The 56,048-nt window shown below is 69.0% G+C and carries 54 protein-coding genes and 1 pseudogene (1 of these 55 running past the window's edge); 23 read left to right on the plus strand and 32 right to left on the minus strand.

The genetic code is table 11. From position 1 onward, the window contains the following. From ASD66_RS25685 to ASD66_RS04605, 19 genes and pseudogenes are all read right to left on the minus strand, one after another. Positions 1-789: pseudogene (locus tag ASD66_RS25685) on the minus strand (alpha/beta fold hydrolase); the annotation flags it as partial. Positions 790-796: 7 nt separating this feature from the next. Continuing rightward, entirely contained in the window at positions 797-1,762 is a 966-nt protein-coding gene (locus tag ASD66_RS04520) for a VOC family protein (protein WP_056687941.1), read from the minus strand. A gap of 88 nt (positions 1,763-1,850) precedes the next feature. Then, positions 1,851-2,810 (minus strand): PDR/VanB family oxidoreductase, encoded by a 960-nt coding sequence (locus ASD66_RS04525; RefSeq protein WP_056890156.1) that lies wholly within the window; start codon positions 2,808-2,810, stop codon positions 1,851-1,853. A gap of 27 nt (positions 2,811-2,837) precedes the next feature. Further along, entirely contained in the window at positions 2,838-3,374 is a 537-nt protein-coding gene (locus ASD66_RS04530) for a cupin domain-containing protein (RefSeq protein ID WP_056890157.1), read from the minus strand. 61 nt (positions 3,375-3,435) lie between these two features. Then, the gene (locus ASD66_RS04535; RefSeq protein WP_056687930.1) at positions 3,436-3,783 is read right to left on the minus strand and encodes a RidA family protein; all 348 of its coding nucleotides are present in this window, start codon (positions 3,781-3,783) and stop codon (positions 3,436-3,438) included. Then, positions 3,780-5,306 carry an aldehyde dehydrogenase gene (locus ASD66_RS04540; protein WP_056890158.1) on the minus strand — a complete coding sequence of 509 codons (1,527 nt, stop codon included), beginning with the start codon at positions 5,304-5,306 and terminating at the stop codon, positions 3,780-3,782. Before ASD66_RS04540 ends, ASD66_RS04535 begins: the two co-directional genes overlap by 4 nt. A 99-nt stretch (positions 5,307-5,405) precedes the next feature. Next, positions 5,406-6,203: an aspartate dehydrogenase domain-containing protein gene (locus tag ASD66_RS04545; protein ID WP_056687927.1), complete on the minus strand. Its 798-nt coding sequence runs from the start codon at positions 6,201-6,203 to the stop codon at positions 5,406-5,408. Continuing rightward, positions 6,200-8,551: a xanthine dehydrogenase family protein molybdopterin-binding subunit gene (locus tag ASD66_RS04550; RefSeq protein ID WP_056890159.1), complete on the minus strand. Its 2,352-nt coding sequence runs from the start codon at positions 8,549-8,551 to the stop codon at positions 6,200-6,202. Before ASD66_RS04550 ends, ASD66_RS04545 begins: the two co-directional genes overlap by 4 nt. After that, positions 8,548-9,033, minus strand: a complete 486-nt coding sequence (locus tag ASD66_RS04555) for a (2Fe-2S)-binding protein (RefSeq protein WP_056687921.1) — start codon at positions 9,031-9,033, stop codon at positions 8,548-8,550. Before ASD66_RS04555 ends, ASD66_RS04550 begins: the two co-directional genes overlap by 4 nt. Then, the gene (locus tag ASD66_RS04560) at positions 9,030-9,986 is read right to left on the minus strand and encodes an FAD binding domain-containing protein (protein ID WP_056890160.1); all 957 of its coding nucleotides are present in this window, start codon (positions 9,984-9,986) and stop codon (positions 9,030-9,032) included. The genes ASD66_RS04555 and ASD66_RS04560 overlap by 4 nt, the downstream gene beginning before the upstream one ends. 1 nt (position 9,987) lies before the next feature. After that, on the minus strand, positions 9,988-10,791 hold the full coding sequence (locus tag ASD66_RS04565) for an ABC transporter ATP-binding protein (protein ID WP_056687914.1): 804 nt from the start codon (positions 10,789-10,791) through the stop codon (positions 9,988-9,990). After that, positions 10,784-11,662, minus strand: a complete 879-nt coding sequence (locus ASD66_RS04570; protein ID WP_082599319.1) for an ABC transporter permease — start codon at positions 11,660-11,662, stop codon at positions 10,784-10,786. The genes ASD66_RS04565 and ASD66_RS04570 overlap by 8 nt, the downstream gene beginning before the upstream one ends. Then, the gene (locus ASD66_RS04575) at positions 11,659-12,447 is read right to left on the minus strand and encodes an ABC transporter permease (RefSeq protein ID WP_056688251.1); all 789 of its coding nucleotides are present in this window, start codon (positions 12,445-12,447) and stop codon (positions 11,659-11,661) included. The genes ASD66_RS04570 and ASD66_RS04575 overlap by 4 nt, the downstream gene beginning before the upstream one ends. A gap of 5 nt (positions 12,448-12,452) precedes the next feature. Further along, the gene (locus tag ASD66_RS04580) at positions 12,453-13,418 is read right to left on the minus strand and encodes an ABC transporter substrate-binding protein (RefSeq protein ID WP_056687912.1); all 966 of its coding nucleotides are present in this window, start codon (positions 13,416-13,418) and stop codon (positions 12,453-12,455) included. 201 nt (positions 13,419-13,619) lie between these two features. After that, the gene (locus ASD66_RS04585; protein WP_056688248.1) at positions 13,620-14,159 is read right to left on the minus strand and encodes a MarR family winged helix-turn-helix transcriptional regulator; all 540 of its coding nucleotides are present in this window, start codon (positions 14,157-14,159) and stop codon (positions 13,620-13,622) included. Between the two features lie 223 nt (positions 14,160-14,382). Further along, a complete protein-coding gene (locus ASD66_RS04590) occupies positions 14,383-15,120 on the minus strand; it encodes a hypothetical protein (RefSeq protein ID WP_056890161.1) in 738 nt (245 codons plus the stop codon). A gap of 97 nt (positions 15,121-15,217) precedes the next feature. Next, the gene (locus tag ASD66_RS04595; RefSeq protein WP_056890162.1) at positions 15,218-15,997 is read right to left on the minus strand and encodes an enoyl-CoA hydratase/isomerase family protein; all 780 of its coding nucleotides are present in this window, start codon (positions 15,995-15,997) and stop codon (positions 15,218-15,220) included. 51 nt (positions 15,998-16,048) lie between these two features. Beyond that, positions 16,049-17,023: a quinone oxidoreductase family protein gene (locus ASD66_RS04600; protein ID WP_056687903.1), complete on the minus strand. Its 975-nt coding sequence runs from the start codon at positions 17,021-17,023 to the stop codon at positions 16,049-16,051. Beyond that, positions 17,020-17,961: an LLM class flavin-dependent oxidoreductase gene (locus tag ASD66_RS04605; RefSeq protein WP_200949862.1), complete on the minus strand. Its 942-nt coding sequence runs from the start codon at positions 17,959-17,961 to the stop codon at positions 17,020-17,022. The genes ASD66_RS04600 and ASD66_RS04605 overlap by 4 nt, the downstream gene beginning before the upstream one ends. A gap of 124 nt (positions 17,962-18,085) precedes the next feature. Here ASD66_RS04605 and ASD66_RS04610 point away from each other — a divergent pair, with 124 nt between their 5' ends. Continuing rightward, positions 18,086-19,099: an LLM class flavin-dependent oxidoreductase gene (locus ASD66_RS04610; RefSeq protein ID WP_056890163.1), complete on the plus strand. Its 1,014-nt coding sequence runs from the start codon at positions 18,086-18,088 to the stop codon at positions 19,097-19,099. After that, positions 19,096-19,851 (plus strand): SDR family oxidoreductase, encoded by a 756-nt coding sequence (locus ASD66_RS04615; protein ID WP_056890164.1) that lies wholly within the window; start codon positions 19,096-19,098, stop codon positions 19,849-19,851. Before ASD66_RS04610 ends, ASD66_RS04615 begins: the two co-directional genes overlap by 4 nt. 9 nt (positions 19,852-19,860) lie before the next feature. Here the strand turns inward: ASD66_RS04615 and ASD66_RS04620 are convergent, their stop codons facing one another. Genes ASD66_RS04620 through ASD66_RS04635 form a run of 4 tightly spaced genes read right to left on the minus strand, consistent with a single transcriptional unit; the run spans position 19,861 to position 22,997 of the window. After that, on the minus strand, positions 19,861-20,055 hold the full coding sequence (locus ASD66_RS04620) for a ferredoxin (protein ID WP_056890165.1): 195 nt from the start codon (positions 20,053-20,055) through the stop codon (positions 19,861-19,863). A gap of 1 nt (position 20,056) precedes the next feature. Continuing rightward, on the minus strand, positions 20,057-21,262 hold the full coding sequence (locus tag ASD66_RS04625) for a cytochrome P450 (protein WP_056890564.1): 1,206 nt from the start codon (positions 21,260-21,262) through the stop codon (positions 20,057-20,059). Between the two features lie 5 nt (positions 21,263-21,267). Beyond that, a complete protein-coding gene (locus ASD66_RS04630) occupies positions 21,268-22,572 on the minus strand; it encodes a hypothetical protein (RefSeq protein ID WP_056890166.1) in 1,305 nt (434 codons plus the stop codon). Between the two features lie 14 nt (positions 22,573-22,586). After that, complete coding sequence (locus ASD66_RS04635) at positions 22,587-22,997, minus strand: PEP-utilizing enzyme (RefSeq protein WP_056687887.1); 411 nt, start codon at positions 22,995-22,997, stop codon at positions 22,587-22,589. A gap of 176 nt (positions 22,998-23,173) precedes the next feature. On the opposite strand from ASD66_RS04635, the gene ASD66_RS25145 reads away from it, so the two are divergent. The 6 genes from ASD66_RS25145 to ASD66_RS04665 all read left to right on the plus strand — a co-directional run bounded on the left by ASD66_RS25145 (position 23,174) and on the right by ASD66_RS04665 (position 30,534). Further along, complete coding sequence (locus tag ASD66_RS25145; protein ID WP_235529960.1) at positions 23,174-24,196, plus strand: helix-turn-helix transcriptional regulator; 1,023 nt, start codon at positions 23,174-23,176, stop codon at positions 24,194-24,196. A 101-nt stretch (positions 24,197-24,297) separates the two neighbouring features. Further along, on the plus strand, positions 24,298-25,899 hold the full coding sequence (locus tag ASD66_RS04645; protein WP_056890167.1) for a pyruvate, phosphate dikinase: 1,602 nt from the start codon (positions 24,298-24,300) through the stop codon (positions 25,897-25,899). Then, the gene (locus tag ASD66_RS04650; RefSeq protein WP_056688238.1) at positions 25,896-27,128 is read left to right on the plus strand and encodes an NAD(P)/FAD-dependent oxidoreductase; all 1,233 of its coding nucleotides are present in this window, start codon (positions 25,896-25,898) and stop codon (positions 27,126-27,128) included. Before ASD66_RS04645 ends, ASD66_RS04650 begins: the two co-directional genes overlap by 4 nt. 18 nt (positions 27,129-27,146) lie before the next feature. Next, entirely contained in the window at positions 27,147-28,577 is a 1,431-nt protein-coding gene (locus ASD66_RS04655) for an aldehyde dehydrogenase family protein (protein WP_056687881.1), read from the plus strand. 18 nt (positions 28,578-28,595) lie between these two features. Next, positions 28,596-29,702, plus strand: a complete 1,107-nt coding sequence (locus ASD66_RS04660) for a Zn-dependent alcohol dehydrogenase (protein ID WP_056687878.1) — start codon at positions 28,596-28,598, stop codon at positions 29,700-29,702. Beyond that, a complete protein-coding gene (locus ASD66_RS04665) occupies positions 29,695-30,534 on the plus strand; it encodes a tyrosine-protein phosphatase (protein WP_056687875.1) in 840 nt (279 codons plus the stop codon). The genes ASD66_RS04660 and ASD66_RS04665 overlap by 8 nt, the downstream gene beginning before the upstream one ends. Here the strand turns inward: ASD66_RS04665 and ASD66_RS04670 are convergent. Further along, positions 30,519-30,980, minus strand: coding sequence for a MaoC family dehydratase (locus ASD66_RS04670; RefSeq protein WP_056688235.1), 462 nt, complete (start codon positions 30,978-30,980; stop codon positions 30,519-30,521). The two genes, ASD66_RS04665 and ASD66_RS04670, sit on opposite strands and share 16 nt — an antisense overlap. 158 nt (positions 30,981-31,138) lie before the next feature. Between ASD66_RS04670 and ASD66_RS04675 the strand changes: the two genes are divergently transcribed. Then, entirely contained in the window at positions 31,139-31,645 is a 507-nt protein-coding gene (locus ASD66_RS04675) for a thioesterase family protein (RefSeq protein WP_056687870.1), read from the plus strand. A gap of 10 nt (positions 31,646-31,655) precedes the next feature. Here ASD66_RS04675 and ASD66_RS04680 read toward each other — a convergent pair whose 3' ends face one another. Together ASD66_RS04680 and ASD66_RS04685 are read right to left on the minus strand one after the other, a co-directional pair. Then, complete coding sequence (locus ASD66_RS04680) at positions 31,656-33,347, minus strand: AMP-binding protein (protein WP_056688233.1); 1,692 nt, start codon at positions 33,345-33,347, stop codon at positions 31,656-31,658. An 81-nt stretch (positions 33,348-33,428) separates the two neighbouring features. Beyond that, positions 33,429-34,298, minus strand: a complete 870-nt coding sequence (locus tag ASD66_RS04685) for a PaaX family transcriptional regulator C-terminal domain-containing protein (protein ID WP_162251047.1) — start codon at positions 34,296-34,298, stop codon at positions 33,429-33,431. A gap of 123 nt (positions 34,299-34,421) precedes the next feature. Here ASD66_RS04685 and ASD66_RS04690 point away from each other — a divergent pair, with 123 nt between their 5' ends. Further along, a complete protein-coding gene (locus ASD66_RS04690; protein WP_056890168.1) occupies positions 34,422-35,591 on the plus strand; it encodes an acyl-CoA dehydrogenase family protein in 1,170 nt (389 codons plus the stop codon). Continuing rightward, positions 35,588-36,697 (plus strand): NAD(P)H-dependent flavin oxidoreductase, encoded by a 1,110-nt coding sequence (locus ASD66_RS04695; protein ID WP_082599320.1) that lies wholly within the window; start codon positions 35,588-35,590, stop codon positions 36,695-36,697. Before ASD66_RS04690 ends, ASD66_RS04695 begins: the two co-directional genes overlap by 4 nt. Positions 36,698-36,739: 42 nt before the next feature. Here the strand turns inward: ASD66_RS04695 and ASD66_RS04700 are convergent, their stop codons facing one another. Both ASD66_RS04700 and ASD66_RS04705 read right to left on the minus strand, forming a co-directional pair. Beyond that, positions 36,740-37,552 carry a PaaI family thioesterase gene (locus tag ASD66_RS04700; RefSeq protein ID WP_082599321.1) on the minus strand — a complete coding sequence of 271 codons (813 nt, stop codon included), beginning with the start codon at positions 37,550-37,552 and terminating at the stop codon, positions 36,740-36,742. Beyond that, positions 37,549-38,340, minus strand: coding sequence for an SDR family NAD(P)-dependent oxidoreductase (locus ASD66_RS04705; protein WP_056890170.1), 792 nt, complete (start codon positions 38,338-38,340; stop codon positions 37,549-37,551). Before ASD66_RS04705 ends, ASD66_RS04700 begins: the two co-directional genes overlap by 4 nt. Before the next feature lie 114 nt (positions 38,341-38,454). On the opposite strand from ASD66_RS04705, the gene ASD66_RS04710 reads away from it, so the two are divergent. Next, positions 38,455-40,116 carry an AMP-binding protein gene (locus tag ASD66_RS04710; protein ID WP_200949864.1) on the plus strand — a complete coding sequence of 554 codons (1,662 nt, stop codon included), beginning with the start codon at positions 38,455-38,457 and terminating at the stop codon, positions 40,114-40,116. A 233-nt stretch (positions 40,117-40,349) separates the two neighbouring features. On the opposite strand, the gene ASD66_RS04715 is transcribed toward ASD66_RS04710, so the two are convergent. From ASD66_RS04715 to ASD66_RS04725, 3 genes are read right to left on the minus strand one after another with little or no spacing between them, the layout of a single operon-like run. Further along, on the minus strand, positions 40,350-41,279 hold the full coding sequence (locus tag ASD66_RS04715) for an acyl-CoA dehydratase activase (protein WP_056687854.1): 930 nt from the start codon (positions 41,277-41,279) through the stop codon (positions 40,350-40,352). Continuing rightward, positions 41,276-42,607 (minus strand): 2-hydroxyacyl-CoA dehydratase subunit D, encoded by a 1,332-nt coding sequence (locus ASD66_RS04720; protein ID WP_056890171.1) that lies wholly within the window; start codon positions 42,605-42,607, stop codon positions 41,276-41,278. Before ASD66_RS04720 ends, ASD66_RS04715 begins: the two co-directional genes overlap by 4 nt. Before the next feature lie 34 nt (positions 42,608-42,641). After that, positions 42,642-43,799, minus strand: a complete 1,158-nt coding sequence (locus tag ASD66_RS04725; RefSeq protein WP_200949865.1) for a 2-hydroxyacyl-CoA dehydratase subunit D — start codon at positions 43,797-43,799, stop codon at positions 42,642-42,644. A gap of 196 nt (positions 43,800-43,995) precedes the next feature. Here ASD66_RS04725 and ASD66_RS04730 point away from each other — a divergent pair, with 196 nt between their 5' ends. The 3 genes from ASD66_RS04730 (at position 43,996) to ASD66_RS04740 (ending at position 46,852) form a co-directional block, all read left to right on the plus strand. After that, positions 43,996-44,790 carry an enoyl-CoA hydratase-related protein gene (locus tag ASD66_RS04730; RefSeq protein WP_056687849.1) on the plus strand — a complete coding sequence of 265 codons (795 nt, stop codon included), beginning with the start codon at positions 43,996-43,998 and terminating at the stop codon, positions 44,788-44,790. Positions 44,791-44,807: 17 nt separating this feature from the next. Then, positions 44,808-45,944, plus strand: a complete 1,137-nt coding sequence (locus tag ASD66_RS04735; RefSeq protein ID WP_056890172.1) for an acyl-CoA dehydrogenase family protein — start codon at positions 44,808-44,810, stop codon at positions 45,942-45,944. 149 nt (positions 45,945-46,093) lie between these two features. Beyond that, positions 46,094-46,852 carry an SDR family NAD(P)-dependent oxidoreductase gene (locus ASD66_RS04740; protein WP_056687843.1) on the plus strand — a complete coding sequence of 253 codons (759 nt, stop codon included), beginning with the start codon at positions 46,094-46,096 and terminating at the stop codon, positions 46,850-46,852. Positions 46,853-46,856: 4 nt separating this feature from the next. On the opposite strand, the gene ASD66_RS04745 is transcribed toward ASD66_RS04740, so the two are convergent. After that, complete coding sequence (locus ASD66_RS04745; RefSeq protein WP_056890567.1) at positions 46,857-47,606, minus strand: SDR family NAD(P)-dependent oxidoreductase; 750 nt, start codon at positions 47,604-47,606, stop codon at positions 46,857-46,859. A 154-nt stretch (positions 47,607-47,760) separates the two neighbouring features. Between ASD66_RS04745 and ASD66_RS04750 the strand changes: the two genes are divergently transcribed. The 8 genes from ASD66_RS04750 to ASD66_RS24670 all read left to right on the plus strand — a co-directional run. Beyond that, entirely contained in the window at positions 47,761-49,029 is a 1,269-nt protein-coding gene (locus ASD66_RS04750; protein ID WP_056890173.1) for a PucR family transcriptional regulator, read from the plus strand. A gap of 157 nt (positions 49,030-49,186) precedes the next feature. Continuing rightward, positions 49,187-50,338, plus strand: a complete 1,152-nt coding sequence (locus tag ASD66_RS04755) for an ABC transporter substrate-binding protein (RefSeq protein WP_056890174.1) — start codon at positions 49,187-49,189, stop codon at positions 50,336-50,338. Position 50,339: 1 nt separating this feature from the next. Further along, on the plus strand, positions 50,340-51,230 hold the full coding sequence (locus tag ASD66_RS04760) for a branched-chain amino acid ABC transporter permease (protein WP_056890175.1): 891 nt from the start codon (positions 50,340-50,342) through the stop codon (positions 51,228-51,230). 3 nt (positions 51,231-51,233) lie between these two features. Then, positions 51,234-52,868, plus strand: coding sequence for an ATP-binding cassette domain-containing protein (locus ASD66_RS04765; protein ID WP_056890176.1), 1,635 nt, complete (start codon positions 51,234-51,236; stop codon positions 52,866-52,868). Then, the gene (locus tag ASD66_RS04770) at positions 52,837-53,607 is read left to right on the plus strand and encodes an ABC transporter ATP-binding protein (protein WP_056687813.1); all 771 of its coding nucleotides are present in this window, start codon (positions 52,837-52,839) and stop codon (positions 53,605-53,607) included. Before ASD66_RS04765 ends, ASD66_RS04770 begins: the two co-directional genes overlap by 32 nt. Before the next feature lie 9 nt (positions 53,608-53,616). Continuing rightward, on the plus strand, positions 53,617-54,627 hold the full coding sequence (locus ASD66_RS04775) for a hypothetical protein (protein ID WP_056890177.1): 1,011 nt from the start codon (positions 53,617-53,619) through the stop codon (positions 54,625-54,627). Further along, complete coding sequence (locus ASD66_RS04780) at positions 54,624-55,907, plus strand: phosphotransferase family protein (RefSeq protein WP_200949867.1); 1,284 nt, start codon at positions 54,624-54,626, stop codon at positions 55,905-55,907. Before ASD66_RS04775 ends, ASD66_RS04780 begins: the two co-directional genes overlap by 4 nt. Beyond that, positions 55,904-56,048 carry the 5' end (the start) of a hypothetical protein gene (locus ASD66_RS24670; protein ID WP_056890179.1) on the plus strand. The gene runs 401 nt beyond the window's last position, so 145 of the gene's 546 nt are visible here — the first part of the coding sequence; it begins with the start codon at positions 55,904-55,906; its stop codon lies off the right edge, out of view. Before ASD66_RS04780 ends, ASD66_RS24670 begins: the two co-directional genes overlap by 4 nt.

A 56,048-nucleotide genomic window follows, 5' to 3' on the forward strand; every position in this document is an offset into this window, starting at 1 on the left:
AACCCCTGCCCAGAAGGCGACCAGGAGGTCGGCGATCTGCTGCGGCTTCTCCTGCAGTGCCGCGTGCCCGGCGCCGGGGATGACCTCCAGCCGGGCGTCGGCGATGCGGTCGGAGAGGAGCTGCGACTCGGGGACACCGGTGACCACGTCGTCGGCGCCGACCACGACCAGGGTGGGAGTGGTCAGGTGGGCGAGGACGTCGCCCAGGTCGGTGGCGGCCATGTGCTCCGCCGCCGCCGCGTAGCCGGGCACGCGCACCCGCGCCATGCCTGCCTCGACGGCCGAGGCGACGTCCGGTTTACAGGACGGAGCGACCAGGCGCGGCGCGCGGGCCGCGGCGAAGTCGCGTGCCCCGAGACGGGCGAGGTCGTCGACCCGGGCCCGCATGGACGCGGCACGCTCGGGAGTGACCGCGGAGCCGCGGGTGCTGTCGGCGAGGACCAGCGAACGCACCAGGTCGGGACGCGCGAGTGCCACCTGTACGGCGATCACCCCGCCCCACGAGGTGCCGAACAGATGGGCCGGCGCGTCGACGCACTCCTCGAGGAGTGCGATCGCCTCGGCCACGTGGTCGACCTGCGCGCCCTCCGCGGGGTCGGCGGAGTCGCCGTACCCGGGGGCGTCCCAGCACAGGGTGCGGTGTCCGTCGAGCTGCTCGGCCAGCGGGCCGCAGGACTCTGCGTGCCCGCCGATGCCGTGCAGGAGCAGCACGGGATCGCCGCTGCCGCGCACGTCGACGGACACACCGCGGGTGGTGCGGATCCGTTGGAGGGCGGGGAGGACGGTCATCGCCTGGTCACTCCCCGGAGAGGAAGTAGTCGGCGACGCCCGGGACGACGCGGTCCCGGTGCCCGAGGTCCGCGACACCGGCCATCGCCGAGCGCACGGCGGCGGTCGGCGGACCGGCGGTCCCCCACTGGTCGGACAGCTCGGGCGTGCGCTGCCAGGTGCGGCAGAGCCAGGCGTCCTCGTCGATCTGCGCCACCTCGGAGGTGTACTCGCAGACCAGTCCGGCCGGGTCGGTGAAGTAGGAGAACGTGTTGTCGCCCGGACCGTGGCGGCCGGGACCCCACTGGGGCGCGATGCCGTGGTGCTTGAGGCTGCCGATGCCGCGCATGAAGTGGTCGATGCTCTGCATCTCGTAGGCCACGTGGTTGACCGACGTCCACGGCGCCTGGTTCAGCGCGATGACGTGGTGGTCGGAGTTGCAGCGCAGGAAGGTCATCTGGTGCTCGGACCAGTCGGAGATGCGCATGCCGAGCACCTGGGTGTAGAAGTCGGCGGCCCGGTCGATGTCGACGGTGTTGAGCACGACGTGGGCGATCTTGCGGGGCACCGCGCGTCGTCCGGCCGGCTCCTGCGCGACGACGGCGTGGGTGTCGGTGGACAGCTCGACGCAGCGTCCTTCGGGGTCGACGAGCTGGAGGCCGTAGCCGCCGCCGGCGTCGTCACTGAGCAGGCCGGGCTCGCGCAGCAGCGGGATGCCGAGCTTCTGGAGCGCACGCGCGGCCTCGTCGACCTCGACGCGGGAGCCCAGGGCGAAGCTGATCTTGCCGAGGGCGTTGACGTCGTGCTGCTCGAGCCGCAGCACGTGGTGCTCGCTGCCGGTGGCGCGCAGCCAGAAGGTCGAGCGGTCCTCGTCGACGGTGCTGAGTCCCCAGACCTCGTGGTAGAAGTCCTTCGACTGCACCGGGTCCGGCACTCGGAGGGTGATCGAGCGCAGTGATCTCATGCGGCACACGGGGGTGTCGGCGTAATGCATGGTCGTGTCCTTCCTTCGTCACTTCCCGGACCAGCATGGTGGATCCGGTGCGGGCTGCCCATGGAATCGGGCTGCACAGGGATACGGGTCAGAGGTCGAGCACCAGCTCCGCGGACCGGCACCGGGAGACGCACACGAACATCGACTTCCCGCTGGCCTGCTCCTCGGCGCTGAGGAGGAAGTCGCGGTGGTCGACCTCGCCCTTCACGACACCGGTCTCGCAGGTGCCGCAGATGCCCTCGGTGCACGAGCTCTCGACCGGGATGCCGGCGTCGCACAGCGCAGCGAGGACCGAGGTGTCCGGTCCCACCGGGATGCGCTGGCCGGTGCTGTCGATGACCACGTCGAAGGCGACGTCCTCGCCCGCGACGACGACCGGCTCGGGAGCCTTGAAGCGTTCGATCCGGAGTCGAGAGCTGTCGGGCAACGCCTCGGCGCAGGCCTGCATCAGCGCCTCGGGGCCACAGCAGTACGCCGTCGCGGCCGCGTCGAGGTCGCCGAGCAGCGCGACCAGGTCGGGGAAGCTGCCGTTCGCCTCGTCGTCGGCGTGCACCGTGACGCGGTCCGCGGGCAGTGCCGCGACCTCGTCGAGGAACGCCATCGTCGAGCGCGAGCGGCCGGTGTAGAGCAGGTGCCAGTCCGCGCCCTCGTCGTGCAGTCGCCGGACCATCGCGATGATCGGCGTGATGCCGACCCCTCCGGCCACGAGGACGTGCCGGCTGGCGTCGCCGTCCAGCGAGAAGTTGTCGCGTGGTCCCTCGACGGTGATCACCTGCCCGACCGGCAGCGCTTCGTGCACCAGGCGGCTGCCGCCCCGGGAGTCGGGCGTCTTCAGCACCGCGACCTTCCACTGCGAGCGGTCCGCCGGGTCCGAGCACAGGGAGTACTCACGGACGAGGTTGTCGGAGAGCCGCAGCGCCAGGTGTGAGCCGGGCGTCCAGGCGGGCAGCTCGGCGCCCGCCGGGTCGACCAGCGTGACACTGGTGACGCCGTCGGCCTCCCACGTCTTCTGCTGGACGCGCAGTGCGCGTGCCGTGTTCTCGTCCATGAGTTGCTCCTGTGTCCGGGTCGGGCGTCAGCGCGTGACGCCGTACATCTCCGAGGTCTTGGGGTACGTCGGCAGCTGCGGCTTCTGGGTGCCGATGACCACGCAGAACAGGGCATCGGTGTCGCCCACGTTCGTCAGGCTGCGCGGCACGCCGGCCGGGACCCGGATCAGGTCGCGGTAGCCGAGCTTGCGGACCGCCGTCTTGGTGCCGTCCTCGACGTCGTGCACGGCCACCTCGAGCTCGCCCTCGAGCACGAAGAAGACCTCTTCGACGTCGTGGTGGGTGTGCTCCGGGCCGACTGCCCCGACGGGAAGGCGCATGTTGGAGAACGTGAAGTGCTCCGACGGCAGCGAGCGGCTGTCGTCGTCGTGGTTGCCGGTCGCACCGGAGCCGATGTAACGGATCTGGGCCCGCTTGAAGCGGTCGCCGCCGGCAGCCGCCTGGAAGCCCAGGGTGTCCCAGTCCTCGTGGCGGGTCTCGCGCGAGGCGATGCAGGAGTCGATGAGCTCCTCGAGGTCGACGGCGCTCTGCGGTTCAGCCTGCTGGGTCTCGGTGCTGGTCATCTTTTCTTCCTTCCTGTGGGGTGCTGCAAACCGGCGTACGCCGGGGGTCGGCATGGGTGGGTCACGCCCGGCGGGCGATGGCCTCGATCTCGACGGTGGCGCCGTAGGGCAGGGCTGCCACCTGGACGAACGACCGCGCGGGACGCGGCTCGGCGAAGATCTCCTGGTAGTGCGCGTTGGCCTCGTCGCGCAGGGAGACGTCGGTGACGAAGTAGGTCGTCTTCACGACGTCGGACAGCTGCATGTCCACGGTGGCCAGGCGCTCGGTCAGGCGGGCCACGGCGGCTTCGAGCGCCTCACGACGACCGGGTACGGCGACACCGTGCCCGTCGACGGACAGGGCGCCCGAGACGAAGCCGAAGCCGGCGCTCTCGAAGGCGGGACTGTAGGGATGGGCGGTGGTGGTCATGACTCCTCCTGGGGAGTGGCCCACGGGAGCGCGTGCCCCGACAGGTCGACGTAGATGCTCTTCTGGTTCATGTAGGAACGGATGCCGTCACGGCCCTTCTCGGTGCCGATCCCGCTGTCCTTCAGCCCGCTGAAGGGCGTGGAGATGCTGAACTGCTTGTAGGTGTTCATCCAGACGGTGCCGGCGCGAATCGCCTGCGCCGTGCGCCAGCCCTTGACGAAGTCGCGGGTCCAGATGCCGCAGGCCAGGCCGAAGACGGTGTCGTTGGCCCGGGCCACGAGGTCGTCCTCGTCGTCGAACGACAGGACGACGGCGACCGGCCCGAACACCTCCTCCTGGCAGATGGTGGCGGTGTTGTCGACGCCGGTCAGGACGGTGGGGAGGTAGTAGGCACCCGTCTGGAGCGCGGGGTCGTCGGGGATGCCGGCGCCGCACAGCACCTGCGCCCCCTGCTCGACCGCTGCGTCGACCATCGCGGCGACACCGTCGCGGTGGGAGTGGGTCACCATCGGGCCGACCTGGGTGCGCGGGTCGTCGCCCGGCCCCACGTGCAGCTGCCGGGCACCGGCCACGAGGCGGTCGACGAACTCGTCGTGGATGCTGGAGTGCACGAAGATGCGCGATCCGGCGATGCAGCTCTGGCCGGACGAGGAGAAGACGCCGAAGAGCACACCTGCGACGGCCTGGTCGAGGTCGGCGTCGCTGAACACGATCGTGGGCGACTTGCCGCCGAGCTCGAGGGTGATCGGCATCAGCTTGTCCGCGGCCACGTGCGCCAGGTGGCGTCCGGTGGTCGTGCCGCCGGTGAACGAGACCTTGCTGACCTGCGGGTGGGCGACCAGGGCCTCGCCGACGGTGCGACCGGGGCCGGGGAGCACCGAGAGGAGACCGGCCGGCAGACCGGCGTCCTCACACAGGCGGGCCAGGAGCAGGGTCACCCAGGGCGCCCACACCGGGGGCTTGGACACGACGGCGTTGCCGGCGGCCAGGGCCGGGGCGATCTTCTGGGCGTCCGAGGCGATCGGCGAGTTCCACGGGGTGATCGCTCCGACCACGCCCATCGGCTCGTACGTCGCCAGCGTGAGGAAGTTGCCACGGGCGGGCGTCATCGCGCCCTCCATGGTCTCCAGCGCGGCCGCCATGAACCGGAAGGTGCCGGCCGCGCTGCGGGCCAGGGCCCGGGTCTCGGTGAGGGTCTTGCCGGTGTCGAGGGTCTGCAGGGCGCCGATGCGGTCGACGTTGGCCTCGAGCGCGTTGCCGATGCGATGCAGCACCGCGGCCCGCTCGTGGGGCAGCCACGTGGCCCAGCCGGAACCGGCAGCGGCGCGGAGGCCGGCGTCGACGGCGAGGTCGACGTCGTCGACGACCGCCCCGTGCAGCTGGGCGAACACCTTGCCGTCCGCGGGGTTGACCGACTCGATCAAGGTTCCGCGTCCGCGGGTCCAGCGGCCGCCGACAAAGATCTCGTCCGGGGTGTCGGCCTCGGGTACGGCCACGCCGGTCCCCTCGCTTCGCACGTTCATCGAGTCCTCATCCATGTCAGATTTGTTTAACTACAAAGAGTTTGAGCGCTAAGATATTAGGTGTCAAGGCTTTTTCCGAACCTTCTCGGATCCGAGGGGTCAGGCGATCAGCGGTGGACGCTCGGTCAGCCCGGAGACGGTGCGCAGGATCGAGTAGGGCACCACGGCACTGGTGCGTGGGTTGTCCGCGCTGGGACGGTTCTCGATGCACCAGCTGTAACGGCCCACCGGACCCCACGCCTCGATCTCGTGGCGGGTCAGCTCGGCCGTGCGGTCGGCGTACAGCTCGACGGAGACGTCCGTGCGCGCGCCCACCGAGAGCGCCACCGACACCGCCACGTTGAGCAGGGTGGGAAAGGCCCGGGCAGCCTCGCGCGGCGTGCCGGCGAAGACCAGGTGCGGGCCGGTTGCTGTCAGGATCTCCTGCTGCTGCGACTCGGGCATCCACGACTGCACCAGCGACTTCGGTCCCTTCGTGGTGCGCACCCGGACACCGTCGAACGGCGCCGCATCGCTGGCCGAGGCCAGCAGGTCCAGGCCCCCGACCGCGCCGTGGGTGCAGAGCACCCGGCCCGGTCCGGCCAGCAGCCGCTCGGCGACGGCGGGATCGGCCAGCGCCCCGACGGAGGAGACGACCAGCGTCCGTCCGGCGGCCACCACCTCGGGGCCGAAGCTGCGGAGCGCCTCCTGTCCGGCAGCCTCCACGACGACGTCGCTGCCTTCGATCGCCTGGGCGAGGGAGATCTGGAGCCCGGGAGCACCGGGCAGCGGACTCCGGTTGACGACCCCGACCAGTCGGGCACCGGGCACGGCACCGTCGCGCAGCCCGGCGGCCACGACCTGTCCGATCGCGCCGTACCCGAGGACGCTGACGCGGAGTGGACCAGCGCCGGTCACGACGACTCGATCCGCGGGTGCAGGGCCCGGAAGACCCGTTCGGGTGACATCGGCAGGTCGGTGAGCTGTGCGCCGACCGCATCCGCGATCGCCTGTGCGATCACCGGAGCGACGGGGAGCATCGTCCCCTCCCCCATGCCCTTGGCGCCGAACGGACCGGCGCCGTGGCCCTGTTCCTGGGTCAGGGACCAGAAGCGCTCCGGGAGGTCCTCCGCCAGCGGCACGCGATAGTCCAGGGCCTCGGCGTTGACCGGCCGGTCCCCGTCGTAGCGGAGCTCCTCGAAGAGTGACTGGCCGAGCCCGAAGACGGCTGCGCCCTCGTCCTGGCCGCGGCACCCGAGCTTGTTGATCACCTTGCCGGCGTCGCCGCTCACGACCAGCTGCAGCACGGTCACCTTGCCGGTCTCGGGGTCGACCTCGACCTCGGCGGCCGCCCAGCCGATCTCCCAGAAGACACAGGGCGCCTCCAGCGGCGCGAGGTGGGAGTTGCCGGACTTGAAGAACCCGTCGGCGGTGAACTCGAAGCCGGTGCCGCCGAAGGTGCCCATCACCAAGGGCGCGAGCGGGTGCTCCGCGCCGTCCGGATCGACCACGACCCAGTCCCGCAGGGTCAGGGAGCCGGGGTCTAGATCGAGCTGGCCGCCGGCCCACGAGAGCACCTCTCGGCGTACCTTCTCCGCCGCCTGCTGCACCGCCTGGCCCATGACCGCGATGCCCGACGACGCGTTGGTGCCCTGGTCGAACGGCGTGTTGTCGGTGTCGATCCGCGCGAACGCGACCCGCCCGGGAGCACAGCCGAGGACCTCCGCCACGATCTGGCAGAGCGCGGACTGGCTGCCCTGCCCCATCTCCGTGAGACCACTGGAGAGGAAGACGTCTCCCTTGGTGGAGACCTTGACCCTGGCCTGGGCCGGCTTGTTCACGCCGCCACCGTCCTTGATGCCGATGCAGACACCCATGCCGCGGCCGGGCACCTGCACCCGGTCGTGGTAGCCGATCTCGTCGGCGACGAGCCGCAGTCCCTCGCGCAGGTCCGAGTCGATCGGTGCCTCGCCGGGGACGAACTCCTCACCCAGCTCCTTGAGGTTCTTCATCCGCAGGTCGAACGGGTCGATGCCCAGCCGCTCGGCGATCAGGTCGAGCTGCCGCTCGCTGGCCCAGGTGGCCTGGGTGCCGCCGAAGCCGCGGAACGCGCCGGCGGGGACGGTGTTCGTGGTGACCACCGACGCCTGGGAGTCGATGTACTGCCAGCGATAGGCGCCCGGGGTGCGGTAGCCCGCCTTCTCGCACACGAGCGGGCTGAGCTCGGTGTAGGCGCCACCGTTGAGGAGCACGCGCGCCCTGCGCGCCACGAACGTGCCATCGGCCATCACGCCGGTTCGGTAGACGAGGCGCGCCGCGTGCTGCGAGACCGTGAGGAAGACCTCCTCGGTCGTCATGGCGTAGCGCACCGGGCGGCCGCCGCTGAGCTGCGAGAGGCGTACGGCGACCGGGTCGGCCTTCAACCCGTTCTTCGCGCCGAAGCCGCCGCCGAGCAGCATCGTCTGCACGCGGATCCGGTTCTCCGGCAGCCCGAACGTCCAGGCCAGCTCCTTGCGCAGTGGGAACGGGGACTGGGTGGAGCTCCAGATCTCGATCGCGTCGTCGGTCGCCTCGGCCACGGCGACGAAGGGCTCGAGGTGCATGTGGTTCATCCGCGAGAAGGTGAACGTGTCCTCGAAGACGTGGTCGCACTGGTCCCACACGTCGGGCGAACCCGTGGTGTAGCGGAACGTGTAGCTCACGTTGTGCTGGGTGCGCAGCTCGCCGGAGGCGCCCTGGCCGTAGTCGGGAACCATCCCGACCGGTGCCTCGGGCCAGATCTCCACGCCCGCCGGGTCGAGGGCCTCGTCGAGCTCGGTGACGTGGGGCAGCACCTCGTAGACCACCTCGATCAGGTCGAGGGCCGCGAGCGCAGTGCGTTCGTCGACCGCGGCGACCGCGGCCACGACGTCGCCGACGTACCGGACGTGGTCGATCGCGACGACGGGTTGGTCCTTGACGAAGGTGCCGTAGGGGTTGAGGTGGCGCACGTCGTCCTGGGTGAGCACCGCCGTGACTCCCGGCACCGTCCTGGCTCTCGCCGCGTCGATCGACACGATGCGTGCGTGGGCGTGCGGGCTGCGCAGCACCTTGGCGTGCAGCATGCCCGGGCGCACGACATCCGTGGTGTAGACGGCCTTGCCGGTCACCTTGAGGGGCGCGTCGGCGCGGGCACCGTCGCGGCCCACGACCCGGTGGGCGGACGGGGCGGTCGGCAGCTCGTGGAGCACCGGGCCGGCGTCGGTGGACGGTTGCGTCAGGGTCATCGTGCGCCCCCGTCGCCCAGCTCGGCGGCCCGCTCCACCGACTCGAGGATCATCTCGTAGCCCGTGCAGCGACACGTGTTCGAGCTGATCCACGACCGGATGTCCGCGCGCTTCGGACACGGGTTCTGGCGCAGCAACCCGGTGGTCAGCATCAACATCCCCGAGGTGCAGAAGCCGCACTGGAACCCGCCGCACTCGGCGAAGGCCTGCTGCTGCGGCGACAGGGAGCCGTCGGCGGCGGCGAGTCCCTCGACGGTCTCCACGGAGGCCCCGTCGACGTCGAACGCGAAGGTCGAGCACGACGCGACGGGCAGGTCGTCGACCAGCACCGTGCAGGCTCCACAGACGCCGCGCTCGCAGGAGCTCCGCACGCCGTGGCAGCGCAGGTCCTCGCGAAGCAGGTCGGCAAGGAGCCGGTTCGTGGGAACGGTGACTTCCGTCGGTGTGCCGTTGAGCCGGAAGTCGATGGTGGTCTCATTCATGCGGTGACTCCTTCGGGTGCCTGCGCGCCGCTGTCGCGGGCCGTGGCGACCAGTCGCCCGACCAGTACGGCGACCAGGTGGCGGCGGTACTCCGCGGAACCGGCCCGGTCCTCGATGTCGTCGGGGAGCCGGGAGGCGACCGCCCGCCCCACTGAACCGGGGTCGAGATCGGTCGGGTGTGCGACGTCGGCGGTGGTCGAGACGGTGACGGGACGGCGGTACTCCGAGCCGATGGTGGCGGTGACGCGCAGGGAGCCGTCGACGACCCGGATGGCCAGGGCAACGGTGGTCGTCGGTCGCATCGATCGCTCGTAGCCGAACCAGAGCAGGTCGGACGTGTCGATCGCGACCCCGGTGAGCAGTCCCCGCGTGCGCCAGGCTCCCGCGCCGGCCCCGTCGTGCTCTGACCCGTCGTGGTCGGCACCGTCGTGGTCGCCACCACCATGATCGCCACCACCCCACAGCCAGTCGACCGGGCGACGGGGCACCGTTGCGGCGGCGAGCTCGAGGTCGGCCTCGAGCGCCCCGAGGAGGACCGGCATCTCGTAGCGGAACCGGCGGGCCAGCAGGTTGCCCCCGATCGTGGCGGAGTAGCGGATGCGCACGGTGGCGATGTCGGCCCAGGCTGCGGCGAGCGACGGCAGGGTCGTCCGCAGCACCGGGTGACGACTGCCCTCGTGATGGGTCAGCCCCGCACCGATGCGCAGCACTCCCCCGTCGTGCCGGACCTGCTGCAGGTCCGGCACTCGACGTACGGAGATGAGGTCACGGGGGACGCGGCCCTCCCGCAGCTGTGCAGTGAGGTCCGTGCAGCCGGCGGCGATCACGGCCTCGGGGTGTACGGCGAGCAGCGCCACCGCCTCGGCCACGGAGCCGGGGCGGTGGAGCTCGAACGGCGGGATGCTCGACTGGGTCTGGGCAACCAGGCCGGCGCCCAGCGCCTGGGCCCGCACGTCAGTGGGTTCCGTCGTCGGCCGGTCGGCCAGCCCCTCGCAACAGCCGGGTCACGTGGCCCCGGATCTCGACGAAGCGCGGGTCGGTCTTGGTCGTGACGTGGTCGCGCGGCCGGGGCAGGTCCACCTCGATCGTCTCGGCCACCACACTCGGCGGTGCGGAGAGCACGATGACGTGGTCGGCGAGATAGACGCTCTCGTCGATGTCGTGGGTGACCACGAGCACGGTGATGCCGAGCCGGGCCTGGATCGCGAGCAGCAGGTCCTCGAGGTCCGCGCGGGTCTGCGCGTCGACGGAGGCGTAGGGCTCGTCCATCAGCAGGAGCTTGGGATGGCTGGCGAGGGCCCGGGCGATGGCCACCCGCTGCTGCATCCCGCCGGACATCTCCCACGGGTAGAGGTGTTCCTTGCCGGCGAGCCCGACCGCGTCGATGGCCTCCTGGACCCGTTCCGCACGCTCGGCGGGCTTCAGGTGCCGCAGGGGGAAGGCCACGTTCTTCGCGACCCGCATCCACGGGAAGAGTGAGCGCGAGTAGTCCTGGAAGACCATGGCCAGTCCCTCGGGCACACCGGTCACCGGGCTGCCCTCGAAGGTCACCGAGCCCTCGGTCGGGGTGTCCAGCCCGCTGATGATGCGCAACAGCGTCGACTTGCCGCAGCCGGACGGGCCGACGATGACACTGACCTTTCCGGCCGGCACCTCGGCGCTGATGCTGCGGACAGCCAGATTGGCCCCGTAGCTCTTCGAGACGCCGTCGAGGACCAGCTCGGCCTTCGTGTTCACAATCTCAAGTGTCTCAGTCATGTTGTTGCGTCGCTCCTCGGTGCCAGGCCAGGACCCGGCGTTCGATGATGGTGAAGATGATGTTCATGACGACGCCGAGAATCGCCAGCACGACAAGGACCGCCCAGAAGCCGGTGTAGTCGAAGTTTCGTTGGCTCTGGATCAGGAGGTAGCCCAGGCCGTTCTGCGACTTCTGCAGCTCCGAGATGATCATGACGATCAGCGAGAGGGACATCGCCGTACGCATGCCGGCGAAGATCTTGGGAGCCGCACCGGGCAGCACGATGTGCACGAGCCGGTCCCAGCGGTTGATCTTGAAGACGGCCGCGGCCTGCATGCGCGCTGCGCCGATGCTGGAGACGCCGTCGATCGTGTTGAAGAGGATCGGCCAGACGACGCTGAACGCGATCAGGAAGACCTTGGGGCTGTCTCCGGTGCCGAAGACGAAGAAGAAGACACCGACCAGGGCCGGGCTCGGCAGCGACCGACCGAGGTGGATCAGCGGCTGGAACAGCGCCATCAGGATCCGGTTGCGTCCGAGCGCGATGCCGATCCCGACGCCGACCACGACGGCCAGGCCGAGACCCTGGAGGGCCCGCCAGACGCCGGGGAAGAGGTGGTCCCAGGTGGCGTCACCAAGGAACGCATGCCCTTCGCCTGCGGCGAGGAAGTCGGTGCGCACGCGGGTGAAGGTCTCGAACGGGTCGGCCACGAACAGGCCTGCGGTCTCGGCACGCGACCCGGCCCACCAGGCGGCGAGGATCAGCGCGGGGACGATCAGCCGGAGTCCGGTCGTGGTGGCGACGCGTTGCAGTCGCCGTGAGCGCTCGCTCGACACGGCCCTCCTTCCCGGCACGAGCGGACGTCGCTCGTGGGTCGTGGTGATGCTCATTGGGCGAGTCCCTTCTTCCAGCCGAAGACCTTCGCGTCGACCACGGTGAGCAGCATGCTGATCGCGATGCCCATCAGGCCGGCCATGAGGGTGGCGGCGTAGACCAGGTCGAGGTCACTGGCCTGCGAGGTGCGGACCAGGATGAACCCACCGATCCCGCGGCCGTTCCCGATCAGGAGCTCGGAGCTGACCGCCACGATGAGGCCGATGGAGGCGGCGACCCGCAGACCGGTGAAGGCGAACGGCATGGCGCTGGGCAGCTTGATCCGGAAGAAGATCCCGAGGTTCGAGAGCCCGAAGCTCCGACCGGACTGGACTGCTGTCGGGTCGGTCGCGCGGACGCCGTACATGGTGTTGAGCAGGATCGGCCAGACACAGGCGAGTGCGACGGTGAGCGAGAGCGGCAGCATGCCCGTGCCGATGACCAGCATCAGGATCGGGCCGAGTGCCACCGACGGCAGCACCCGGAAGACCTCCACCGGGAGCTCGAAGGCGATGAAGACCTTGGTGAAGGCACCCATCAGGCCACCGAGCACGACACCCACCACCGTGGCCATGACCAGGGCGAGGAGCCACTCCCGGAACGTGAAGCCGATCTCGGTCCAGAAGATCGAGTCGCCCAGGAGGGTGCCCAGCTTCGAGATCACGTCGCTGGGAACCGGGAAGCCCGGCGTCGTGATGATGTCCTTGCGGACCAGCAGCTCGGCGAGGGCGCCGGTGCCGACCACGCCCAGGGCGCCGTAGCCGACCTGCTGCCACGTGCCGAGAGGCTCACCCGTGTCCATCGAGGTCACTTCTCCGGGACGTAGGTGTGGTCGAGGATGGAGAAGTCGTCGTCCACCAGACCCTGGTCGACGAGGGTCTTGTTGACCTTCTCGAGCCCCGCCGTCGGCAACTCCGTCGCGAAGACCGGGATGGACATGGTCTGCGCGGTCTTGGCGTCCACGCCGGCCACGCCGGGAAGCCAGGCCCGGAACTCCTTCTCGTGCTTGCTGATGTCGGCGTTCGCGGCGTACATCGCGTCGATGAAGGCTGCCACGGTGTCGGGGTTGGCATCGATGAACTTGTCGCTGGCGATGAAGGTGGAGGCCGCGAACTCCGAGTTGACGCCACCGGCCAGGTCGACCACCTCGCGGAGCCCGGCTGCCTCGGCAGCCGACTTGAAGGGCTCCGGCACGTAGCCGGCCTCGATCGATCCGGCCTCGACGCCGGCGATCATCTCGCTGAAGGGAACCTCGATCCACTCAGGCTTGACGTCGAGTCCCTCGCTGTCGACGAGGCTCTGGAAGGTCACGTCACCCATGTTGTTGGTGGTGTTGATCCCGATGGTCTTGCCGTCGAGGTCTTCCAGGTCCTTGATGTCGGAGTCCGGCTCGACGAACACGCCCATGCTGTCGGGTCCGAGCGAGCTGCTCAGCACCACGGTCTGGACCGGGGCGCCCTTCGCCTGGGCGATGGAGCCGGAGACGGAGTTGGTGAAGCTGAAGTCGAGCTCACCGGCGGCGACCTTCTGGACACCGACCGGTCCGCCCTGCAGCGGCTCGAGCTCGACAGTGAGGCCCTCGTCCTCGAAGAAGCCGTTCTCCTTGGCCCAGTAGACGGTGGCGTAGTCGGCCAGCGGCAGCACGCCGATGGTGACCTTGGTCTTCTCGAGCTTGCCGTCGGCCTGCTGTGCCTCGCTGCCCGAGCCGCATGAGGAAAGAAGAAGGGCGAGGCTCGCAGCTACCGCAGCGGTGGTGATTCGGGTCGTGCTCATGGGCTGACTCCCTGGCTCTGGCGCGATGGGTGAATTTATCTCACCGGAAAATTACTTTGCGCCAAGATTGTTACCGCCCTCACATGCCTCCGTCAACGGTTTTGCCGATCTTTCTTGCCGAAGAGGTACGCCTGGGGCAGAAATGGAGAAGGGCGCCCGCGACCAACCGGTCGGCGAGCGCCCTGATCGAGGCGGTCGGGGTCAGGCGGAGTCCTTGACCTCGCCGTCCGGGCCGAGCTGGACGACCGCGCGCAACGACGACTCGAGCTCGCCGAGCAGGGCGGAGAGGTTCGTGCGCTGCTTGTTCGTCAGGCCGGCGAGCATGCGCTGCTCGTTGGCGAAGTGGGCGTCGGCAACCTCGTCGATCAGCCGCCTCCCCGCTTCGGTCAGGGTCACGTAGACCACGCGATTGTCGACTCCGTCGCGCTGGCGCTGGACCAGCCCGGCCTCCTGGAGGCGGTTGACCCGCAGCGTGAGACCGCCCGTCGTCACCAACGTCTGGGCGGCCAGCTCCCCCGCCGTACGTCGATGTTCGGGCGCGGCCCTGCGCAGGCTGGCGAGCACGTCGAACCCGGCCTCGTTGGTGCCGTAGCTCTCGAAGATCGCCGAGATCTGTGCCCGGTAGAGCAGGAAACTGCGATGCAACGGGCCGAAGACGCTCATGGCAGAGACGTCGAGCTCGGGTCGGACCGCAGCCCACTGCTCGATGATGTCGGCCACGCCGTCGGAGGAGGACTTCACACGCTCCACAACCTTCCAGTCGGCCAAGCGGCGAAACCATGAGGACCGCTCAATATCTTGGCGCCAAGGCACTCTAGTGGCTTCGGCGTCCGGACACAACGGCCCACGCGGATGGGAGCCACCTTGTCACCACGGCAATGTCACCGCGACGCAGACAACGACGCACTCCACAGCGGCTCGCGGGAGCGAGCCACACCCCACGCAATCCATGCGCTTCGCACGGTCAGCGGTAGCGCGCCACCAGCTGGCGTGCCTCTTCGATGGTCACGATCACGCCTTCCGAACCGAACAGCGAGAACCAGTACGGGTAGCCCTTCAGCTGGAAGTAGGTGACCCGATAGGTGCGGTCGCTTCCGCATCGGCGGTACGTGCGCACGTGGCTGCGCAGGTCGCCATGCCAGGCGGTGAGCCGGACCTGCTTGCCGGAGCTGTCAAACACAGTCTCCACACGCGAGAGGGTCGCGTAGAGACCTCCCCTGTCGGGCTGCACGCTCAACCATTCGCCGGTGGTGACGCAGGCCCGCGCATCCCTTCGGGTCGGCAGGTCGTAGATCAGCCGGACCCGGTTCACCCGGAGGTTCGCGTTGCTGGCATGCACCAGGATCCCGTAGGTCCGCCTGTCCATGCGCATGCCGAACGACCCGGTGTCGGAGTACGGCCCCTTGGCGAGGACGTCGTACATCGCCTGCGTCCGCAGGTTGATCGCTGCCCCGGGGATCTCGAACTTGTAGATCAGCGAGTCGCCCCGGTCGCGCGCACACTTCAGGGTCGCGGTGGGCGCCGCGTTGGTCACCGAGCAGTTCCCGCTGTGCCGCTCGTGCTGCACACCGTTGAGGTCGACGACGACACGCGTCGAGTCCTCGGTCAGCAGGTCAGTGCCCGCACTCGCGGACGCCGGCGTCGCCGAGAGGGCGACTCCCGTCGCCACGGCAGCAGCCAGGACCAGCAGTCGACGCGTCATGCGTTTGTTCTCCCCGTTCGAACCGAATCCACGTCCGCAGAACGTACGACGACGCGGGCCTCGCCGTCCGCCGAACGGCACAGTTCATCGCCCGAGATCAGCGCATGCGCCAGACCGGTTCCCGCTTCTCCTTGAACGCGGCGACGCCCTCGCCGATGTCCTCGGTGGTGAAGGCCAGTGCGAGCTGCGAGCGCAGTGACGAGAGCGCGTCGGGAAGACTCTGGTCGCGGGTCGCGTTGATCGCGTCCTTCCCGAGCCTCATCAGCAGCGGCGACTTGGCCGCGATCCGGTGCGCCCACTCACGGACCGTGTCGTCGAACTCGGCGGCCGGTACGACGGCATTCACGACGTCCATCCGCTCCGCCTCGGTGGCGTCGATCGGTTCGCCGGTCATCATCAGCTGGTTGGCGCGCATCCGTGGCACGTTGCGGTAGATCAACGCGGAGATCATGAACGGGAAGACACCGACGTTGATCTCTGGGCAGCCGAAGCGGACGCCCTCCTTGGCGATGATCAGGTCGCAGGCCAGGGCCAGCCCGAAGGCTCCGGCGAGGACGTCACCACCGGCGGCGCAGATCACCGGCTTGCCCATGCCGCCGATCGTCTCGTAGAGCCGGGGGAAGCGGTCCAGTCCCGCATACTTCTCGATCGTGGGCCGGTCCGAGGCGAACGCCTTGAGGTCACCGCCGGCGGAGAAGATCCGCTCGTGGGACGACCCGATCACCACCACCCGGACAGCGTCATCGTCGCCGGCCCGCTCCAGCGCATCGAGCAGCTCGTCGAGCAGGGCATCACTGAGCGCGTTGCGGGTCTCGGGGCTGTCGAGCGTGACGAACGCGGCACCGCGCTCGTCGATCTCGTAGCTGACCTTGGACATCCGGTTTCTCCTTGCTGTGCAGTCAGAACTGGCCAGAACAGACAGTGGCAGTCAGATCTCGAGCACGACCTTGCCGAAGCCGCCGCCTGCTTCGAGGTGCCGGTGGGCATCGGCGGCCAGATCGAGGGCGAAGGTGCGGTCGATGACCGGCGGCGGGACAGCATGCTCGGCCATCAGGTCGAGGAGTCCGGCGAAGTCGCGCGGGCTGCCCATCGTGGTGCCGAGCAGGTCGAACTGGCCGAAGTAGTAGGGGCGAACGCCCAGCTCTGCCGTGTCTGCGCGGTTGGCACCGAGGACGACCAGCCGACCTCCCGGACGCAGCACCTCGAGGGCCTGCGCCCAGTTGCCGACCGGGTCGAGGACGACGTCGAAGCCACGCCCGCCGGCCAGCTCGCGCACGGCAGTGGGCCAGGCCGGGTCGTCGTACCGCACTCCGCCGTGGGCGCCGAGCTCCTGCGCGGCGACGATCTTGTCGTCGCTGGAGGAGGTGACGAAGACCCTCGCACCGATCGCGGACGCCAAGGAGACCGCCATCGTGGCGACACCGCCGCCGGCGCCGAGCACGAGCAGGCTCTCCCCCGCGCGCAGCCGCCCACGGGTGAACAGGGCGCGATGCGTCGTGACGCCCACCAGCGGAAGCGCCGCGGCCTGGGCCCAGGAGAGCCCCGCCGGCTTGGGCGCCACGGCCTCGGTCGGGACCAGCACCCGCTCGGCGTAGGTGCCGGGTCGGTGGTCGCCCAGGATCTCCCAGTCGGGACCGGGTGCGGACTCGTCAGATCCCCACCACAACGACGGGAGTACGACGACCTCGTCACCGGTGGACAGGTCGATGCCCGCCCCGTCGGCACCTGGCGTGTGCGGGAGCGGGGAGCCGTACTTCCCCTGCCGCACCAGCACGTCGTGCCAGTTCAGCGCCGCCGCACGGAGCTCGACGACGGTCCAGCCGGGTTCGGCGACGGGATCGGGCACCTCGGCCAGCTCCAGCACCGACGCGTCGCCGTACGAGCGCTGGCGGACCGCCTTCATCCGGCGACCGGGACGGCTGGCTGCAGCTGGCGGCGCACCTCACCGGAGAGCTCGATGGCCTCGTGAATGGTCTCCGCGACCGGGATGATCGTGATCGTGCGGGCGCCCGCCTCGACGTAGGTGTTGAGGAACTCGGCGACGGTCTCGGGGCTGCCGGCGGCGGTGATGTGCTGGAACTTCTCGGCGGGCAGGTTGTAGAGGGCCGACATCCGCTCGCCCAGGCTCTCGCGCGCCTTCGCGGCATCGGACCCGAGCCCGACCCAGACGTTGAACCCGGCGAAGGTGGGCCCTCCTGTGCGACCGCGCTCCTCGAACGCCTCGTGCAGCTGCTGGTGGGTGGCCGCGTAGCGCCGGGCCGAGCACCACATGCCGAGCCAGCCGTCGCCATGGTCGGCGGTACGACGCACCGCCACGTCGCCTGCGCCACCGATGACGATCGGCACACGCGGCTCGGGTGCGGGAAGGATCAGACCCTTCTCCAGGGTGAAGAACTCGCCCTCGTGGTCGACCGCCTCGCCGGTGGCCAGGCGGCGGAGCAGTCCCAGGGTCTCGTCCATCCGTCGTCCGCGGCTGGAGGGATCCACACCCATGTTGGCCACCTCGGTGCGGTCCTCACCGGCCACGCCGACTCCGAGCGTGAGGCGGCCGGGGGCGATCTGGCTCAGGGTGGCGAGCTGCCGGGCAGTGGCCATCGGGTGTCGCAGGCCGGCCAGGTAGACGCCCATCAGCACCTTGAGCGTGTCGTGGGTCGCCAACGCGGTGCTCGCCGCCACGAAGCCGTCGAACCCGACGCCGCCGTGGAAGCTGATGTGGTCCCCGACCGTGAGGTGGTCGAGACCGACCTCGCCCATGTGGTCCAGGAGAGCACGCCGTTCGGCGGGATCGGGGTTCAACAACTCGTCGTTGACGGCAATGCCGAGCTCGATGTCAGTGGTCACCTGCATGATCATCGACCCTCGGACACTCCCGATCAAGGAATGGACTGACCAAAAGTGGGGAGATCTCCATCGTCCCTTGCCCGGCCGGTTGCGCAGGGGCGCCGGCGGCGCCGACAGTGGCCCGGTGACGACACGAGGAATCACCGTTCTGGCCGGAGGTCTCAAGGAGACCGTCGAGATCACCAAGGCGGCCGACGAGGCCGGCTTCGAGGGCGCGTGGTCAGGAGAGTTCCTGAACCGCTCCGCCGTGGTCTCGGTCGCCGCCATGGCCGCCGCGACCGAGAGGATCGGCGTCGGCACCGCCATCGCGTACGCCGTGGGCCGCTCACCGCTGGTGCTGGCCAACGACGCCCGCTTCCTCGACGAGATGAGTGACGGTCGCCTGACGCTCGGGCTCGGCACCGGCACCCGCGGCATGATGGTCGGCTGGCACGGGGTCACCGACCCTGACGGCCCGGCCAGCCGGATGGAGGAGCTGATCCCCCTGCTCCGCCGACTGTGGCACCTGCACGAGGAGCCGGTCCAGCACGAAGGCCGCTTCTACTCCTGCAACATCACGCCCACCGCCGACATCGAGCCCCCTGTGCGCCCCGAGATCCCGATCTTCACCGCTGGCGTGAACGCGCGGATGATCGAGGTCGCCGGCCGCGTCTCCGACGGGCTCATCTGCCACCCGACCCTGACCGACCAGTACCTCGCCGACATCGCCCGCCCGGCCATCGAGAAGGGCGCGGAGAAGATGGGCCGCGACGCCTCCTCCGTGCAGCTCAAGGGCGTCATCATCACCTCCATCCACGACGACCCCGCCCAGGCACGGCGTGAGGCCGCGGCCCAGATCGCCTTCTACGTCGCGCCCAAGGCGTACGGCCCGGTGATGGAGGCCTCCGGGTTCGGCGACGAGGCTGCGGCCATCCAGACCGCGTTCCGGGCCAAGGACCATGACGCCATGGTCGCCGCGGTCAGCGACGAGATGCTCGACCAGATGGCCGCCGCCGGCACTCTCGACGAGGTGCGCGAGCGCGTGGCGCACCTGGAGAAGCGCTACGACCACGCGGCCCTCTACTCGCCGAGCTTCACCCTGTCCGCGGATCGGGTGCGTGAGAACACCTTCGCCATCATCGACGCCTTCCGGCGGTGAGCGACGGGCGGCTCGACGGGACCGTCTCGCTGGTCACCGGCGCCACCAGCGGTATCGGCCGGGCCGTGGCGCGCGCGTTGGTCACGCAAGGCAGCCACGTCGTGGCCGTGGGACGCCGACGCGACCGGCTCGAGGAGCTTGCCGAGGAGCTCGGTGACAGCTGTCATCCCGTTGTCGCCGATCTGACGGTCCAGCCCGAAGCGACCGACGCCGTGGCGACCACGATCGAGCATTTCGGCCGGCTCGACACGGTGGTCAACAGTGCCGGGGTGATGCTCAACGGACCGACCCTGGAGGCCCGGCTCGACGAGTGGGACACCATGGTCGACCTCAACGTCAAGGGCCTGATGTACGTCGCCAGGGCGGCGCTGCCCCACCTCGTCGACGCCGCGGGTTCGAGCCCACGCAGAGTCGCCGACCTGGTCAACATCTCCTCGATCGCGGGACGCTTCGCGAACCGGAACGTGGCCGTCTACAACGCCACCAAGTTCGGCGTCACCGCGATGTCCGAGGCCTGGCGCCAGGAGTTCTCGCCGTACGGCGTGCGCGTGTCGGTGATCGAGCCGGGCGCCGTCGAGACCGAGCTGTTCGACCACCAGCAGCAGCCGGTGATCGAGCACTACGAGCGACTCTTCGCCGGCGTCGAGAAGCTGCACCCGGAGGACGTGGCCGACGTCGTGCTCCACGTCGTCACGGCCCCGCGCCGGGTGGCGCTGGCCGAGGTCGTCATCCGCCCGACCGACCAGGTCTGAGCCGGCAGGTCACGACTCCTCGACGGCCAGTGCATGGGTGGGACAGCGACGAATCGCCTGTTCCACGGCCGCGCGCTGACCCTCCCCGGGCGTCTCGTCGAGCACCTCGAGGTCACCCTCGTCGTCGATGGTGAACACCTCCGGCGCGGCGAACTCGCACTGTCCGTGACCCTCACAGAGGTCCCAGTCGACCAAGACCTTCATGTCAGCCCTCCTTCTCGATCACGACTCGAAGCCGCTTGTAGGCGTTGAACTGGTTCGTGTGCAGCCGGTCCGGCTCGGCGACGGGGCGGATCCGGATCCCGCGCTCGAGCGCCTTCCTGAAGAAGGTGGCCACCTCGGCACGTGCCAGGTGCGATCCCATGCAGGCGTGGATCCCCCAGCCGAAGCCGACGTGGTCGTTGGGGTGCCGATCGATCTTCACCACGTCAGGGTCCTCGAACACCGCCGGGTCACGGTTCGCGGCCTGGAACCAGCAGACCACCTTGTCGCCGGCCTTGATCGTCCTGCCGTCCATCTCGACGTCCGCCGTCGCCGTACGCCGCATGGCCCGGATCGGGGTCACGTAGCGGAGCATCTCCTCGATCGCCGAGCCCAGTAGCTCGGGCTCACGAACCAGCCTCTCCCACTCGTCCGGGAACTCCTCGAAGGCCAGGACGGTTCCGGTGATCAGGTTTCGCGTGGTCTCGTTGCCCGCACCCACGAGGACGAAGTAGTAGGCCGCCAGGTCCTCCCACGGAAGGGGTTCGCCGTCGAGCCTCGCGTGCACCAACTTCGAGACGAGGTCGTGTTGCGGCTCCTCACGACGCTTCTCGGTGAGCACCTTGAAGTAGTCGAACATCTCGTTCCGGGCGCGCTCCTTCTCGTCCGGACCACGCATGTACTCCGGGTCGTCGGAGATCACCCGGTTCGTCCAGTCCAGGAGCAGGTCGCAGTCCTCGCGTGGGACGCCGAGGACCTGGCCAAGGACCTGGATCGGGAGCAACGCCGCAGCGGCCTTCACCAGCTCGACCTCGCCCTTCGCCTCCAGCTCGTCGAGCAGGACATCGACGCACTGGTCGATCACCTCCTGCCACTCCTTGACCCTCATCGCCCGGAGGTGCGGCGCGGCCAGCTTGCGCAGGGGGCCGTGCCGGGGAGGGTCGGTGTTGTGGACCGTGCTGGTGGAGCCCTCGACCTTGCGGCTGAGGATCTGGGTCCCGTCTCCGTTGATGAAGGTGGCCGGGTCACTGACCACCTTCACCACGTCGTCGTACCGGGTGACGGACCAGAAGCCCGGGCCGTCCGACTCGTCGTTCCAGTGCAGGGGCCGGTGTTCTCGCAGGGCGGCCAGGAGGTCGTTCTCCCGTCCCTCGATGAAGGGGGCAAGGTCCATCAGGTCGACCTCGGGACCCTCGACGTACGCCGTCATGTCGTTCACTCCTCGGTGACGTGGGGGAATCCCTTGCCGAAGAGCAGCACGGGCGTGAGGATCTCGGCGGCACGGGGACTGGTGAGCACCGGCCAGGCGGCCTGGGCGTTCGGGTGCAGGGTGTCGAAGCCCTCGGCCAGGAACTTGTCCCAGATCCCGGCCCGGGTCGCGTGCGGCAGGAGGAACTCGCGGGTGTAGACCATGACACCGTCGCGGATCTTCTCCTCGTGCGACTTCTTGGCGAGCACCTTGTACATGTCCATCGTGCCCTTGCGGCACTGCGCGGAGATGCGGGCCATCTCCTCCTGCTCGAGCACCCGGAGCTCGCCCATCGGGGTGTCGATCCTGTCCCGGGCGAACACGACACCGGCCTCGAGGTAGTCCAGGTAGTTGGACGGCTCGGAGAACGTGGTCTGGATCTCGGTGACCACCATGCTCACCTTGTCCGCGGGGAAGATCAGCACTTCGGTGACGCAGTAGGGCAGGCCCTCCGCGACACCTGCCCAGGGGTAGGCGGTCTCGTTGAGGAAGTGGTCACGCACGATGGCCACACGACCGTCAGGCAGCGGGTAGGGACCGGTGTCGGCCATGCCGGCCCGGCAGTCGTAGTGCAGCATGAAGCCGAAGAGCTCGGTGCGCGCATTGAAGGCGCGGAAGCTCGCGAGGTCCTCCGGGTCGTCGAACGGCTTGGCCTGGCTGACCAGGCTCTGCAGGACGTCGTCGTCCAGGGTCGGCACCTTGAAGCCGCGGGCCGAGACGAACCCGGGTCCGTCCCCCCAGGTGCCGTTCTGCAGGCGGCGGCCGTACTGGATGATCGACTCCAGGTCTTCACGGCGGGAGGCTGCGGTGTCCTGGTCCAGCTCGATGCCGATGCCGCGGCCCAGGATCGGGCACACGGACGCGGCCCAGTTGCGAGTTACGTTGATCTTGGTGCCGACCTCGCGGGTCGACGTCTTCGCCAGCTCCAGGAGGCCCTCGACTCCGAGCTCGTCGGTGAGCATCTGCTGGAACTTCGGGTAGGTGTTCCACTGTTGGACGAAGGAGACGGTCTCGTACTCCTGGCGCGGGATCAGGCCGGACTCGCCCTCGCTGGCCCGCCCGAGGATGAAGTCCCACAGGTTCCACGCCGCGTAGTCCAGCCAGCTGTTGACCTCGTCGGTCTCCAGGCGATCACGGCGCACGTTCTCGTGGGTGGTGTCGATGAACGGGACCGCCAGGCGGTCGCGCATCATCGCGTTGCCGGGCTCTCCCTGGGGCACCTCGCCGAGGAAGGCAGCGAGGTAGGTGGCCGGGTCGAAGGTCTCGGTCATGATGTCGTCCCCACTCAGCTCTCGACCAGGTGCACAAGACCCTGGTCACCAGAGATGTCGAGTCGGACCGTGGTGCCGTCGGCCGGGATGGTCTCGCCACGGCCGGTCTGGACGCCTTCGGTGAACTCGGTGGACATGACACACGGGATGCCGAACTCACGGGAGAGGATTCCGAGGTGGCTCTCCGGCGCCCCCTGCAGGGTGATCAGGCCGGCGACCCCCGCCATCAGGGCCGGTGACATGAACGTCGTGGTGCCACCGCGTGAGATGACGACCGTGGTCTCCACGTCGGGGCCGTCGATGAAGTCCAGCACTTCCTCCGGGGAGTCGAGGAACCTGATCGTCCCCGTTGCGCTGTTGGCCGAGGTGAAGGCCTTGACCCCCGTACCGATCTGCCGTTCCTGAACCGCGTCGGTGGTGCTCATGGTGACTCCTCCAGAACCTGTGATGAAAACGATCAGTAAATGGACTGACCGAAGTTGCGCCATCGTGTGTTCGCGGTCACACTGACGTCAAGGGTTTCCTCGCCCAGGGCCGGCAATTCACTCTTTCGAGGGAAGCCGGGGCCCGGATCGGGCGATCGGAGCAGAGGTGAGTGGACGTGTCGACGGCAAGTGACTACGAACCCGCCATGCAGGCTGCGGTGCGTGCGATCCTCCGTGCCGCCCAGAACCTCGATGCCGCGGAGAAGGACGCCGTACGACGGGTCACTGACCCCAACAGCGCGCTCGAGGCTCTCGACGCGATGGAGGCCCACCTGGGTGCCACGGCCGGGCGCGATGCGAACGGCTCACGCAGGGCCATGATCGACATCGGCGCAGCCCGGTCCGACCTGCTCGCCTACCAGCTCGCCCGACAGCGGGCCATGTTGGGCCATCTCACGGAGAGCCTGACCCGGCTGCGCGCCACCACCTCCGTCGCCGACCTGGCCGACTCCATTCCGATCCATTCGGTGGAGCTGGGCTACGAGCGCGCCCTCTTCTCCTGGATCCGCAACGAACGCTGGATCCCCCACGCGATGCACACCCTGAACGGGCCCTCCGAGGCACACGCCGTCGTCGACGCGGGCACCCGGGCACCGCGACACACCCGCGAGCTGCTCGAGGTCGACGTCGTGCGCGGCCGGCGCACGATCCTGGTGCTCGACGCGATGACAAACCCTCGAGTCCATCGAGAACTCCATGACGTGACCCAGTCGCAGACCTATGTGGCCGCTCCCATCATCGCCAGGAACCACGTGGTGGGACTCCTCCACCTCGACCGGAACGCCGACACCGGCACCACCGACGAGTTCGACCGCGACCTGCTGACACTCTTCAGCCAGAGCGTCGGCGCACAGCTCGACCAACTGCTCTTGCAGGAGTCCGTGGGACCGGCCACCGCCGTGGGCACCGTCGACTCGTCCTGGACCGACGTGCTCACCGAGCGTGAGGCCGAGGTCCTCCAGCTGGTTGCCAGGGGCCTCACCAATGCCCAGATCGCCGAGCGTCTCTTCATCAGCGAGGAGACCACGAAGACCCACATGCGAAAGCTCCTGCGCAAGCTCGGTGCGGCCAACCGTTCCGAGGCCGGCGCGATGTACCACCGTCTTGCTGCGAGGCGGTTACCTGCCCCATCCCTCTAACGGGTGATATCTCCGGGAGCGGGTGATGAACCCTTCCGCACCGGTCGACTTCGTTGTTAGGTTCGCCACATCCACGTTCGGTCTGACCATTTGGAGTGGCAATGCCCAAGATCTTCGCCTTCGACCACGACCACGGCCGTGCGCCAGCCGAACTGGCAGGTCTGCTCGGCGGCAAGGGCGCCGGCCTGGCGGAGATGAGCTCCGCCCTGGGCCTCGCTGTTCCGCCCGGCTTCACCATCAGCGTCCCGGTGTGCCGGGACTACGCCTCCGGGGGCTGGCCGAGCGACCTGGACGCCGAGATCGACGACCACCTTCGCCACCTGGGTGAGCGGATGCGGCGCAACTTCGGCGACCAGGGGGACCCCCTCCTGCTGGCCGTGCGCAGTGGGGCCCCGGTTTCGATGCCGGGAATGATGGACACCGTCCTCAACCTCGGCCTCAACAGCGAGACCGTGGTCGGCCTGGCCGCGAAGGCACGGGACGAGCGGTTCGCCTGGGACACCTACAACCGCTTCCTCACCATGTACGCCACCACGGTGATGGGCGTCGCTCCGGACGAGCTGGAGCCCCCGCTGAGGACGGACCGCGTCGAGGAGTTGAAGGCCCAGAACGAGCGCCTCAAGGAGCGCATCCTGGAGCTGGCCGGTCGCCCCGTCCCCGAGGACCCGACCGTGCAGCTCAAGGAGGCCGTGGAGGCCGTGTTCCGCTCCTGGGACTCCGATCGGGCCCGCGCCTTCCGGGCCAAGGAAGGCATTGACGGCGACCTGGGCACGGCGGTCAACGTCCAGGCCATGGTCTTCGGCAACCGGGGCGAGGACTCCGGGACCGGGGTGGTCTTCAGCCGGAACCCCTCCACCGGCGAGAACTGCCCCTATGGTGACTTCCTCCTCCGCGCACAGGGCGAGGACGTGGTCGCCGGCATCCGCAAGACCATGCCGATCGCCGAGATGGCAGTCCACCAACCAGCAGCCGCGGAGGAGTTGTTCGAGGTGCTGCGTCGCCTCGAGGCGCACTACGCCGATGTCTGCGACGTGGAGTTCACCGTCGAGGACGGCCGCCTCTGGCTGCTGCAGACCCGCATCGGCAAGCGCTGTCCCACGGCGGCGGTCCGAATCGCCGTGGAGATGGTCTCCGATCCTCACATCTTGCTGTCCAGGTCGGAGGCGCTCCTCCGCGTGTCACCCGCCGTCCGGGCCGCCGCCCGCCAGGAGTTGGCCGCAGCGTCGGGGGACGCCGTCGACGACGAGCACCTGCTCGGACACGGCCTCGGCGCCTCACCCGGGTTCGTCTCCGGCAAGGTGGTCCTCAACCCGCTCGACGCGCTCGACGCGGAGGAGGACGTGATCCTCGTACGCCGGGACACCAGCCCCGAGGACGTGGCCGGAATGGCCGCGTCCGTGGGGATCCTGACCACCACCGGCGGGCTGGTCAGCCATGCCGCCGTGGTGGCTCGCGGATGGTCCATCCCTGCCGTCGTCGGGGTGGCCGACCTGGTGCTCGGACAGGACGAGTTCACGTCGGCCTCGGGCCTGCGGGTCCGCGCCGGCGACGTCATCACCATCGACGGCACCAGTGGCAAGGTCTGGAAGGGCCACCACTCGGCTCCGGACCCGAATGAGGAGGCCCCGGCCCGCCACTTCCCGGAGCTCGCCCAGCTCGAGGAGTGGGCCGCGCACGAGGAGTCGGCCACGGTGACGCCATGAGGCCGAACGCGGATCACGTCGTCGTGGTCGGCGCATCGCTTGCCGGGCTTCGCGCCGTCCAGACTGCGCGCCAACTCGGCTTCGCCGGACGCCTGACCCTGGTCGGCGCCGAGGAGCACCTCCCCTATGACCGGCCGCCGCTGTCCAAGGAGATGCTCCACGTCGAGAAGGAGCCCAGCACGCCGGCCCTACCCGGCGCCGCCGACCTGCACGAACTGAATGTCGAGTGCCTGCTGGGCACACCGGCCACAGCACTCGATGTGCAGGCCCGCCGGCTCACGGTCGGCGAACAGCAGCTCTCGTACGACGCCGTGCTGATCGCCACCGGCGCCCGACCCCGACGGCTGCCCGGTACGGACAGCATGGCCGGCGTCCACTGCCTGCGCACGCTCGAAGACTCGCTCGCCGTGCGCTCTGCCCTGGACCGAGGTGCCAGGACGGTGGTGGTCGGCGCGGGCTTCATCGGGGCCGAAGTGGCCTCTGCTGCCCGCCGCCGGCACCTGCCGGTGACGGTCGTGGAGGCGATGACGATTCCCCTGACCCGAGCGGTCGGGGAGACCGCAGGCGCCAGCCTGTCCGCACTGCATGCGCGCCACGGCACCGACCTGCGCTGCGACGTCTCGGTGGAAGCAGTTGTCGGAACCGACCGGGTCGAGGCCGTCCGGCTCAGCGACGGCTCCATCGTCCCGGCGGACCTGGTCGTGGTGGGCATCGGCGCGGAGCCGGTGACGGACTGGCTCGAGTCCTCGTCACTGACCATCGACAACGGGGTCGTCACCGACGCGAATCTCTTGGCGGGCCACAACGTGTGGGTTGCGGGCGACGTCGCCCGGTGGCACAGCTCGCTCTTCGACCGCCACCTGCGGCTGGAGCACTGGACCAACGCCGGGGAACAGGGTGCCCACGCAATGCAGAACCTGTTGCAGCCGAGCGAGCCCACGCCGTACGAGCACGTGCCCTACTTCTGGTCCGAGTGGTACGGCCAGTGGATCCAGATGGCTGGCCTCCCGGAGGGGGAGCCTGAGGTGGTCACCGGCACCTGGGACGCCGAGGCCTTCGTCGCGCTCTATCGCCAGGGAGAGCGCCTGGTCGGTGCCCTGGCCATGAACCGGCGCGGCGACATCATGAAATACCGCACACTCATCGCCCGCGGGGCCACCTGGCAGGACGCCCTCGAGCTCGCGAGCAAGCGCAACGAACGCTCGCCCGTGCCTGCTGTGACCGTCTGACCAGCCGAGGAGAATCCGATGCGCCACGACGACATCTACGTTGCCGGCCGATGGGTCCAGGCCCATTCCCAGCAACGCCATGACGTCATCAACCCCGCCACCGAGGAGTTCATCGCCTCCGTGCCCGACGCAGACGTCCAGGATGTCGACGCCGCGGTCGATGCTGCCCGCGCAGCCCTTCCGGCCTGGCGCAGTCTCAACGCGGAGGAGCGTGCCGCGGCCCTTGAGCGCTTGGCCGACGAGATCTCCCGTCGCAGCGAGGACCTGACCCGCCTGATCACCACCGAGAACGGCACCCCGGTGTCCGAGAGCTCCGGGGCACCGAAGCACGCCGCTGCCCATCTGCGCGTGACTGCGGAGTTGGCTTCCCTGCTCAGCGGGCTGGACGACCGCCCCAACCCGATGGCTCCCGGGCATTCGGTGGTCAAGCGCGTGCCGGTGGGCGTGGCCGCACTCATCACGCCCTGGAACTTTCCCCTGGGCCTGGTCATCATCAAGCTGGCCCCCGCGCTGCTCGCGGGCTGCACCGTGGTGATCAAGCCCGCGCCCGAGACTCCGCTGGCCACCCGACTCCTGATGGAGTGCGTGGGCGCCGCGGGCATTCCCGACGGGGTCGTCAACCTCGTCACCGGCGGTGTCGAGACCGGGCAGGCCCTGGTCGAGCATGCTGGCGTCGACAAGGTCTCCTTCACCGGATCGACCGCCGCCGGGCGCTCCATCGGCGCCTCCTGTGGGCATCAGCTCAAGGCGGTCACCCTGGAACTCGGCGGCAAGTCCCCCGCAATCGTGCTCGACGACGCCGACCCGTCCGTGATCGAGCAGCACCTGCTCAAGGTCGCCATGCGCAACACCGGCCAGACCTGCAAGGCCTGCACCCGCCTGCTGGTGCCCAGCTCCCGGTACGACGAGTACGTCGACCTGGCCGCCGACGTGATCTCCGGCGCGAAGCTGGGCGACCCCTTCGACCCCGACACCTTCTTCGGCCCGCTGGTCTCCGCCCGACAACGCACACGCGTCCTCGACTACTACGAGATCGCTGCCGCCGAAGGCGCCAAGGCCGTCATCGGCGGACGAGCCGCCACGGGCTTCGCGAAGGGGTACTACGTGGAGCCGACCGTCTTCCGTGACGTCGACAACGGCATGCGCATCGCCCAGGAGGAGATCTTCGGGCCGGCCCTTGCCGTGATCCCCTACCGCGACGTCGACGACGCGGTCGCGATCGCCAACGACTCGCCGTACGGCCTCGCCGCAACGGTCTTCAGCAGTGACCTCGACCGGGCCACCGGCGTGGCCGATCGTCTGTCCACCGGCAACGTCGGCATCAACCACTACGGGTCGAATGCGGCCGCCCCCTTCGGTGGGCACAAGGACAGCGGTCTCGGCACCGAGTTCGGCGCCGAGGGCCTCGAGGCCTATCTGACCTATACGTCCATCCATTACCAAGCCTGACGCGCAGAGGGAGCAGCCATGAGAGCCGCAGTGATGTGGGAAGCCGGGAAGCCGTTCGAGATCGCCGAGGTGGAGATCGCCGCCCCTGGCCCGGGCCAGGTGAGCGTCGAGCTCCACGCGTGCGGCGTGTGCGCATCCGATCTGTCCCTCACGACGGGCTTCGGCCAACCGGTGCCCGTGGTCCTGGGTCATGAGGGTGCCGGGATCGTGACCGAGATCGGCGCAGGTGTGAAGCACATCGAGCCCGGCCAGCACGTGGTCGTGGCATGGGTCCCGCCGTGCGGGCACTGCACTCCGTGTCGGCGCGGTGATGACTACCTGTGCGCCAACCGTCGTTCCTCGGCGGACGCCCGCGCCGGACGCGGCACCCCTGTCACCTCGCCACTCTCCGTGGACGGGATGCCCATCCATCAGGGCATGGCCACCGCCACCTTCTCCGAACGGACCGTGGTGCCCGCGAACGCCGTGGTGCCGATCGATGCCGACGTGCCGTTCCCGGTGGCCGCGATGATGGGCTGTGCGGTGCCGACCGGTGCCGGGGCGGCGCTGCGCAGCGCGAAGGTCCAGCCCGGGGACGCCGTGGCCGTGATCGGTTGCGGTGCGGTCGGCCTGAATGCCGTGATGGGAGCCGTGGTCGCCGGCGCAGCGGAGCTGATCGCCGTGGACCCGATGCAGAGCCGGCGGGACAAGGCCATCGAGCTGGGTGCCACCCGGACCATCGCCCCGGAGCAGCTGGAGGAGCTCTCCGACCTCGACGTGGTCATCGACGCCGTCGGCAACCCCACCACCGTGCAGGCCGCCTGGCGTGCCACCCGTCGCGGTGGCACCATCACCGTGGTCGGTGCCGGCCGTCCCGACCAGACGGTCGAGATCAACGCCTACGAGCTCTTCCACGACGACAAGCGCATCACCGGCAGCTTCCACGGCGGCATCTCGATGCACCGCGACCTGCCGACTCTGGTCGGACTGTGGCGCAGTGGGCGGTTGCCGGTCGAGAAACTCATCGACGACGTGGTCGACCTGAGCGAGATCAACGACGTGGTCAAGCGCCAACAGTCCGGAGACGTCGTGCGCACCATCCTGACCGCCACCGGAACCGAGTCCGCAGCGGGCAACGATGCCTGAGACCCACGAGTCTGCTGCGACCCACCTGCCTCTGCCGGGCACCACGAACCTGCGCGACCTGGGCGGCCTGCCGACCGATGACGGAAAGGTCGTCGCCCACGGCCGGCTCTACCGCGCCGAGGTCCTGGCCCGCGCCTCGGACGACGTCCTGAACGCCCTGCACGGCGCCTACGATCCGATCCATGCCGAACTGTTCCGTGGGTTGGGCGTGCGTACGGTTCTCGATCTCCGCTCCGACCGCGAGTTCGAGTCGACTCCCTCTGCCTGGCCCGAGGCCACCGGCGGCCAGGCCCGGCGTTTCGTCTTCGCCGAGGGAGGCGAGGGCAAGGACACCGGCATCGTCCTCAGGATCCTGGCCGGCGAGCTCACGAAGTTCGATGCCGAGGACCTCGCCGAGTTCTACAAGGGCACGATCGACCGGACCGGGACCACGTTCGCGCAGGCGATCTCGACCCTCGCCGACGATGGCCAGTTGCCCGCACTGATCCACTGCACCGCCGGCAAGGACCGGACCGGGCTGATGATCGGGCTCGTGTTGGAGCTGCTCGGTGTCCCCCGCGAGGTGACGGTCACCGACTACGCCTACACGCAGGTGCTCCGGCCGAACCGGGTGGACGCCTACGCCTCCATGATCCGCGAGGCAGGCGTCGACCCGGACGCCGTGCGGGTGGTGTTCGAGACGCCGGCCGAGAGCATGCGCAGGGCTCTCGCCCATCTGGACGAGGAGTACGGCGGCCCAGTGGCGTACCTCGTCGCGGCCGGGATGAACCCTGATGTGGTGCCGGCACTGCGTGCCGCGCTTCTGGTGGAGCCGACTCAGCCGGCGGCGTAGGTGAGGTAGACGGACTCGCCGACCATCGCGGGGCGCTCCTGGCCGTTGATCTCGATCGTGAGGGCCACGCGGTACTGCACACCGCCGTCCGGCCGACGAGTGCCTTCGGGGATCGAGGCGCTCAGCCGAATCTCGGCGTCAACGGGCACGGGTGCGGTGAACCGCACCTTCTCGAGGCCGTAGTTGGTGCCGCGCCCGTGATCGGTGATGGTCATCAGCTGCTTGAGCATCGACGGCACGAGGGAGAGCGTCAGGTACCCGTGCGCGATGGTGCCGCCGAACGGCCCGTCTGCCGCCCGCTCCGGGTCGACGTGGATCCACTGGTGGTCGTCGGTCGCGTCGGCGAAGGTGTCGATGCGGGTCTGCTCGAGCCTGCGCCAGGGCGAGGAGCCCAGGTCCAGGTCCTTCGCCTCGGCCAGCTCGGCCACCGTGATCTCAAGCGTCATCAGGTCCTGCTCCTCGTTCGACTCGTCCAGCGTTGTGGCGAGACCATCACTGCCGACACCGCTGGTCAACCGGGACAGGACCTTCCGCCTGTCGCGATCGACAGCGCGGCGCGTGGGACGAGAGGACCGGGAAGGCTCCGACGTCTTACGTTGGCCCCATGAGCAAACCCGCACTGCCGTCGTACGCACAGGTCCTCGAGCTCGAGCCCCTGCTGTCCGGCGAGGTCTCCCCCGATTTCATCGACGTCAACGGGCACATGAACATCCGCCACTACCTCGACTACTGCGCCACGAGCGCCGATGTCATCTGCCGGCGGGTGGGCATCGACGACGACTACCGGGCGCAGCGCCGGATGGGCGTGTTCACCGCGGAGCACCACATCCGCTACTTCAGCGAGATGCACGAGGGCGGCAAGTTCTCCGTGCACACCCTGCTCCTCGGGCGCTCGCGCAAGGCCGGCCACGTGCTGGCGTTCCTGGTCGATCGCGACCGCGAGGTGCTGGCCTGCACCGTCGAGATCGTGCTCGTGCACGTGGGGATGGACACCCGTCGGCCGGTCGACTTCCCCGAGGACGTGTCCGCGGCGATCGACGGCTGGGTCGCAGAGGCTGCGCAGGTCACCTGGCCGATTCCCCTGTCCGGCTCGATGGGCCTGCGGTCCTGAAGGACCGGCGTCAGCCAGCCGCGAGCTGGGCCCGCAGCTCGTGCTTGCGCACCTTGCCGCCGACCGTCTCGGGCATCGCGGCCATGACGACGACCCGCTTGGGCGTCTCGTAGCCGGCCAGTCGCTGACGTGCCCAGGCGATGAGGTCCCGCTCGTTGACCGCGGCCCCCTCGGCGGGGATCACCACGGCCGTGACCAGCTCACCCCACGTGTCATCCGGTACGCCGACCACGGCAACGCGACCCACGGCGGGGTGACCGGCGAGCACGCCCTCGACCCGGATGCTGGAGACGTTCTCCCCACCCGACTTCACGACGTCCTTGAGCCGGTCGACCATCACCTGCGCACGGTCACCCTCGGCGACGTAGGCGCAGCTGTCACCGGAGTGGAACCAGCCGTCCCGGAACGCTTCTCGGGTGGCCTCGAGGTTGCGGTAGTAGCCGGCAGTGATCATCGGGCTCCGATAGACGGCTTCGCCTGCTGCGCCGACCGTGCCGGCGAGCGACGTACCGGACGGGTCGTGCACGTCGGCGGCGAGCAAGGGCGTCGGGAGGCCGACATGGTTGACGCCCTGGAACGACTCCGCCGCCCTCCCGGGCTGGGCGTCGGGCCAGAACCGGAAGCACGACTGGGACTCGGTCTGGCCGAAGACCTCGAGCATCGCGACGTCACCACCCGCCGCGGTCTTCAAGCGGGGAAAGAGATCCGGGGTCATCGCGCCCCACGAGAACATCACGACGGTGAGTGAGGAGAGGTCGACTCCGGCAGGGTCGGCCTCGGCGGCCTCGACCAGCTTGCCGACCCACAGCGGTGAGCCGGCCCAGACGGCGGTGACCTTCTCGCGGGTGACCGCCGCCGCCAGCCCCTCGGCATCCGGTCGGCGGCCGATCACGACGGTGCCGCCGCTGAGCATCGCAGGCATCACGGTCGAGTTGTGCCCGCAGTGGTAGACGATCGGCAGGAACGTCGCGAGCACGAGGTCGGTCTCGTGGGCGAGCCCGCGCGTCAGCGACATCGCGTAGGAGTACGCACTCAGATAGGAGTAGGAGTGCGCCGTCATCGACGCCTTGGGCATCGAGGTCGTGCCCGAGGTGAACAGCAGGGCCCAGATGTCGTCGCCGTGGATGGTCACGTCGACCTCTTCGGTCGGCCGGTCGCCGATCCAGTCGGCGAACTCAGTGCTTCCGGCCGGAGTCTCCCCTCCGATGGGGATGCTGACCGCCGGGCGCAGGCCCCGCGCCGCGAACACCGCGTCACCTCGAGCCGCCAGTCCGGCATCGGCGACGACGAGTGAGACCTCGACGTGGTCGAGGACATGGGCGAGTACGTCGTCCGCGAGCAGCGAGTTGACCGGCACCGCGACCATCCCGGCCTTGGCGATGCCGAAGAACAGGACGATCGCCTCGACGGAGTTGTCGCAGTAGAGCAGGACCCGGTCACCGGGCTCGAGGCCTTCGCCGAGCAGTGCATGTGCCACCTGGTTGGCGGCCTCGTCTGCTTCGCGGTAGGTCATCCGGGCGAACCGCGGGTCGCCGTACGCCCCGTCCCAGCCGACCAGAGCGGTCTTGTCAGGCGTGCTCCAGGTGACCCGCTCGAGGATGTCGCCCACTGACATCCTGTTCCAGCGCCTGTCGGCGCGGCGCGCACGCAGGGTCTCGACGTCGAAGTCTTCGGCTGTGGGGTCGAACCTTGGAGGAGTCACCCTGCGAGTCTGCGCAGGTCGGGCGCCCGGCTCCACCGTGACCAGCATGCAGCGGTGTGGACCTCGACAGTCGCCCCGACTTCAGGATCCGTTGATCTCCGAGAACAGGGCCCGCACCGACGGTGTCCACTTGGCGCGGCGCTCCTCGATCTCCCGTGCCACACGGCGGCCGATCCAGTCGGGCAGCAGCGCCTCGGGCAGCTGCGGGTCTGTGCGGGGCAGCTCCTGCCACTCGCTGATCATGCGGAGGAAGGCGAACATGGTGTCCTCGCCCGGCTTCGGGTCCAGCGTGCCGATCGCCTTGAGCACCATCCGGTAGTGCTCTTCGAGGGCAGCGAGGTCCCACCCCCGAGAGACGATCTCCAACTCCCCGATGCCCACCTCGTCGGTCCTGCCCACGAGCGAGATGGTGTGTTCGTGCAGGTCGAGTTCGGCGATCAGCTCGCGCACCTCGTCGACGCGCTCCACGTGCGGGCTGAGCCAGAGTCCGGGGACGGGGTTCCCGAAGCCTGCCCAGGTGAGTCCGGCGTACAGCGGCCGGCGGGTACGACGGTGCGTCGAGGGGATGGTGACCAGGACCGAGAGCCAGGTGCCCGGCCAGTCCTCGAACGGGTCGCTGAGTGAGAAGACGCGCTTCGAGCCGACCTCGAAGATGTGCTCGAGCCGCGGCCCGAGCGACCAGCTGACCTCGCGGCCGCGTCGCTCCGGGACCATCCAGCCCGACTGTGCGCCTCGTGCGATGGCCTGGCGAGCGGTCTGCTCCTCGATGCCGAGGCCACGCAGGAGCCGCACCAGTGTGGAGGTCCACACCGGTTCGCCGGTGGGCCAGACCAGCTCACCGAGGATCGTGACGAGCAGGGAGCGCGCACTTCCGGGCGCCAGGCTCTCGCCCTCGGCCCGGAGCAATGGCGATCGCCCGACGAGCGGTGCCGTCGATGACGGTGTCGGCATGTGCATTCCTCCTGCGTCCGGACGGCAGCCTAGCCATCTGCCCTTGCCCGATGCGGACCCGAGGTTTAGATTCTACGTGAATCGTGATCGAGTTACATTGAATGTCAATCTTTGGAGGAGCCGATGGACCACGCACCGAGCGACGACCAGCTGGCGATCCGGGAGTCCGTGCGCAGGTTCGCCCGCGACGAGCTGGCCAGCGGATACCTGACCCGCGCGCAGGCCGACGACTTCCCGTGGAAGCAGCACAGACAGGTCGGCGAGCTCGGAGTCCTCTCCTTGCTGGCCGGGCCCGACCACAACCCGCTCGACACCGAGGACTACGTCGCCGTCGGCCTCGCGGTGGAAGAGCTCGCGTACGCCGACTTCAACGTCGCGAACGCCGTCATCCCGGTGCTGCTCATGACGTCGCTCATCGCGCAGCACGGCGACGACGCGATGCGGAAGCGCTGGCTGCCTCCGCTGACCTCCGGCGACACCTACGTCGCATTCGCGCTCACCGAGCCGCACGCGGGGTCGGACGCCACGGCGATCCGGACCACGGCCACGGCCCATGACGGCGGCTACCTGCTCAATGGCGAGAAGACCTCGATCACCATGCTCGCCCAGGCCGAGGCGATGATCGTGGTCGCCCGCACCCTGCGCGACGGGGAGGACGTCGGGGTCTCGACGTTCCTCGTCGACCTGGAGGCCGCCGGGATCACCAAGAGCACCATGTCGGACACCGGCTGGCGACCGATGGGCCGCGGCACGATCTTCTTCGACGACGTCCACGTCCCCGCCGAGGCCCTCGTCGGAGCGGAGGGAAGCGCCTTCCGCAGCGTCCTCGGCGGCTTCGACTTCACCCGCCCCCTGCTGGCGCTCACCGGCATCGGCGCAGCCCAGGCCGCGGTGGACCTGACCGCCCGCTACGTCCGCGACCGCCACGCCTTCGGCCAGCCGCTGTCGCGCTACGAAGGCGTCTCGTTCCCACTCGCCGAGCACAGCACAACCTTGGAGGCCGCACGACTGCTCTGCTACTCGACCCTGTCGCGGCGTACGGCCGGCGAGAAGCACACCGCCGAGGCCGCCATGTCCAAGTGGTTCGGACCCAAGATGGCCAGCGCCGCGGTCAAGGAATGCCTGCTGCTGCACGGCCACTACGGCTACGCCACAGAGATGGGGCTGGAGCAACGACTCCGCGACGTGATGGCCGTGGAGATCGCCGACGGCACTGCCCAGATCCAGAAGATCATCATCGCCCGCGAGCGGTTCGGCCGCGACTTCGTCCCCTACACAAAGGAAACCTCATGACCTCGTCACCGACGGCGCAGCCCACCGCCCAGCCCACCGCGCCGCCCGCTGCACCACCCGCGCCACCGGCCACCACCGCCCCACTGGCCAACCGGTGGACCCGGCTCGTCGGCGTCGACCATCCGATCGTGCAGGAAGGCCTCGGACCGTTCCGTACGCCGCGCCTTGCCGCGGCGGTCTCCAACGCCGGAGGCCTCGGCACGGTCTCCATGCCAGGCATGCCCGAGGACCTGGCCGCCGGTGCCCGCACCTTCCGCGAGCACATCGAGGAGTGCGCCTCGCTGACCGAACAGGCGTTCGCGGTCAACATCCCGATCGGAGTGGACGCCAACGGCGACGTCCTGCCGTTCACCGACATCTACGTCCGCACCGCCCTGGAGGCCCGCGCCGCGGACAGCTCCATCGCCGCGCGGCTCCGAGTGGTGACCACCTCCGCCGGGTTCCCCGGCCCCTACATCGGGATGCTGAAGGACGCCGGTGTGGTGCACCAGCACAAGGTCGGATCGACCCGCCAGGCCGTGAAGGCCGCCGAGGCCGGCGTCGACGTGGTCATCGCCGCCGGGTTCGAGATGGGCGGGCACGCACCCAGCGCCGCCGTGCACACGTTCGTCCTGGTCCCCAGCATCACCGAGGCGGTGGACGTACCGGTGCTGCTCACCGGCGGTGCACGCGACGGGCGAGGCCTGGCCGCCGCCCTCGCGATGGGCGCCGACGGCGTCGCCATGGGCACCCGGTTCATCACGACCCACGACAACAGCGACTGGCACCCGGCGTACCTGCAGGCCCTCCTCGACGCGAAGGAGGGCGACGACGTCGCGTTCAACGGGGTCTACGGACCGTGCCGGGGACTCAGGAACACGGCGTCGCGCGAACTTCTCGAGGGCGCGAAGCTCGGTGAGGTCGATGCCGTGAGCCTGGTGCGCCACAAGATCGAGTCGATGCAGCGGGCCCAGACCGAGGGAGACGTCGAGAACAGCCTGGTCCTCACCGGACAGGTGGCCTCCGCGATCCACGACCTCGTGGACGTCGCCGAGTTCGTGCCCCGGACCGCACGCGAGGCGGCCGACATCCTGCGAGCCCTCACTCGGGACATGGTCGTCGCCTGACAAAGCGCACGGAGAGCCTGACCGTCCCAGTGACGGTCAGGCTCAGGCCTGGGCGCTGACCCGGGTGGTCGCGCAGACCTTGCCGTTCCACACCGCGTCGACGTCGGTGACCCAGAGGGTGCGGCCCGCGTGGCGGGTCGTCGTACGCAGCTCCAGGTCCACGCCGCTCGGCACAGCGCGGGTGTGGACGATGTGCAGGGACGAGGTGGCCAGGTCGCTGCCCGCCTCGACCCTCGAGGCCGTGGCGGCCGCCTCGCTGGCCGCGAGGGAAATGCCGCCGTGCAGTACGCCGCGTGGGTTCTCCCAGCGTGGCACGACGGGAAGCACCCAGCCCTCCCCCATTTCGCGCAGGGAGAGCACACCACTGAGGTCCTGGTCGAGGTCGACCGCGCCATCGAAGGCGAAATCAGTCCGGGCCACGGCGAAGTCCGGCGGATCGGCAATCTCCCGACCACGCTCACGACACTCGGCGATCAAGTTTCCCGAAGCATCGATCAGCTCACCGGTCGCGAAGGATCCGGGCGCGATGCTGCGCGCCGACGCACTCAGCTCACCTTCGGCATCGGCAAGTGGGCGGACGATGTCGATCCAGATCTCGGTACTGACGGTCCACGCACCCTCGGGGAGGCTGCCGATGATCGAGTAGCCGACCACCTCGTCGACCAGTACGCCGAGGGATCCGACTGCCGGCCGACCGTCAGCCCCCGGGAACAAGCGATCGGCGGGCATCACGCCCCGCACGGTGTCGCCGTCCTGCCAAGGGCCTGCTCCGAAGAGCTTCGTCGGTCCGGAGAGGACGAACTGGATGGCACTCAATGCGTTCACGCCGTCGGCGACGCTCACTCCTGCCCTCATGCTGCCGAGATCCCACCATTCACGCTGATCGCCTGACCGGTGACCCGCGCGGCGCCGGGGCCGGCGAGGAAGACCACCATGGCAGCCAGGTCCTCGGGCTCCGCCACTCCGAGGTGGGCCTGCTCGGCCGCCTTCTCGAAGAGCTTCTTGCTGAAGCCGTCGCTGAGCACGTTCTTAGCGGTGGCCGTTCCGGCGATCAGGGAGGGCGTCAGCACATTCACCCGCACGCCGTCCCGCTTGGCCTCGATCGCGGCGACCCGGCTGAACATCACGATCGCCGCCATCGCCGCACCCAGCACTGACTCACCGGGAGTGGCCACCTTGGCCGCGTCGGAGGCGATGTTGATGATGCTGCCACCACCCTGCTCACGCATGAACGGCAAGACAGCACGGGTCAGCAGCATGGGCGGGACCGCCTGCCCGGAAAGAATCCCCGCGATGTCGAGGGGGTCGGTGCGATGCAGCAGTTCGGGCCGGTACGCCGTGGTCACCGAACTGACGAGGACGTCGAGACCACCGAGCCTCCGGTGCACTTCTGCGACTGCCTCCTGCACCAGGTCGACGTCGCCGGCGTCGACCGACAGGAACTCGACCTGCGCGTCGGGACAGCGCTCGAGGAGAGTCGCCCGGGCACGCGTACCGCGCTCCTGGGACCGGCCCAGGAGCGCAATCCGCCGTACGCCGGCATCGAGGAACGCTTCGGCACTGGCCAGGCCGACGCCCGACGTACCACCGGCGACCAGGACCGCCTGTTCTGAGTGAGTGCGGACCAGAGGCCTGGCGTTCATGGGCTCCTCCTGTGGGGTACTACATTATTGGAAACTGAGTTCTCTTGAGTGTCGCACGTTTTCGATCTACCGTGCAGGTGGCACGCATCACACGACCGACTTCTGGAGCGCGACATGACCGATGGCACCGCACGCATGAATCTGACGGAGTCCTATTGGCCGGCCGAGCCCGGCGAGGTCCGCGAGGTCACCGTCTGCGACGTGATCCGTCACGCGGCGACGACCGTGCCCGATCGACTCGCCCTGGTGAACTGCGTGCCGGACGCCGACGCCCGCAAGGAGTGGACGTACGCCGAGTTCCTCAGCGACATCGAGGACGTCGCCAGGGCACTGCTGGCCCGCTACCAGCCCGGGGACAGGATCGCGATCTGGGCACCCAACAGCGCGGAGTGGATCGTGCTCCAGCAGGGCATCGCCATGGCCGGGATGGTGCTGGTCGCGCTGAACCCGGCGTACCGCGCCCGCGAGATGCAGTTCGTCCTCTCCCAGTCGGAGTCCGTGGCGGTCTTCCTGGTCGACACGCACCGGGACTTCGACATGCGCGGCATGGTCGACGAGATGAGCTCCGGACTCCCCCACCTGCGCGGCATCCACCCTTTCTCGGAGTGGGACGAGTTCCTCGCCTCGGGCAGCCCGTCCACCGCGCTGCCCGCCATTGCGCCGCGGGACGTCGTGCAGGTGCAGTACACCTCGGGCACGACCGGCTTCCCCAAGGGCGCCGTCCTGCACCACATGGGCCTGGTCAACGAAGCGACGTTCGTCGCCGAGCGGGCCGGCATGTCCGACGGAGGCGTCTACATCAACGCGATGCCGATGTACCACATCGGCGGTGGTGCAGTGACCTCGTTCGGGGCCTGGGCCAAGCGCGGCACGTTCGTGATCCTTCCCGGTTTCGATCCCGGCCAACTGATCGAGGCGTTCGAGACCTACCGGGGCACGCACACCCTGGTCGTGCCGACCATGCTCATCGCGATGCTCGACCACCCCGAGCTTGACCGGCGGGACATGTCGAGCCTCCAGACCATCCTCAGCGGCGCGGCAGCCGTCCCCGCCGCTCTGGTCCGCAAGACCATGGCTCGGCTGCACTGCCAGTTCAGCATCCTCTTCGGGCAGACGGAGGCGCACGGCGTCGTCTCACAGACGCGCGTCACCGACTCTCCCGAGGACCAGTCCGACACCGTCGGCCAACCGCTCCCGCAGCTGGAGATGAAGATCGCCGACCCCCTCACCGGTGCCCCCGCGGCTCTCGAGATCGCCGGGGAGATCTGCGTGCGCGGCTACCAGAACATGCTCGAGTACTACAACATGCCCGAGGAGACGGCCCGGACCATCGACGACGAGGGCTGGCTTCACATGGGGGACATCGGGAAGATGGACGCCCGTGGCTTCCTCAAGGTCACCGGACGGGTCAAGGACATGATCATCCGTGGCGGCATCAATCTCTACCCCGCTGAGATCGAGGCAGCCCTGCAGGACCACCCGGCCATCGAGACGGCGGCCGTCGTGGGCGCGCCCGACGAGAAGTGGGGCGAGCAGGTCAGTGCCTTCCTCAAGATCAGGCACGGCAGCCAGCAACCCACGGTCGCCGAGCTCACCGACTTCCTGCGCCAGCAGATCGCGCCGCACAAGACGCCCGTCTTCTGGAAGTTCGTCACCGACCTGCCGATGACACCGACCGGCAAAATCCAGAAGTTCGTGCTGCGCGACCAGATCGTCGAGGGGTCGGTGACCTTCGACGAGGTCCGTACGTCGACGAGCGCTCCCGCCGACGCGTAGCTCAGGGCGCGCACGCGTAGCTCACAGCGCCAACGTGTAGCTCCCAGCGACGGCGGGTGCCTCTGGCGCGACTCAGCGGATCCACCAGCGCAGGCCCTACGCCTGAGGTGTGATCCACGTTGAATGAACGTTTGTTCAAGACGTGTTCTTGAACAAACGTTCATTCAACGCCGACCGTGTCGGTGGCGGTGACGTCGGGCTGTTCCGAGGCATCGAGGATCGCCTCGACGGGCTCAGCGACGAACCGCGATGGAGGCGCCGAGGTCGACAGGCCCGGCCAGGTTGCCGTCACACCCGGCGCAGGAGTGGCCGGGCTCGTCGTGCGACGTACGCGGAAAGAGGTGATCGGCGCCGGCCACGTCCTGCACGGGCCGACCCCGCTGGTCGGCCTCCAACGCAAGCAGCGCGGCGCCGTACGCTCCGGTGATCTGCGGCTGCTCCGGCACCCCGACCTCGACCCGGAGGGCACGCGAGAGGAAGTGCACGGCCGCCGGATTGCGCGCCACACCACCGGTGAGCACCACCGGTGTGCGCTTCCCGACCTGCGCCACCAGGGCGAGTGTTCGCGCTGCGATCGCACGGTGCACGGAGGAGGCGATGTCGGCCACCGGCAGGTCCTGCGCCATCAGCGAGACGATCTCGGTCTCGGCGAAGGTCGCGCACATGGTGCTGATCTCGAGATCGTCGTTGCCCTGCATGGCCAACGCACCCAGATCGTCGATCTCGCACTCCAGGGCGCGGGCCAGCACCTCGTAGAAACGGCCGGTGCCGCTGGCACAGCGGTCGTTCATCGCGAACTCGTCAACCAGGCCGTCCGAACCGACGGTGATCGCCTTGCTGTCCTGGCCCCCGACGTCGATGACCAGTCTCACTCCGGGCACCATCTCGGAGGTTCCCCGCGCATGGCAGGTGATCTCCGTGAAGGTGCGCTGCACCCCGGGCACGAGCTTGCGGCCGTACCCCGTCGACACCGTGCCTGAGAGCTCCGCAGTCTCGAGGCCCGCGGACTCCAGCGCGGCATCGATCGCCCGCTGCATGCCGCGTCGGCTCACCGCGCCCATCGCGATGGTGCTCGACGCGGCAATGCCGCCAAGGCCGTCGATGACGACGGCCTTGGCGGTCGTGGAACCGAGGTCGACCCCGAGGTAGTGGCGAGTGGTCACATCGACCCACGCTCACGGCGTACGTCGATCACCTCGAGCATCGCCGCGAGGCGGCTCTCGAGGATCTCGTCCTTGTAGAAGGAGGCGTCCGCGACGTCGCCCTCGAAGAACATCGAGGGGATCCCGAGGTTCTTCTCGGCCGAGGCGGCGAGCAGGCGCTGCGGTCCGGTGAAGGCGCGGCAGGTGCGCGTGGAGTGGAACGCGATCCCGTCGACCTGGTAGTCGGCGCAGTCCTTGAGCGTCAGGTGGTCCAGCGTCCGGGTGCCGTGGTTGGTCGGGCAGAGCAGGTAGTGCTGTGCCATGCCGAGGAGCGGGTCGGACGGGTTGAGGAGCTGCGGCTCCTGCCAGAAGGCGTTCTGGATGTAGCGACCGGCCACCACCGATGCGCCGTGCTCGGCGAACTTGCGGGACAGGAAGCCGAGCTTGTTCCAGTTCATGATGCCGTCGAAGTAGATGCGGTACTTCTCCCCCTCGACCGCCTGGACGCCGGTGTCGATGCGGCCCTGGATCTCGTCGCGTACGCCGGCGAAGTAGTCGACCAGCGCCTGGTCCCCGGGAAGGAAGTTGATCGGTGCGACCGAGGCGATCCAGTCCCAGAAGGTCGCGGGTGCCGGCTTCTGCTTGCAGAGGTCGAGGCCTTCCCGGCGCAGCTCGGCGGCCTGCTTGATGTAGAACATCGACTCACTGAGTGCGTCCCAGTCGAAGGGCCGCCCGGTCTGGAACTCGAGCCAGCTGATCAGCTCGCGCAACTGGTCGGCGACGTACTTCGAGGCGGCCTCCCACTCCTCGCCCTTGAGGTAGCCCGCGTCGGGCTTGTTTCCCCAGAGGAACGGGTGCGAGACGTTGAAGATCGGGACCTCCTTGCCGAACACGCGGTAGGACACCTCGTCCCACTGCTGGCCGGTGCTGCAGCCCGCATAGTTGTTGACGAAGAAGTCCGGGCGGGGCAGGCGGGCAGCCAACTCCTTCTGGTCGTGCATGCCGACGACACCACTGCCGTCGCCCTCACCCTGCACGGTGAGGACGGAGCAGCCGAGGTGGGTGCGCGAGTAGGAGCAGAGCTCGGAGCTGTAGCCGTACTCGGCGCCGGCCAGCTGGGCCGGCCCCTCCATCTGCTGCGCGGCCAGACGGGCGGAGAACGCCTCGCCGTGGCACCACGCGACACCCGCGGCCTGGAAGATCGGGTTGAGCGCGCCACCGTTGTACCAGACGATCTGCTTTCCCTCGTCGCGTGCGGTGAAGAGCTTCTCCCAGTAGTCGGTGATGAGCTGGCCGCCAGCGCGAGTGATCGCGAGGCGGTTGGTGCGGTCAGGTGCGGTCACAGTCATCGTGCGTTCCCTCTTCCATGCAGTAGGTGGTGGATCAGGCGTACGCCGGCCGCTTGCGCAGCACACGTTCGACGAGGGCCTCGACCCTGGTCCGGAAGGCCTCGAGCGGAATGCCCTCGTGCTCGGTCTCGATCAGCAGCTGCGCGATGCCCTCGGCGTCGAGGCGCTTGCGGAGCTCGGGGTAGAGCAGCATGTGCGGCTCGCAGAACTTCGGCATCAGGTGGATCACTGCCTCCGCACCACTGCGCTCCGTCGACTCCACGAGCCAGGTGTCCCAGTCGGCGTCGTGCTGCACGCGGGTCGGGCAGGGCAGGTTGCCGTTGCGGGAGGTGTACCAGTGGCCGATGGCCTCCATCGGCTCGAGGACCTCGTCCACGTCGGTGGACAGGAAGCGCCGCCCCGTCCAGAGGTCGTCGTCGACCACGAGCGCGCCGCTGTCCTCGATCACCTGGAGCAGCTCGCGACGCGGGGCGTGGCACATGTGGCCGGAGAGGTGAACCCGCACGCGCTCGTCGCGCGGCTGGCCGACCTTCTCGGCCCGGGCCAGCTCCAGGAGTGCGAGGTGCTCGACCGGGTCCATCACCATCGCCGAGGCGACCAGGTCCTGGAGCTCGGTGGGCGCCCAGGCGGTGCTGCCCGCCGTACGCTCGTCGAAGATCTGCCGCAGGGCCCGCCGGTCGGCGTTGTACGCCGCGATGCTGGCCCTCAGCGACTCGTCGGTCACCTTCGACCCCGAGAGTGCCTCGACCTCCTCGCGGAAGGTGTTCATCATCTCGGCGACCTTCTGCCCGGCCCAGGCATCGCTCAGGGAGGTGGCGAGCATCCCGAAGAAGACCGGGGTCTCCGGCTGCAGCTGACGGGCGACGTCAGCCGCGCCGACCAGCTGGATGCAGTGGTCGGCCATGAAGACGGCGTCGTAGAGGTCGAGGCGACCGGTGGCCACCTGGTCGGCCAGGTTGCGGGTGAAGCCGCAGTAGAACTCAGGAAGCAGGGCGCGTCCCTCGGTCACCGGCTCCTGGTCGTCCGGGACGATCACCGGCAACAGCCCGGCGGCGTGGGCGAGTTCGCGGGGGAAGTTCATCGGCATGACGCCGAGGACCTTGCCGTCGGGGTGTGCCGCACGCCAGGCCGCGACGTACCCGCGTGTGTCGCGAGCCGCCCGGACCAGGCGCTCCATGGCTGGGACGGTCATGTCACTCTCCTGTGGGATGTTCTACGTATTCTGTAAGCGAGTTCCCAATACTGTACAACAAATGATGCATCCCGGGAAGAGCGGCCGCCACAGAGGCATTGCCGGACCAGGGGTTGTGAACGATCGTTCTCAGGGCTATTCTGCAAATGGTCAGGCCAAAGCCTGCCCGCACCCCGAGAGAGGACAGCGACACCTCATGGACGACTTCACCGACATCACCTACGAGGTCGAGAACGGCCTCGCCACGATCACCATCAACCGGCCGGAGCGCTACAACGCCTTCCGCGCGCAGACGGTCGACGAGCTGGTCCTGGCGTTCAAGCGCGCCTGGGGCAGCAACGAGGTCGGCACCGTCTGCCTCACAGGTGCCGGCGAGAAGGCCTTCTGCTCCGGCGGGGACCAGAAGCAGCGCGCGGAGACCGGCGACTACGGCCCGTCCGTGAGCGGCCTGTTCGAGGTCGAGGCGCTGCACCGCGTCATGCGCGACATCCCCAAGCCCGTGATCGCCGCCGTCAACGGCATCGCCATCGGTGGCGGCCACGTGCTGCACGTGCTCGCCGACCTGACCATCGCCGCCGACACCGCGACCTTCGGCCAGAACGGTCCTCGCGTCGGCAGCTTCGACGCCGGCCTCGGCTCGGGCTACCTGGCCCGCGTGATCGGCGAGAAGCGCGCCCGCGAGATCTGGTTCATGCTCCGCCGTCTCTCCGCAAAGGAGGCCGAGGACTGGGGCCTGGTCAACAAGGTCGTGCCGGCCGCCGACCTGATGACCGAGGTCCGCGCCTGGGCGGACACGATGAACTCCTACTCCCCCACCGCGCTGAAGGTGCTCAAGCAGTCGTTCAACAGCGACACCGAGCACTTCGTCAGCATCGGCAACATGGCGATCACGACGTTGAAGATGTTCGGCGAGACCCCTGAGGCAAAGGAGGGCATCACGGCGTTCAACGAGAAGCGCCAGCCCGACTTCTCCGCCTACCGCGGCAACTGACGGGTCCGGGAGACGCCATGAGGCTCGACGCCGAACGACTCGAGTTCGCGGCCGCGATCGCCGACTTCGCAGCCCGCGAGTGTGGGACCCAGGCCCGGCTCGACGAACTGACCGAGAACGAGACGCGGGCGCACAGCCCGGAGATCCTCACCAAGCTCTCGGAGCTCGGCTGGCTCGGCGTCTCCCTTCCCGAGGAGTACGGCGGAGGCGGGGCCGGCTTCGTCGACGAGTGCGTCTTCATCGAGGAGGCGCACCGCGGCCTGCTCCCGGGACTGCTCGCCTACACCACCGGACTCACCGCTGCCCAGACCTACCTCAAGTGGGGCAACGAGGAGCAGAAGAAGCTGATCTGCTCCAACCTGGCCGGCGGTGTCACGGAGGCCATCGCGCTCTCGGAGCCGGGCACCGGGTCCGACCTCGGCGCGGTCCGCACGCGCGCGGTGCGGGACGGCGACGAATACGTCATCGACGGACAGAAGACCTGGATCTCCGTGGCCCACATCGCGGAGCACATGCTGGTCCTGGTCCGCGAGGACTCCTCCGGCCCCAAGCACGAGGGGCTCACGTTGTTGATGGTCCCGACGGCCACGCCGGGAATCGAGATGCGCGAGGTGCGCACGATGGAGGCCCGCACCTGCAACGACGTGTTCTTCACCGGCGTCCGGGTGCCCGCCGCCAACGTCGTCGGCACCGCCGGACAGGGCTGGAAGCACCTGATGCGCGGACTCAGCGTGGAGCGGATGATCATCGCGGCCTTCAGCATCGGGGCCGCACGCCGATCGCTCGACGACGCGGTTGCCTACATGAAGCAGCGCGAGGCGTTCGGCCAGCCGACCAGCAACTTCCAGGCCCTGCGCCACCGGGTCGCCGACCTCGCCACCGACATCGCGACCACGAGGGCCTTCGTCTACGACGTCGCCCAGGCCATCGACGACGGCCACGAGGACGGACTCTCGGCGGAGTCGTCGATGGCCAAGATGCGCGCCACCGAGGTCGCCAAGAACACCGCCCTGGAGGCCATGCAGCTGATGGGTGGCGCCGGCTACGCCCGGGAGTACGGCATGGAGTTCCAGGTACGGCGCGCGCTCGCGCCGCCGATCTTCGGAGGAACCAACGAGATCCAGCGCGAGATCATCGCCAAGTCGATCTTCTGACCCCGACCCACACGACGGGCCTCGCCGGCTTACCGGCGGGGCCCGTTCCCGTCTGTGCGACAGACGGGAGAAACGCCTCGATGTGCTGGCCCACAGCGGCTCCCGCCGGCGCGCTTACGTTCCTGCTGCCGCAGACCTACGTTGACGCAATGAGCCAAGGCAACGAGTTCGAGAACAAGGTCGTCATCATCACGGGGGCGGGCGGTGGCATCGGCGGCGCCACGGCGCGGCTCTTCGCGGCAGAGGGAGCCGTCACCGTCCTCGTGGATCGCGACCAGGGGCCGCTGACCGAGGTCGCGGACGAGATCGGTGGCCACGCGCACCCGTTGGACCTCCGGGACGAGTCGGCCATCGACGGCTTCGTCGAACAAGTGGTCGCCGAGCACGGGCGGATCGACGCGCTGATCAACATCGCCGGCGTCTTCGTCGGCTCCGAGGGCTCGGTCGAGGAGAGCTCCCGGCGTACCTGGGACCTGAGCCTCGACGTGAACCTCCGCGCCACCAGCCACCTCACCGCCCGGGCCCTGCCCCATCTGGTCGCAGTGGGGAACGGAGCCGTCGTGACCACGTCGTCGACGCAAGCCCGCGCGGCCGACGTCGGCTGGTCGTCGTACGGCATCGCGAAGGCGGGGGTCGAGGCACTCACCCGGTACGTCGCCACCCAGTACGGCCCACAGGGCGTCCGGTGCAACTGCGTGGCGCCGGGCGTCACCGCGACCCCGCGTGCGCTCGAACGCTTTCCCGAGGACCGGGCGCGGAGCGTCCGCGCCAACACGCCGCTGCGCCGGTTCGGACAGCCCGAGGAGCTGGCGGAGGCCTACCTGTTCCTCGCCTCGCAGCGGGCTTCGTTCATCACCGGTCAGGTGATCCCGGTCGACGGCGGCATGATGGTCCACCTGCCGAGCTAGAGCGTCAAGTCCAGATCACGCCCGGGCGGCCGCCGTCGACCGTGATCACCGACCCGTTGGCCACGGCTCCCCGCGGCGAGGCGAGGAAGGTGATCACGTCGGCGACCTGCTCCGCGGTCACCGGCCGACCCAACGCATTGCTCGCGGCCTGCTCGGCGTACGCGGTGTCGTCGGCAACCCGCTCAGTGATGGTCAGGCCTGGGTGGACACACGTCACCGAGATGCCGAACGGGCCCAGCTCGTCGGCAAGGTTCTTGGTGATCGCGACGACCGCGAGGTTGCGCACCGAGCCGGTGATGGAGCCAGTGAGACGCGCGTTCATCCCACTGACGTTCACCACGGCGCCCCTACCGGCGGCCTCGAGATGCGGTGCGGCTGCCCGGACGACGCGCACGTAGCCAAGCGCCTTGGTGTCCATCTGCCGCAGGAAGTCGTCGTCATCGAGGCCGGCCAGCCCCGGAACCTGACCGGGCGTGGCCCGGGGCGCCGCACAGTTGACCACGATGTCCAGCCGCCCCAGTTCGAACACGGCCCGGTCGACGGCAGCACGAACCTCGACATCCTGCGTGGTGTCTGCACGGACGACGACAGTGCCCGGGCCGACCCCTGCGGCACTCTCGGCCAGGCTGTGCCGATCCCTCCCGAGAAGGGCCACGCGGGCGCCTTCCCGGCCGAGCGCCTTCGCCACCGCGAGGCCGATGCCGCGATTGCCGCCGGTGACGAGAGCCGCCTTGCCGTTGAGATCGAGATCCATGGAGTCACTCTGCCGGATGCCGGGCATGGCGGCGCTCCGGCGTCCAGCAAGGGGTGGAGCCTCCCACACCCGAGCCGACCTGGACGATCTGCCCACCCGTTGACGTTTTAGGTCTGACCATTCTATTGTGAGTCAGTTCCCCACAGGAGGCGAGATGTTCCCCGACCAACTCGCGGTGGAAATCAGGCTCTCCGACACGAGAGCCGAAGGCGGGTCGCTGCGTGATCTGGTCGCGACCATCTCGGCCGTCTCCGACACCGTGGCTTATCTGATCGACCCCGACGAGCGCATCGTGGCGAGCTCCGTCCCCACCGGACGCGAGGCATCGATCCCGCGGCTCGGACGCCTCCTCGCGGCCATCGGGTCCCAGGGCGAACCACCGATCTCCGCCACGGTGTTGCCCCGTGACCGACGACTTCCCCTGCGGCGCCACGTCATCGCACCGGTCGCGCACGACGGGCACCTCTTTGCCTATCTGGTCCTCGCCTGCGACGACCCCGACGACTCGTCTGAGGACCTCGTCTGGATCGCCGACCGCGCCACGATCCATGTGCGCGGGGAGTACCTTGCCCAGCGCCGGCTGGCCCGCGTGGCGTGGAACGCGCGCACCAACCTGGGCCGCCAGATGGTACGCAGCACGACGTACGACGCGGACCTGCGTGCGTGCGCCGAGTACCTCGGCGTCGACCTGGCCGCCGACCGCGTGGTGGTGTTCGTGCTCGAACGCGGGCGTTCCTCCGGGTCGACCGTCGACGCGGGCCGCCTCTCCGACCTGGTCGCCAAGGACTTGGCCGTGGAGATACTCCCGATCCGCGGTTCGGAGGGCGTGCTGCTTGCAGTCAAGGTTCCCGAGGACTCCGCCCATGCCCCGTTCCTCGACCGCATCAAGGGCGCCGTCATCGACGGGCTGGAGCGCATGGGGGACGAACAGGCCGTTGCCGGCTTGTCGTCGGTGACCAGGCCGGGGCAACTCCGCCGCGCCTACCGTGAGGCGCGCGAAGTGGCCCGGTGCCTCGACCGCTACGGCTCCCCCGACACCAGGGCAGTGGGCTGCGACGAGCTGGGCCCCGCCCGGCTGTTCGTCGCCAACAGCGACGAGAACTCCGTGCGCATCTACGTGCATGACGTGGTCGGCCCACTGCTCAACGGCGGCGAGGCGATGCGCATGCTCCTGAAGACCCTGCAGGTCTTCTTCGAGTCGGGACGCAGCATCCGGGACTCTGCCACGGTCCTGCAGGTGCACGAGAACACCGTGCGCCATCGCCTGTCCCGGGTGCATGACCTGACCGGGCTCGACGTCGCGTCGACCCCCAACGACCAGTTGAGCGTGCAGACTGCCCTCCTCGTGCTCCGCCTGCAGGGCCACCACGCCGTTCCAGGGTTCGGTCGTGGCACCGAATCGACGCTGCGAACACTCGCCTGAAGGCTCTTGGCACAGCCCTGGGCTGAACGGGTTGTGGGTTACTCCAACCGCCGTCCGGCCGTGAACCCACGATTCCTTGACCCCCTTCTCGCCCCGTTCCTACATTCCGGTATCGCCCAGGCCATGTGACCTGCGCCACCGGAACCAAGGAGAGCTCATGTCCATGAAACCCACCCGCCGCCTGTCCCGGCTCATCGTGCCGGGCGCCATCGGTGTCCTGCTGGCCGCGACTGGTTGTGCCGGTCCGTCCGCCGGTGACTCCGATGCCGTTCAGGTCGGTCTGCTGGCCAATCTCTCGGGCCCGGCTGCCACGTCGTTCGGGGTTCCTTTCCAGCACGGCTTCGAGCTCGCCCTGCAGCAAGCCAAGGCCGCCTTCGACGACGCCGACGTGAAGGTGGAGATCCAGACACAGGACGCCAAGTCGGAGGTCACCTCGGCTGTCACCGGCTACAACAAGCTGCGCCAGGCCGGCGCACCGATTGTCATCAACGACTCCCAGAGCCCGCTCGGCCAGGCAGTCGCGCCACTGGCCAACGACGACAAGATCGCCTTCCTCTCCGGTGCCGGCAGCGAGCTGGAGAACAAGGACGGCTTCGCCTTCCGCTTCACCGACCTCGGCACCCCGACGACGGCGATGGGCCAGTACCTCTCGGAGCACGGCGCCAAGCGAGTCGGCGTCATCGTGGCCAGCGACAACCCCTCCTTCGCCACCCTCGCCGACACCACGGAGAAGGGCCTCCCCGGCGGGTTCGACTCCCGACAGGAAGTGGCTTCCACCGACACCGACTTCTCGGCGGTACTGGCCAACCTTCGCGACGACGACGTCGACGCGGTCGTGCTGTCCGTCCTCCCGGCCCAAGCCGGCAACCTGATGCTGCAGATGGACCAGTCCGGCGGTTTCGACGACGTGATCCGGGCCGGAACGGTCGCCATCAGCAGCGAGACCTACACCGTCGCCGAAGACGCTGCCGACGACTTCGTCTTCCCGCAGGTCTGGGCGCCGGGCATGCAGGGCGGGTCATCGTTCGAAAAGGCGTACGCCGACAAGTACGACGAGTCCCCCACGGCGTACAGCGCCCTGGGCTACCAGGTCGGCTGGACCGTCGCGGCGGCCATCCTGGCCGCTGACGAGGACGGCGACGTCGACGGCGCGTCCCTCCGCGATGCGATCCCCGCGGCGTCGACGAGCGACCTGGTCGCGGAGCACAGCATCCTCTCCCTGGAACTCACCAAGGACGGCGCCGCCGTCTCTGAGGGTGTGATGGCGAGCTTCGCGGACGACGGCTCCATGCAGGTCGCGGGCAACTGACATGGACTTCTGGTTGCAGCAGACGGTGAACGGCATCGTGCTAGGAAGCGTCTACGCGCTCTATGCATCAGGCTTCGGCCTGGTCATGGCCAGCCTGCGGATCTTCCACGTGGCCCACGCCGCCGTCTTCACCTGGGGAGCCGTCGTGGCGTGGGACCTCACCACGCGACTCGGATGGCCCCTGCTCGCGACGCTCCCCGTGGTGATGCTGGCGGCCGGACTGCTCAATGTCGCCGCCTACTTCCTGCTGATCCGCCATCTGCTCAGGCGGCAGGACGCCGAGCTCGCAGCCTTCATCTCCAGCATGGGCGGGCTGATCATCCTGGTCGAGGTGGCCCACCACCTGCTCGACGGTGCGGTCGAGCGGATGCCCGCCGGGGTCTTCCCGGTCAGCCCGCTCGAACTGGGGCCCGTGCGGATCACCACGCTCCACGCCACCATGGTGGTCGTCTCGATCGGGCTGATCGCACTGCTCGCCTGGGGCATGGCGCACACCCAGGCAGGCCGCGAGGTCCGCACGGTGGCTGCTGATCGCGAGACGGCCTCCCTGCTCGGCATCAACGTCGACCGGGTCAGTGCCGGCGTCTTCTTCGCCTCGGGAGCGCTTGCCGGTCTGGCCGCCGCAATGGTGGCAACGGCGTTCAACGTGGTCAGTGCCGACCTGGGATCCGGTTACCTGGTGATCGCCCTTGCGGCGATGGTGGTCGGCGGGTTCGGCTCCGTCGCTGGCGCCCTCGCCGGCGGGTTGCTGATCGGTGTCGCATCGACGTACGCCACGGGCTACCTGGACAGTTCCTACCGGGACCTGGTCGTCTTCGCCCTCCTGCTGGGCTTCCTGGTGGTCCGGCCCACGGGCCTGTTCCACACCCGCTCCGAGCTGGCGAGGGTCTGAGCCATGGACGACTTCCTCTCCCTCTTCGGCGTCTACGACTTCGCCGTCCGTGACGCGCTCGTCCTGGTGCTGGTCGCGCTCGCCCTCTACGTCCTGCTCAGCGCGGGAATCTTCGCCGTGCCGCAGGTCGGCCTGATGGCGATCGGGTCCTACGGCTCGGCGATCCTCTCGGTCGACATGGGAGTGCCTGTCGCCCTGGCGTTACCAGCAGCAGCCGTCATTGCGGGCGCGGTCGGCGTACTCCTGGCGACCCTGGTCGCCCGACTCAACGGGATCTACCTGGCCATCGCCAGCATCGCGTTCTCCGAGGTGGTCCGGGTCGCGGTGCTCAACGTCCCGCTCACCGGAGGCTCCCAGGGCAAGGTGGGGATCTCCCGCGAGGTGACCGACCTGTGGATCTGTGGGGCCGTCCTGCTGGCCACCGTCGCCCTGGTGTGGCTGCGCCGCTCCCGGCACGGTCTGGTGATCTCGGCCATGCGCGTCGACACCCTGATGGCCCAGCACCAGGGCATCAACGTGGTGCGCGTCCGCACGCTGCTCTTCGGCCTCTCCGGTCTGCTGTCGGGCACGGCCGGCGCCCTCCAGGCGCACACCGCTGGATTCATAGACCCGGGTCAGTTCAACTTCGACCTGCTCACCAAGCTCCTGGCGGTTGTCGTGATCGGCGGCATGACGTTCGTGGGTGGCTCGTTCGTCGGCGCCCTGGTCATCTTCGGCCTGCCTTTCACCCTCGAGGGCTTCGCCGAGTACCAGGTGCTGGTCAACGGGCTGATCATCGTGCTCGTGGTTGCCTTCGCCCCCGGCGGCATACTCGGCGTGCTGTCACGGCTCCTGGCCCGGCTCCGTCGGTCCGACGCACCCGGTGAGGCCGGATCGCCCGTGGTGCCGGGGCCCGGGGACGCTCCTGCCGGAATCGGCCCGGTCGCCCTGGACGCCGACGACGTGCGCGTCACCTTCGGCGGTGTCCACGCACTCGACGGAGTCAGGCTCACCGTCGGACAAGGTGAAGTGCTCGGCGTGATCGGGCCGAACGGGTCCGGCAAGACCACGCTCATCAACGCCCTGTCGGGCGCCTACACCCCGAGCTCGGGCACGGGCGCAGTGGACGGCGTACCCCTGGCACTGCTGTGGGGCCGGCCGCACCTCCTGGCCCGCGCCGGCATCGCCCGCACGTTCCAGACCATTCGTCTGATGGACGACAAGTCGGTCGCCGCCAACGTCGCCCTCGGGTTCCCGCCCCAGGTCCCACGCCGATCGGAGGCCACCCGCGAACTGCTCGCCCGTATGGGGCTGGACCAGATCTCGGGAGTGCCGGCGGGCGAGCTGCCCTACGGCGTACGCCGGCAGGTGGAGATCGCCCGGGCCCTGGCCCGGAACCCGCGGGTGCTTCTGCTCGACGAGCCAACGGCAGGGATGAGCCCGACGGAACGCGAGGGCGTGTTCACCGCGGTCGACGCCGCTCGGCGCCATGGCCTGGCCGTGGTGCTGGTCGAACACGACGTCGCGATGATGCGGCGCTTCTGCGACCGGCTGATGGTTCTCGACTTCGGCCGTGTCCTGGCCGAGGGCTCACCCGACGACGTGCTCGACTCGAAGGAGGTCATCGATGCCTACATCGGTTCCGGCGCTCTCGCTTGAGGGAGTGAGCGTCTCCTACGGCCACGTGCGGGCGGTGACGGACGTGTCCTTCACCGCCCACCCCGGGCGCGTGGTGGCCCTGCTCGGCCCCAACGGCGCAGGCAAGTCCACCCTGCTGCGGGCGATCTGCAACCAGGCCACCAAGGTCTCCGGGCGGGTCACCCTGTTCGGGGCGGACATCTCGACGACACGCACCCACCGCATCACCCATCGTGGCGTCGCACTGGTGCCCGAAGGCCGTCGGGTCATCGCACCTTTGACCGTGCAGGAGAACCTGCAGGTCGCGGCCGGTGGCGCTCGACGGCTGGAGCCACGCGACCGCACGGCGGCCATCGAACGCGTCTACCACCTGTTCCCACCACTTCAACGGCTGCGGGACCGACCCTCGGCACTGCTCTCCGGGGGCGAGCAACAGATGGTCGCCATCGGTCGCGCGCTCGTCGCACGACCCGACGTGCTGCTCCTCGACGAGCCCAGCATGGGCCTTGCCCCGGTGATGGTCGAGACCATCTACGGCTTCCTGAAGGAGCACGGCGCCACCCTCGGGGAGACCGCCGTCGTGCTCGCCGAGCAGAACCGCTCCGCCCTGGCCGTCGCCGACGAGGTCGTCGTGCTCTCCCGCGGGCGCGTCGTCCATGCGGGGCCGGCCAGCTCCCTGCCCGAAGACGTGCTGACCGAGGCCTATCTCGGGTCGGCCACCCCCGAACCACCCGTGCCCGCCTCGAGCGGCGCCAACTGAGGAGACAAGATGATCACCGACGCTGATTCCGAGTTCCACCCCCGCGACCCGAACGACCGGACGTGGACCGAGACGATGTTCGTCCCGTTCTCGATCCCCGAGCACAACATCTTCGGCAACGTCTACGTGCTGGCACGCCCCAATGCCGGAGTCGCGACATCCTCGATCCTGGTCGGCCAGGGCTTCTGCCACCAGCCCTATGAGATCGACTTCACCGACCCGCAGGTTCACCTGCCGTGCCCCGAGTCGTTCCGCAAGTTCGACCTGCCCAACGGGCTGAGCGTGAACACGCCCAACCCGAAGGAGTACGACGCCACCTACCGCAACGTGCTCGGCGCATGCTCCTTCGACCTGTCGTTCCGTGCCCTCCACGAGCCGTTCGATCCGGGCGACCCCGACCAGAACCCGCTCCTGGAGAAGGACCGCTCCACCGACGACACCCGCCACGGCGACGAGTGGGAGAACGGGCACTTCGAGGTCAAGGGCCACATCACCGGTGAGCTCGAGCTGCGCGGCAAGAAGTACACCATCGACTGCTATGACGGCATGGACCACAGCTGGGGCCCTCGCCTGGAGACCGGTACGCGGTCCGTCGCATGGGTCTCGGTGAACTTCGGCCCCGAGCTCGCCATGCACCTGGCCGTGCTGATCTCGATCAACGCCGGCAAGGTCACCTATGAACGCCTGCGGTTCGGGTTCGTCAGCCGCAACGGCGAGGTCCGACCGATCGTGGCAGCCGAGATCACCGCAGAGCACACCAGCATGCTGGCGATCAGCAACCACATCGTGGCCACCGACGACCGGGGTGAGACCTACGAGTTCTTCGGCGCCGCCATCTCCAGCCACCCGTGGCACAGCTTCAACCCCTCGCACGTGGCCTACCAGGGCATGTTCCGCTATCACTGGGGCGACAAGGTCGGCTATGGCGAGATGGCCGACATCTATGGCCTCGACTACCTGGCCGAACGCATGTCGAAGCACGGCCGTCACCGTGGCCTGGCCGGACAGGAGATGGCATGACGGCGTCAATGGACGAGACGGAACCCGCGAACCAGACGGGGCCTGACCACGACCCCGGTGTGGACCTCATCTGGGACGTCGACTTCGACGTACGCGACGCCCCGTCGGCGGCCTTCATCGACGAGGTGCGACGCACGTTCCCCACCGAACCCGAGATCGACCGGACCCTCACCCGCAAGATGCACCACCGGTCGGGGCCCGCCTACCAACGGCCCTCCCTCGAAGAGCTCGCGAAGCATCTGGAGACCTTCTTGCGCCATGAGCTCGGCGACGTCGAGTTCGAGGTGGTGGACCTGCACTGGTTCACCGGCGGGGTCTCCAAGATCCAGGTCGGCTTCGTGCTCGAACGCCGCGAGCCCGACGGGTCGACGCGGTCGGACCACATGGTGGTGCGGATGGATCCCTCTGAGGGCTCCAACGCCACCAGTCGGGCCCGGGAGTTCGAGCTGCTGCGCCTGCTCAAGGGCACGGTCCCCGTCCCGGAGACGTACTTCATCGATGCCGAGGGAGAGTTCTTCCCCGAGCCAGCGCTGATCTACGCCTTCGCCGAAGGCGTGACCAAGCCCCGGGTCGCGACGACCGGGAAGATCAGCGGGTTGGGCACGAACTTCGGTGACCACCGCAGGCTCCTGGCCCCGCAGTACCTCCAGCACCTCTCGGCGATCCACAACGCCGACTTCCGCGGTCACGAGTTCAGCACCCTCGCCGTCCCCGAGGCAGGCACCACCCAGGCCGCCGAGTGGGCGGTCAACCACGCCCTGCGTTGCTGGGAAGAGGACCGTGGGGAGGACAGCCCGCTGATGGAGGTGGCCGCCCGCTGGTTGCGCCGCAACCTGCCGACCCTCGACGTCGCCAGCGTGGTCCACGGAGACTTCCGCAGCGGCAACTTCCTGTTCGACGAGGACAGCGGCCGGATCAACGCCTGGCTCGACTGGGAGCGCGGACTCATCGGCGACCGTCACCGAGACCTCGCCTGGATCACGCTTCCGACCATGGGCCACTACGACGCCGAGGGCACCTACTGGGTCTGCGGCCTGGTTCCCCTCGACGAGTTCTTCACGACGTACGAGCAGGTGTCGGGTCTGACCGTCGATCCGGAGCGCCTGCGGTTCTACCAGGTCCTGTGCTGCTTCTCGATCATCGTGTCCACGATGGCCTCGAGCTATCGCATCGCGCGGCTCGGCAAGTCGCACCAAGACATCCTGCTCACCCGGGTCGAGGGCATGGTCCCGGTGATCTCCCGCGTGCTGATCGATCTGCTCAAGGAGCCAGTCACATGAAGGACCACAGCGAGAACACCCTCCGCGCCGCGATCAAGTCCCTGCGGGACACGGTCACCCCGGCGGTCGACCCGAGCGACCCCCAGGCCGCCGAGCAGCTCCGGCTGACCATCGACTTCCTGGAGTTCCTGCGCACCAGGC

The organism is Nocardioides sp. Root151 (assembly GCF_001427925.1).
Lineage (GTDB): Bacteria > Actinomycetota > Actinomycetes > Propionibacteriales > Nocardioidaceae > Nocardioides.

Excerpts from the sequence above, each read along its gene's own strand:
- ASD66_RS04520 (WP_056687941.1), bottom strand. The coding sequence starts at position 1,762 with ATGCATTACGCCGACACCCCCGTGTGCCGCATGAGATCACTGCGCTCG.
- ASD66_RS04525 (WP_056890156.1), bottom strand. The coding sequence starts at position 2,810 with ATGGACGAGAACACGGCACGCGCACTGCGCGTCCAGCAGAAGACGTGG.
- ASD66_RS04530 (WP_056890157.1), bottom strand. The coding sequence starts at position 3,374 with ATGACCAGCACCGAGACCCAGCAGGCTGAACCGCAGAGCGCCGTCGAC.
- ASD66_RS04535 (WP_056687930.1), bottom strand. The coding sequence starts at position 3,783 with ATGACCACCACCGCCCATCCCTACAGTCCCGCCTTCGAGAGCGCCGGC.
- ASD66_RS04540 (WP_056890158.1), bottom strand. The coding sequence starts at position 5,306 with ATGAACGTGCGAAGCGAGGGGACCGGCGTGGCCGTACCCGAGGCCGAC.
- ASD66_RS04550 (WP_056890159.1), bottom strand. The coding sequence starts at position 8,551 with ATGACCCTGACGCAACCGTCCACCGACGCCGGCCCGGTGCTCCACGAG.
- ASD66_RS04555 (WP_056687921.1), bottom strand. The coding sequence starts at position 9,033 with ATGAATGAGACCACCATCGACTTCCGGCTCAACGGCACACCGACGGAA.
- ASD66_RS04565 (WP_056687914.1), bottom strand. The coding sequence starts at position 10,791 with ATGACTGAGACACTTGAGATTGTGAACACGAAGGCCGAGCTGGTCCTC.
- ASD66_RS04570 (WP_082599319.1), bottom strand. The coding sequence starts at position 11,662 with ATGAGCATCACCACGACCCACGAGCGACGTCCGCTCGTGCCGGGAAGG.
- ASD66_RS04575 (WP_056688251.1), bottom strand. The coding sequence starts at position 12,447 with ATGGACACGGGTGAGCCTCTCGGCACGTGGCAGCAGGTCGGCTACGGC.
- ASD66_RS04580 (WP_056687912.1), bottom strand. The coding sequence starts at position 13,418 with ATGAGCACGACCCGAATCACCACCGCTGCGGTAGCTGCGAGCCTCGCC.
- ASD66_RS04590 (WP_056890161.1), bottom strand. The coding sequence starts at position 15,120 with ATGACGCGTCGACTGCTGGTCCTGGCTGCTGCCGTGGCGACGGGAGTC.
- ASD66_RS04595 (WP_056890162.1), bottom strand. The coding sequence starts at position 15,997 with ATGTCCAAGGTCAGCTACGAGATCGACGAGCGCGGTGCCGCGTTCGTC.
- ASD66_RS04600 (WP_056687903.1), bottom strand. The coding sequence starts at position 17,023 with ATGAAGGCGGTCCGCCAGCGCTCGTACGGCGACGCGTCGGTGCTGGAG.
- ASD66_RS04620 (WP_056890165.1), bottom strand. The coding sequence starts at position 20,055 with ATGAAGGTCTTGGTCGACTGGGACCTCTGTGAGGGTCACGGACAGTGC.
- ASD66_RS04625 (WP_056890564.1), bottom strand. The coding sequence starts at position 21,262 with ATGACGGCGTACGTCGAGGGTCCCGAGGTCGACCTGATGGACCTTGCC.
- ASD66_RS04630 (WP_056890166.1), bottom strand. The coding sequence starts at position 22,572 with ATGACCGAGACCTTCGACCCGGCCACCTACCTCGCTGCCTTCCTCGGC.
- ASD66_RS04635 (WP_056687887.1), bottom strand. The coding sequence starts at position 22,997 with ATGAGCACCACCGACGCGGTTCAGGAACGGCAGATCGGTACGGGGGTC.
- ASD66_RS04645 (WP_056890167.1), top strand. The coding sequence starts at position 24,298 with ATGCCCAAGATCTTCGCCTTCGACCACGACCACGGCCGTGCGCCAGCC.
- ASD66_RS04650 (WP_056688238.1), top strand. The coding sequence starts at position 25,896 with ATGAGGCCGAACGCGGATCACGTCGTCGTGGTCGGCGCATCGCTTGCC.
- ASD66_RS04655 (WP_056687881.1), top strand. The coding sequence starts at position 27,147 with ATGCGCCACGACGACATCTACGTTGCCGGCCGATGGGTCCAGGCCCAT.
- ASD66_RS04660 (WP_056687878.1), top strand. The coding sequence starts at position 28,596 with ATGAGAGCCGCAGTGATGTGGGAAGCCGGGAAGCCGTTCGAGATCGCC.
- ASD66_RS04665 (WP_056687875.1), top strand. The coding sequence starts at position 29,695 with ATGCCTGAGACCCACGAGTCTGCTGCGACCCACCTGCCTCTGCCGGGC.
- ASD66_RS04670 (WP_056688235.1), bottom strand. The coding sequence starts at position 30,980 with ATGACGCTTGAGATCACGGTGGCCGAGCTGGCCGAGGCGAAGGACCTG.
- ASD66_RS04675 (WP_056687870.1), top strand. The coding sequence starts at position 31,139 with ATGAGCAAACCCGCACTGCCGTCGTACGCACAGGTCCTCGAGCTCGAG.
- ASD66_RS04685 (WP_162251047.1), bottom strand. The coding sequence starts at position 34,298 with ATGCCGACACCGTCATCGACGGCACCGCTCGTCGGGCGATCGCCATTG.
- ASD66_RS04690 (WP_056890168.1), top strand. The coding sequence starts at position 34,422 with ATGGACCACGCACCGAGCGACGACCAGCTGGCGATCCGGGAGTCCGTG.
- ASD66_RS04695 (WP_082599320.1), top strand. The coding sequence starts at position 35,588 with ATGACCTCGTCACCGACGGCGCAGCCCACCGCCCAGCCCACCGCGCCG.
- ASD66_RS04700 (WP_082599321.1), bottom strand. The coding sequence starts at position 37,552 with ATGAGGGCAGGAGTGAGCGTCGCCGACGGCGTGAACGCATTGAGTGCC.
- ASD66_RS04705 (WP_056890170.1), bottom strand. The coding sequence starts at position 38,340 with ATGAACGCCAGGCCTCTGGTCCGCACTCACTCAGAACAGGCGGTCCTG.
- ASD66_RS04710 (WP_200949864.1), top strand. The coding sequence starts at position 38,455 with ATGACCGATGGCACCGCACGCATGAATCTGACGGAGTCCTATTGGCCG.
- ASD66_RS04720 (WP_056890171.1), bottom strand. The coding sequence starts at position 42,607 with ATGACTGTGACCGCACCTGACCGCACCAACCGCCTCGCGATCACTCGC.
- ASD66_RS04725 (WP_200949865.1), bottom strand. The coding sequence starts at position 43,799 with ATGACCGTCCCAGCCATGGAGCGCCTGGTCCGGGCGGCTCGCGACACA.
- ASD66_RS04730 (WP_056687849.1), top strand. The coding sequence starts at position 43,996 with ATGGACGACTTCACCGACATCACCTACGAGGTCGAGAACGGCCTCGCC.
- ASD66_RS04735 (WP_056890172.1), top strand. The coding sequence starts at position 44,808 with ATGAGGCTCGACGCCGAACGACTCGAGTTCGCGGCCGCGATCGCCGAC.
- ASD66_RS04740 (WP_056687843.1), top strand. The coding sequence starts at position 46,094 with ATGAGCCAAGGCAACGAGTTCGAGAACAAGGTCGTCATCATCACGGGG.
- ASD66_RS04745 (WP_056890567.1), bottom strand. The coding sequence starts at position 47,606 with ATGGATCTCGATCTCAACGGCAAGGCGGCTCTCGTCACCGGCGGCAAT.
- ASD66_RS04750 (WP_056890173.1), top strand. The coding sequence starts at position 47,761 with ATGTTCCCCGACCAACTCGCGGTGGAAATCAGGCTCTCCGACACGAGA.
- ASD66_RS04755 (WP_056890174.1), top strand. The coding sequence starts at position 49,187 with ATGTCCATGAAACCCACCCGCCGCCTGTCCCGGCTCATCGTGCCGGGC.
- ASD66_RS04760 (WP_056890175.1), top strand. The coding sequence starts at position 50,340 with ATGGACTTCTGGTTGCAGCAGACGGTGAACGGCATCGTGCTAGGAAGC.
- ASD66_RS04765 (WP_056890176.1), top strand. The coding sequence starts at position 51,234 with ATGGACGACTTCCTCTCCCTCTTCGGCGTCTACGACTTCGCCGTCCGT.
- ASD66_RS04770 (WP_056687813.1), top strand. The coding sequence starts at position 52,837 with ATGCCTACATCGGTTCCGGCGCTCTCGCTTGAGGGAGTGAGCGTCTCC.
- ASD66_RS04775 (WP_056890177.1), top strand. The coding sequence starts at position 53,617 with ATGATCACCGACGCTGATTCCGAGTTCCACCCCCGCGACCCGAACGAC.
- ASD66_RS04780 (WP_200949867.1), top strand. The coding sequence starts at position 54,624 with ATGACGGCGTCAATGGACGAGACGGAACCCGCGAACCAGACGGGGCCT.